52 protein-coding genes and 6 pseudogenes (1 of these 58 cut by a window edge) are annotated in these 57128 nt (G+C 61.5%); 19 read left to right on the plus strand and 39 right to left on the minus strand.

Going from position 1 to position 57128, the window contains the following annotated elements:
- Together rhaI and H351_RS30625 are read right to left on the minus strand one after the other, a co-directional pair.
- On the minus strand, nucleotides 1-1123 hold the 5' portion of the coding sequence (gene rhaI / locus H351_RS30620) for an L-rhamnose isomerase (protein ID WP_030003070.1). Its footprint begins 44 nt before the window's first position; only the first 1123 of its 1167 coding nucleotides appear in the window; it begins with the start codon at nucleotides 1121-1123; the stop codon falls past the left edge of the window.
- Between the two features lie 124 nt (nucleotides 1124-1247).
- On the minus strand, nucleotides 1248-2249 hold the full coding sequence (locus H351_RS30625) for a LacI family DNA-binding transcriptional regulator (protein WP_030003069.1): 1002 nt from the start codon (nucleotides 2247-2249) through the stop codon (nucleotides 1248-1250).
- 360 nt (nucleotides 2250-2609) lie between these two features.
- Here H351_RS30625 and H351_RS30630 point away from each other — a divergent pair, with 360 nt between their 5' ends.
- Together H351_RS30630 and H351_RS33035 are read left to right on the plus strand one after the other, a co-directional pair.
- The gene (locus H351_RS30630) at nucleotides 2610-2834 is read left to right on the plus strand and encodes a transposase (protein WP_030003068.1); all 225 of its coding nucleotides are present in this window, start codon (nucleotides 2610-2612) and stop codon (nucleotides 2832-2834) included.
- A gap of 174 nt (nucleotides 2835-3008) precedes the next feature.
- Nucleotides 3009-3371: an IS3 family transposase gene (locus tag H351_RS33035; RefSeq protein ID WP_158510667.1), complete on the plus strand. Its 363-nt coding sequence runs from the start codon at nucleotides 3009-3011 to the stop codon at nucleotides 3369-3371.
- 105 nt (nucleotides 3372-3476) lie between these two features.
- Here the strand turns inward: H351_RS33035 and H351_RS33040 are convergent, their stop codons facing one another.
- From H351_RS33040 to H351_RS30645, 3 genes are all read right to left on the minus strand, one after another.
- A complete protein-coding gene (locus H351_RS33040) occupies nucleotides 3477-3635 on the minus strand; it encodes an IS3 family transposase (RefSeq protein WP_420876506.1) in 159 nt (52 codons plus the stop codon).
- Entirely contained in the window at nucleotides 3632-4240 is a 609-nt protein-coding gene (locus H351_RS33085) for an IS3 family transposase (protein ID WP_158510668.1), read from the minus strand. Before H351_RS33085 ends, H351_RS33040 begins: the two co-directional genes overlap by 4 nt.
- A gap of 106 nt (nucleotides 4241-4346) precedes the next feature.
- Nucleotides 4347-5276, minus strand: coding sequence for an alpha/beta hydrolase (locus H351_RS30645; RefSeq protein ID WP_030003067.1), 930 nt, complete (start codon nucleotides 5274-5276; stop codon nucleotides 4347-4349).
- A gap of 122 nt (nucleotides 5277-5398) precedes the next feature.
- On the opposite strand from H351_RS30645, the gene H351_RS30650 reads away from it, so the two are divergent.
- Nucleotides 5399-5962, plus strand: coding sequence for a TetR/AcrR family transcriptional regulator (locus H351_RS30650; protein ID WP_051636655.1), 564 nt, complete (start codon nucleotides 5399-5401; stop codon nucleotides 5960-5962).
- 805 nt (nucleotides 5963-6767) lie between these two features.
- Here H351_RS30650 and H351_RS33055 read toward each other — a convergent pair.
- The 5 genes and pseudogenes from H351_RS33055 to H351_RS30680 all read right to left on the minus strand — a co-directional run bounded on the left by H351_RS33055 (nucleotide 6768) and on the right by H351_RS30680 (nucleotide 10526).
- Nucleotides 6768-7405: pseudogene (locus H351_RS33055) on the minus strand (enoyl-CoA hydratase/isomerase family protein).
- Complete coding sequence (locus H351_RS30660) at nucleotides 7368-7781, minus strand: Clp protease/crotonase-like domain-containing protein (RefSeq protein ID WP_030003065.1); 414 nt, start codon at nucleotides 7779-7781, stop codon at nucleotides 7368-7370. Before H351_RS30660 ends, H351_RS33055 begins: the two are co-directional and overlap by 38 nt.
- Nucleotides 7782-8099: 318 nt before the next feature.
- A pseudogene (locus tag H351_RS32835) lies at nucleotides 8100-8774 on the minus strand (SDR family NAD(P)-dependent oxidoreductase); the annotation flags it as partial.
- Nucleotides 8693-9628, minus strand: coding sequence for an alpha/beta hydrolase (locus H351_RS30675; RefSeq protein WP_030003064.1), 936 nt, complete (start codon nucleotides 9626-9628; stop codon nucleotides 8693-8695). The pseudogene H351_RS32835 and the gene H351_RS30675, both read right to left, overlap by 82 nt.
- A gap of 49 nt (nucleotides 9629-9677) precedes the next feature.
- A complete protein-coding gene (locus tag H351_RS30680; protein ID WP_030003063.1) occupies nucleotides 9678-10526 on the minus strand; it encodes an MBL fold metallo-hydrolase in 849 nt (282 codons plus the stop codon).
- Between the two features lie 126 nt (nucleotides 10527-10652).
- Here H351_RS30680 and H351_RS30685 point away from each other — a divergent pair, with 126 nt between their 5' ends.
- Together H351_RS30685 and H351_RS31785 are read left to right on the plus strand one after the other, a co-directional pair.
- Complete coding sequence (locus H351_RS30685) at nucleotides 10653-11381, plus strand: TetR/AcrR family transcriptional regulator (RefSeq protein WP_244891542.1); 729 nt, start codon at nucleotides 10653-10655, stop codon at nucleotides 11379-11381.
- Between the two features lie 723 nt (nucleotides 11382-12104).
- Nucleotides 12105-12431 (plus strand): helix-turn-helix domain-containing protein, encoded by a 327-nt coding sequence (locus H351_RS31785; RefSeq protein WP_144440168.1) that lies wholly within the window; start codon nucleotides 12105-12107, stop codon nucleotides 12429-12431.
- Between the two features lie 368 nt (nucleotides 12432-12799).
- On the opposite strand, the gene H351_RS30690 is transcribed toward H351_RS31785, so the two are convergent.
- From H351_RS30690 to H351_RS33060, 5 genes and pseudogenes are all read right to left on the minus strand, one after another.
- A complete protein-coding gene (locus H351_RS30690) occupies nucleotides 12800-13813 on the minus strand; it encodes a hemolysin family protein (RefSeq protein ID WP_030003060.1) in 1014 nt (337 codons plus the stop codon).
- A complete protein-coding gene (locus H351_RS30695; RefSeq protein WP_030003059.1) occupies nucleotides 13810-15195 on the minus strand; it encodes a hemolysin family protein in 1386 nt (461 codons plus the stop codon). Before H351_RS30695 ends, H351_RS30690 begins: the two co-directional genes overlap by 4 nt.
- A gap of 401 nt (nucleotides 15196-15596) precedes the next feature.
- Nucleotides 15597-17230 (minus strand): annotated as a pseudogene (locus H351_RS30700) (MFS transporter).
- A pseudogene (glsA, locus tag H351_RS30705) lies at nucleotides 17227-18240 on the minus strand (glutaminase A). Before glsA ends, H351_RS30700 begins: the two co-directional pseudogenes overlap by 4 nt.
- Nucleotides 18241-19157: 917 nt before the next feature.
- On the minus strand, nucleotides 19158-19517 hold the full coding sequence (locus tag H351_RS33060; RefSeq protein ID WP_420876507.1) for a helix-turn-helix transcriptional regulator: 360 nt from the start codon (nucleotides 19515-19517) through the stop codon (nucleotides 19158-19160).
- 61 nt (nucleotides 19518-19578) lie between these two features.
- Between H351_RS33060 and H351_RS30710 the strand changes: the two genes are divergently transcribed.
- Together H351_RS30710 and H351_RS30715 are read left to right on the plus strand one after the other, a co-directional pair.
- Entirely contained in the window at nucleotides 19579-19791 is a 213-nt protein-coding gene (locus H351_RS30710) for a ribbon-helix-helix domain-containing protein (protein ID WP_030003058.1), read from the plus strand.
- Complete coding sequence (locus H351_RS30715; RefSeq protein ID WP_030003057.1) at nucleotides 19788-20141, plus strand: type II toxin-antitoxin system PemK/MazF family toxin; 354 nt, start codon at nucleotides 19788-19790, stop codon at nucleotides 20139-20141. Before H351_RS30710 ends, H351_RS30715 begins: the two co-directional genes overlap by 4 nt.
- Nucleotides 20142-20625: 484 nt before the next feature.
- Here H351_RS30715 and H351_RS30720 read toward each other — a convergent pair whose 3' ends face one another.
- The 7 genes from H351_RS30720 to H351_RS30750 all read right to left on the minus strand — a co-directional run bounded on the left by H351_RS30720 (nucleotide 20626) and on the right by H351_RS30750 (nucleotide 31809).
- On the minus strand, nucleotides 20626-21600 hold the full coding sequence (locus tag H351_RS30720) for an alpha/beta hydrolase (RefSeq protein WP_030003056.1): 975 nt from the start codon (nucleotides 21598-21600) through the stop codon (nucleotides 20626-20628).
- Nucleotides 21601-21894: 294 nt separating this feature from the next.
- On the minus strand, nucleotides 21895-23301 hold the full coding sequence (locus H351_RS30725; protein WP_059016419.1) for a serine hydrolase: 1407 nt from the start codon (nucleotides 23299-23301) through the stop codon (nucleotides 21895-21897).
- 1130 nt (nucleotides 23302-24431) lie between these two features.
- Entirely contained in the window at nucleotides 24432-26219 is a 1788-nt protein-coding gene (locus H351_RS30730; protein WP_081051270.1) for an Hsp70 family protein, read from the minus strand.
- Between the two features lie 67 nt (nucleotides 26220-26286).
- Complete coding sequence (locus H351_RS30735; RefSeq protein WP_051636650.1) at nucleotides 26287-28068, minus strand: Hsp70 family protein; 1782 nt, start codon at nucleotides 28066-28068, stop codon at nucleotides 26287-26289.
- Nucleotides 28065-29510, minus strand: coding sequence for a GTPase (locus H351_RS30740; RefSeq protein WP_030003053.1), 1446 nt, complete (start codon nucleotides 29508-29510; stop codon nucleotides 28065-28067). Before H351_RS30740 ends, H351_RS30735 begins: the two co-directional genes overlap by 4 nt.
- Nucleotides 29507-29989: a hypothetical protein gene (locus H351_RS30745; protein ID WP_051636649.1), complete on the minus strand. Its 483-nt coding sequence runs from the start codon at nucleotides 29987-29989 to the stop codon at nucleotides 29507-29509. Before H351_RS30745 ends, H351_RS30740 begins: the two co-directional genes overlap by 4 nt.
- A complete protein-coding gene (locus H351_RS30750) occupies nucleotides 29986-31809 on the minus strand; it encodes a dynamin family protein (RefSeq protein ID WP_051636684.1) in 1824 nt (607 codons plus the stop codon). The genes H351_RS30745 and H351_RS30750 overlap by 4 nt, the downstream gene beginning before the upstream one ends.
- A gap of 403 nt (nucleotides 31810-32212) precedes the next feature.
- Between H351_RS30750 and H351_RS30755 the strand changes: the two genes are divergently transcribed.
- Together H351_RS30755 and H351_RS30760 are read left to right on the plus strand one after the other, a co-directional pair.
- A complete protein-coding gene (locus H351_RS30755) occupies nucleotides 32213-32404 on the plus strand; it encodes a hypothetical protein (protein ID WP_030003050.1) in 192 nt (63 codons plus the stop codon).
- A gap of 148 nt (nucleotides 32405-32552) precedes the next feature.
- Entirely contained in the window at nucleotides 32553-33812 is a 1260-nt protein-coding gene (locus tag H351_RS30760) for a DUF7373 family lipoprotein (protein ID WP_030003049.1), read from the plus strand.
- Between the two features lie 548 nt (nucleotides 33813-34360).
- On the opposite strand, the gene H351_RS30765 is transcribed toward H351_RS30760, so the two are convergent.
- From H351_RS30765 to H351_RS30805, 8 genes are all read right to left on the minus strand, one after another.
- Nucleotides 34361-34885 carry an RNA polymerase sigma factor gene (locus H351_RS30765; RefSeq protein WP_030003048.1) on the minus strand — a complete coding sequence of 175 codons (525 nt, stop codon included), beginning with the start codon at nucleotides 34883-34885 and terminating at the stop codon, nucleotides 34361-34363.
- A gap of 140 nt (nucleotides 34886-35025) precedes the next feature.
- Nucleotides 35026-35370, minus strand: coding sequence for a hypothetical protein (locus H351_RS30770; RefSeq protein WP_144440171.1), 345 nt, complete (start codon nucleotides 35368-35370; stop codon nucleotides 35026-35028).
- Nucleotides 35371-35408: 38 nt separating this feature from the next.
- Nucleotides 35409-36344: a C39 family peptidase gene (locus H351_RS30775; protein WP_051636648.1), complete on the minus strand. Its 936-nt coding sequence runs from the start codon at nucleotides 36342-36344 to the stop codon at nucleotides 35409-35411.
- An 80-nt stretch (nucleotides 36345-36424) separates the two neighbouring features.
- Nucleotides 36425-37066 carry a hypothetical protein gene (locus tag H351_RS30780; protein WP_051636647.1) on the minus strand — a complete coding sequence of 214 codons (642 nt, stop codon included), beginning with the start codon at nucleotides 37064-37066 and terminating at the stop codon, nucleotides 36425-36427.
- Nucleotides 37067-37968: 902 nt separating this feature from the next.
- Nucleotides 37969-39648, minus strand: coding sequence for a hypothetical protein (locus H351_RS30790; protein ID WP_051636646.1), 1680 nt, complete (start codon nucleotides 39646-39648; stop codon nucleotides 37969-37971).
- Nucleotides 39649-39802: 154 nt separating this feature from the next.
- Nucleotides 39803-40462 (minus strand): TetR/AcrR family transcriptional regulator, encoded by a 660-nt coding sequence (locus H351_RS30795; RefSeq protein ID WP_051636682.1) that lies wholly within the window; start codon nucleotides 40460-40462, stop codon nucleotides 39803-39805.
- 705 nt (nucleotides 40463-41167) lie between these two features.
- Nucleotides 41168-43045 carry an alpha/beta fold hydrolase gene (locus H351_RS31795; RefSeq protein WP_244891543.1) on the minus strand — a complete coding sequence of 626 codons (1878 nt, stop codon included), beginning with the start codon at nucleotides 43043-43045 and terminating at the stop codon, nucleotides 41168-41170.
- Nucleotides 43042-43641: a TetR/AcrR family transcriptional regulator gene (locus tag H351_RS30805; protein WP_030003040.1), complete on the minus strand. Its 600-nt coding sequence runs from the start codon at nucleotides 43639-43641 to the stop codon at nucleotides 43042-43044. The genes H351_RS31795 and H351_RS30805 overlap by 4 nt, the downstream gene beginning before the upstream one ends.
- A gap of 415 nt (nucleotides 43642-44056) precedes the next feature.
- Here H351_RS30805 and H351_RS30810 point away from each other — a divergent pair, with 415 nt between their 5' ends.
- A complete protein-coding gene (locus H351_RS30810) occupies nucleotides 44057-44422 on the plus strand; it encodes a 5-methylcytosine restriction system specificity protein McrC (RefSeq protein WP_144440172.1) in 366 nt (121 codons plus the stop codon).
- Nucleotides 44423-44593: 171 nt separating this feature from the next.
- On the opposite strand, the pseudogene H351_RS32740 reads toward H351_RS30810, so the two are convergent.
- Together H351_RS32740 and H351_RS30815 are read right to left on the minus strand one after the other, a co-directional pair.
- Nucleotides 44594-44795, minus strand: a pseudogene (locus H351_RS32740) (response regulator transcription factor); the annotation flags it as partial.
- A gap of 29 nt (nucleotides 44796-44824) precedes the next feature.
- A complete protein-coding gene (locus H351_RS30815; protein ID WP_030003039.1) occupies nucleotides 44825-45121 on the minus strand; it encodes a YciI family protein in 297 nt (98 codons plus the stop codon).
- Nucleotides 45122-46755: 1634 nt separating this feature from the next.
- Here H351_RS30815 and H351_RS30825 point away from each other — a divergent pair.
- Nucleotides 46756-47157 carry a transcriptional regulator gene (locus H351_RS30825; RefSeq protein WP_030003037.1) on the plus strand — a complete coding sequence of 134 codons (402 nt, stop codon included), beginning with the start codon at nucleotides 46756-46758 and terminating at the stop codon, nucleotides 47155-47157.
- Between the two features lie 849 nt (nucleotides 47158-48006).
- Here H351_RS30825 and H351_RS30830 read toward each other — a convergent pair.
- Together H351_RS30830 and H351_RS30835 are read right to left on the minus strand one after the other, a co-directional pair.
- The gene (locus H351_RS30830; protein WP_030003036.1) at nucleotides 48007-48327 is read right to left on the minus strand and encodes a type II toxin-antitoxin system PemK/MazF family toxin; all 321 of its coding nucleotides are present in this window, start codon (nucleotides 48325-48327) and stop codon (nucleotides 48007-48009) included.
- Nucleotides 48324-48635 carry a hypothetical protein gene (locus H351_RS30835; protein WP_051636644.1) on the minus strand — a complete coding sequence of 104 codons (312 nt, stop codon included), beginning with the start codon at nucleotides 48633-48635 and terminating at the stop codon, nucleotides 48324-48326. The genes H351_RS30830 and H351_RS30835 overlap by 4 nt, the downstream gene beginning before the upstream one ends.
- A 10-nt stretch (nucleotides 48636-48645) precedes the next feature.
- Between H351_RS30835 and H351_RS32175 the strand changes: the two genes are divergently transcribed.
- Both H351_RS32175 and H351_RS31805 read left to right on the plus strand, forming a co-directional pair.
- Nucleotides 48646-48807 (plus strand): protein-tyrosine phosphatase family protein, encoded by a 162-nt coding sequence (locus tag H351_RS32175; RefSeq protein ID WP_158510669.1) that lies wholly within the window; start codon nucleotides 48646-48648, stop codon nucleotides 48805-48807.
- A gap of 126 nt (nucleotides 48808-48933) precedes the next feature.
- Complete coding sequence (locus H351_RS31805; RefSeq protein WP_338051112.1) at nucleotides 48934-49107, plus strand: helix-turn-helix domain-containing protein; 174 nt, start codon at nucleotides 48934-48936, stop codon at nucleotides 49105-49107.
- 144 nt (nucleotides 49108-49251) lie between these two features.
- Here the strand turns inward: H351_RS31805 and H351_RS30840 are convergent, their stop codons facing one another.
- The 3 genes from H351_RS30840 to H351_RS30850 all read right to left on the minus strand — a co-directional run bounded on the left by H351_RS30840 (nucleotide 49252) and on the right by H351_RS30850 (nucleotide 50595).
- Nucleotides 49252-49737, minus strand: coding sequence for a DUF6301 family protein (locus H351_RS30840; protein ID WP_030003033.1), 486 nt, complete (start codon nucleotides 49735-49737; stop codon nucleotides 49252-49254).
- Between the two features lie 170 nt (nucleotides 49738-49907).
- On the minus strand, nucleotides 49908-50300 hold the full coding sequence (locus tag H351_RS30845) for a hypothetical protein (RefSeq protein WP_030003032.1): 393 nt from the start codon (nucleotides 50298-50300) through the stop codon (nucleotides 49908-49910).
- Nucleotides 50290-50595, minus strand: a complete 306-nt coding sequence (locus tag H351_RS30850; protein WP_144440173.1) for a hypothetical protein — start codon at nucleotides 50593-50595, stop codon at nucleotides 50290-50292. Before H351_RS30850 ends, H351_RS30845 begins: the two co-directional genes overlap by 11 nt.
- A gap of 1168 nt (nucleotides 50596-51763) precedes the next feature.
- On the opposite strand from H351_RS30850, the pseudogene H351_RS30860 reads away from it, so the two are divergent.
- Nucleotides 51764-52379 (plus strand): annotated as a pseudogene (locus H351_RS30860) (flavodoxin family protein).
- A 62-nt stretch (nucleotides 52380-52441) separates the two neighbouring features.
- Here the strand turns inward: H351_RS30860 and H351_RS30865 are convergent.
- The gene (locus H351_RS30865) at nucleotides 52442-52897 is read right to left on the minus strand and encodes a hypothetical protein (protein WP_030003029.1); all 456 of its coding nucleotides are present in this window, start codon (nucleotides 52895-52897) and stop codon (nucleotides 52442-52444) included.
- 388 nt (nucleotides 52898-53285) lie between these two features.
- On the opposite strand from H351_RS30865, the gene H351_RS30870 reads away from it, so the two are divergent.
- Together H351_RS30870 and H351_RS30875 are read left to right on the plus strand one after the other, a co-directional pair.
- Entirely contained in the window at nucleotides 53286-53867 is a 582-nt protein-coding gene (locus tag H351_RS30870; RefSeq protein ID WP_144440174.1) for a GAF and ANTAR domain-containing protein, read from the plus strand.
- Between the two features lie 246 nt (nucleotides 53868-54113).
- The gene (locus H351_RS30875; RefSeq protein WP_030003028.1) at nucleotides 54114-54518 is read left to right on the plus strand and encodes a VOC family protein; all 405 of its coding nucleotides are present in this window, start codon (nucleotides 54114-54116) and stop codon (nucleotides 54516-54518) included.
- Nucleotides 54519-54836: 318 nt separating this feature from the next.
- Here the strand turns inward: H351_RS30875 and H351_RS32840 are convergent, their stop codons facing one another.
- Nucleotides 54837-54965: a hypothetical protein gene (locus H351_RS32840; RefSeq protein ID WP_276328053.1), complete on the minus strand. Its 129-nt coding sequence runs from the start codon at nucleotides 54963-54965 to the stop codon at nucleotides 54837-54839.
- 166 nt (nucleotides 54966-55131) lie between these two features.
- Here H351_RS32840 and H351_RS30880 point away from each other — a divergent pair, with 166 nt between their 5' ends.
- From H351_RS30880 to H351_RS30890, 3 genes are all read left to right on the plus strand, one after another.
- A complete protein-coding gene (locus H351_RS30880; protein ID WP_030003027.1) occupies nucleotides 55132-55845 on the plus strand; it encodes an SOS response-associated peptidase in 714 nt (237 codons plus the stop codon).
- A gap of 102 nt (nucleotides 55846-55947) precedes the next feature.
- Nucleotides 55948-56751: a hypothetical protein gene (locus tag H351_RS30885; RefSeq protein ID WP_030003026.1), complete on the plus strand. Its 804-nt coding sequence runs from the start codon at nucleotides 55948-55950 to the stop codon at nucleotides 56749-56751.
- A complete protein-coding gene (locus H351_RS30890; RefSeq protein ID WP_030003025.1) occupies nucleotides 56748-57083 on the plus strand; it encodes a hypothetical protein in 336 nt (111 codons plus the stop codon). Before H351_RS30885 ends, H351_RS30890 begins: the two co-directional genes overlap by 4 nt.
- Nucleotides 57084-57128 lie beyond the last annotated feature (45 nt).

Genomic DNA, 57128 nt, shown 5'->3' on the forward strand with positions numbered 1-57128 from the left:
TGATGTGGTCTGCATATCCGCTCTCGCGGTATGCCTGCATGGGTTCGGCGGGAAGACCGCGAGATACGCGCCAATCTGCCAGGTCCGAACGGACGTCGGTGTAGAAGGCATCCATGAAGATCTCGTGTGCGCCGAGCACGTCACCGAGTTTCTCCGCCTCGGTGAGGGCGGCACGGTCGACGAGCAAGGCCCGGGTGGTCATCTCCTGGACGTTGAGGACCGAGCGTATCTGTCCGGGGATCTTTTCCTCGACGTTGTGGCACTGATCGAGCATGAATGCGACTTCGCTGTCGGGCCCGTATCCACCACCACGAATGACCTCGAACATGATGCGGAACAACTGAAATGGATCTGCAGCGCCGACGATCAGGTCGTCGTCCGCATAGAATCGCGAATTGAAATCGAAGGAGCCGAGACGGCCGAGGCGCAGTAACTGAGCAACGATGAATTCGATGTTGGTACCAGGTGCATGGTGTCCGGTGTCGAGGCAGACGAAAGCGCGCTCGCCGAGGGCGACGCTGTGAGCGTACGAGGTGCCCCAGTCCGGGACGTCGGTGGCGTAGAAGGCGGGTTCGAAGAACTTGTATTCGAGCACAAGTCGCTGATGCTCGGACAAACGGTCGTAGACCTGGCGTAGCGAATCGGCAAGTCGGTCCTGCCGATCACGCAGGTCGCCCTGCCCGGGATAGTTGGTGCCGTCCGGTAGCCAGATCTTCAAGTCGCGACTGCCGATGACATCCATGATGTCGATGCACTGATGCATGTGTGCGATTGCCTTCGCACGTACTCGTTCGTCGACATGTGTGAGGCTGCCGAACTTGTAGTCGTCATCCTGAAATGTGTTGGTATTGACGGTTCCCAGTCGCACTCCGAGGTTGGCAGCGTGGGTGCCCAACTTGTCGAAGTCGTCGACGAGATCCCACGGAATGTGCAGAGCGACCGACGGTGCCAGTCCGGTCAGTTCGTGAACCTTGGCCGCGTCGGCGAGTTTTTCGTAGGGATCCCGAGGCGCGCCGGCGGAACCGAACACTTTGAATCGAGTTCCGGAGTTACCGAACGCCCACGAAGGTAATTCGATGGACTGGTCCGCGAGCGCTTCCGAGATTTCACTGAATGTAGGCATGCCGCTCCACTGAATCGAGAATGTTTGAATCGATTCAAATTATGTGATGGGCTCCACAACTGTCAACCCCAGTGCGTCTGAGTAGGGAGTAGTCGCTCGGAGGTGCGGCTGTAGTAAGCCCGTGTCAGTTCGTAGATCGTGACGAGCGACGGACGACTAGTTCGGGAGAGAAAAGTACCTGCTCATGGGCGTGTTCGGGGTCCTCGACCTCGCGAAAGAGGAGATTGGCCGCGGTCTCGCCCAAGAGTTTGCGTGGCTGGCGTACCGAGGTGAGTGGCACCGCTGCTGCTGCCGCGAACTCGATGTCGTCGTAGCCGACGATGGCCAGATCGTCCGGCACTCGAACTCCGAGGGCGACACATTGCTGAAGCAATCCGAGCGCCAACAGGTCGTTGGCGCAGAACACCGCAGTCGGGCGGTTCTTCGCGCTGAGGCCGAGAATGCGCTCGCCTGCCCCGATTCCCTCTGAGACTGTCAGCCCGGCGGTGTCGATTTCGATCAGGTGATCGGGTGAGAGCCCGGCTTCCGCAACGGCATTGAGTGCGCCCTCCCGTCGATCGCGGATCTGTCCGATCGAAGGCGGTCCGCCGACGAATGCGATGCTGGTATGGCCCATTTCGAGCAAATGCTCGACGGCCAGCCCGCCGCCCTCGACGTCGTCGACCGTCACCGAGCAGTGAGTCGGGCGTGCCCGACGTCGATCGACGATGACAACACGCGTTCCGCGCTTGGGTAACTCGTCGAGAATCGCGGCCTCCGGGTCCATCGGCGTGATGAGTACCCCTTGAACTCGTTGTTGTTCCAACCGGTTCAGGTAAGTCAGTTCTCGTTCGGCTCGGTTGTTGCTGTTGCAGAGGAATACCGACAAGTCATGGGCCTCGGCAGCTTCCTCGATGCCTTTGGCGACGTCGGTGAAGAAGGGGTTGGCGCCGTCGAGCATGACGTACGCAAGCGTATTGCTGTGTCCCGCGCGTAGCTGACGTGCAGATTCGTTACGGACGAAGCCGAGTTCGGACATGGCTGCCTGCACCCGGGACCTAGTTTTGGCGCTGACCATTTCCGGACGGTTGAGGACATTGGAGACCGTGCCCATGGAGACGCCTGCCGCCGCAGCGACATCGCGCATGCCGATGACCTGGTTCGAAGAGGACCGACCGTCGTGCACTGTCACCAAGACTCCTGTTGAAACGATCAATATCTAGGCCAATTTGCCGAGTTTACAAGGCAGGTGGTTCGGTTAAGGCTAGCGGGAGGTGTAAGAACGACCGGGCTGGAAACTCCATGCGGATACCCCGGACATATATCGCTTGCCCCGCGAACCGGGCAGTAGTGCCATTGGCGAGGTCTGATGGTCACCGCCACTCCACCTGTGCAGGTTTACTTTCAGGATCTCGATCTCAATCGACACACGTTGACATTGACCTGATCCAAGATTTCTTACCCATTTCGGCATGAAGATCTATCCTCGCTGAAAAGGCTTCGTTTCATGCCGCGGCCGTATCCGCCGGAGTTCCGATTCCGGGCCGTAACTCTCGCCCGTGCCGGCAAACCGATCACCACTGCCGCTACCGAGCTCGGCATCAGCGCCGCCGCGCTCTATGAGTGGGCGCGTCACGATCAAGTCGACCGGGGCGAACGGCCCGGTCTCACGACAACAGAATCGGTGCAGTTGTCGAAGGCGAACAAGCGCATTCGGCAACTCGAAACCTAGGTCGAAATCCTCCGCGACATTGTGCGGGCAGAATCGCCGGGCCCCACAGAGTCTTACCCGGTGATCGACTCCCTGGTCGCCGCCGGGCACCCGGTAACGGTCTGCTGCCGACTTCTCGGCGTCAGCGACCCCGGCTACTACATGTACTAGTCCCGGCCGATGTCACCGACGTGGATGCGCCGTCAGGGGCTCACTGGTTTGATACGCGAAGTCCACACCGCTTCGCGTCAGACCTACGGGTCTCGACGTGTGCATGCGGAGCTCACGCGCGGTATGGACATCGTGGTCAGTGAGAACCTTGTCGCCGTACTCATGAGGATCGCCGGCATCGTCGGATTGCCTGGTCCTGCGAAGGTCGAGCGGTTGAAGGGCGTCGCGACGGCCGACGATCTCGTGCGCCGAAGGTTTCATCGTCCTTCACCAAATAAGTTGTGGGTCAATGATATTACGGAACATCGAACTCGTGAAGTAAAAGTCTACTGCTGTGCGGCGAAAGGACGCGTTCAGTCGGGAGGTCGTCGGTTGGTCGATCGATAACGGATAACTGTCAGGATTCGATTGTGGTTGTGAACGCCTTGGATATGGGGATCAAGAATCGCAAACTGATGTGCCCTAAGTTTCGTGGAGCCGCCATATTTGACTTCAGGCTACGGATTGACGTGTGAAGTGTACGTTCTCGAACTCGATCGGTGTCAGCATCCCGAGGGCACTGTGCTGGCGCTGCCGGTCGTGGAAGATCTTGAGGTACTCGAACATCCCATTGTCCAGTGCGATCCGCGTTTTCCATCGTTTCCGGCTCAAGAGTTCGGTTGCATTCTGCCTGAAAATGATTCGATCACCGCATTGTCATAACAATCACCGATCGATCCCATTGACGGGATCAGGCCCGAGTCGTGGGCTCGGCGGGTGAACGCCCAGGACGTGAACTGAACTCCGTGGTCGGAGCGGGCGTTTGACCCCGGTTCGAAATAGCCATTCCCAGAGCGTTCGTTACCAACGTCGCCGTCTGAGAACTGTCGATCGACCAGCCAACGACCCGCCTCGAAAACGTATCCAAGTAAACAGCGCGATAGGCTTTTCCTTCGCGCGCTCGGGTGTTCCGTAATATCGGTGACCCACAGCTCGTTCGGCTCCTCACGCGTGAATTTACGGTCTACGAGGTCGCTCGCGGTCGAGGTCTTTTGCTTGGAACGCGCACGCTTGATTCCCGGAAGTCCTTTCACACCAGCAGCTCTCATCAATGACTCAATACAGCCGTGCCCTACAGCGATACCATGGCCGAGGGTGAGTTCAGCGTAGACCGGGCGGGCACCGTAGGTGTCGTGCGATGCGGCGTGAACCTCGGTGACAGCTGCATCAACCAGGCATGTCGTAGCGAGCGTTCCGAGGGTGGGTGATTGTGCCACTCGTAGAAACCGGCCCTCCAACACTGCTAGAACGCGGTACGTCGTCTGGACCTAAGTGGTCGATGCCTCCTCAGTAATTAGGTTTCTTGATGATGCATCGTGGGCATCAGGGTGTGAGAGGTACCGCTGTCTTGAGGAAGGCGAGTTGCTCGTCGATCACGAGCGGGAACATCGGTTCGACGTAGGGGTCGAAGTGGCCGCCGTGATGTATGTGGACGGTGGCGTGAGGGATTTTCGATGCGGTTTTCCGGGCAACCGAAGCTGGGGTGACGGCGTCGTCGTCCATGATCTGAACGAGTGTGGGGCATGTGATCGCGCCTGCGGTGCGGGCGGGGGAGTAGAGGCCGATTTTGAGGAGGATTCGTGCGGCTACGGTCTCGGGGTAGTCGCCCTCGCGCAGTTTGGAGGCAGTAAGGAGTCGGTCGCGTCCGTCCATCGCGTCGGGTGATGTCATCACTGCCGTGGCTCCGGGCCTTCCTACCGAATTGATGTAGTGCGGTGGTCGTTTCAGTAGGGCCCGTGTTTGGTCGACAAGAGCAGATGGCAGGACGCGTAGCGTGTTGCGCAGGCCGGTTGCGCGCACCGCCGCAGGACCGCTCACGTGTGGGACTTGCGCGATGACGGCAGCGAAGTCCTCGCCGGTTCCTGCCAAGGTGAGGACGTGGCCGCCCGCGAACGACGTGCCCCAGCCGACGATGCGCTGTTTGTCTACACCGTTCAACGATCGGGCGTAGGCAATGGCGTTGCGGTAGTCCTGGTGCTGTTTGGCGATATCGAGAAGCTGCCGCGGCTCGCCATCGCTGTCGCCGAAGTGTCGGTAGTCGAAGACGAGGACCGTGTAGCCGGCGCGGGCAAAGGCGTCTGCATATGTGTAGAGCCGGAAGGCGCGGGGGGTGCCGAAGCCGTGAGCCATGACCACGGCAGGTGTGTCGGTCGTGGCTGTAGACGGACGAAACACCGCTACTGCGCAGCGCACGCCCTCGGAATCGAACCATTCGTCGCTGCGGGTGTACTTGGCGTTGTCGCTGATAGGCATGGTGCGTCTTTCGTGTCGGCGTGATGCAGGTCGTGCGGCAACAGCGCAGGGCAGCATCCTTGATTACCGTTCAAGGCGAAGTTAGCAGTGTCTTGAACGTCAATCAAGCTAAAGTTTTGCGTGTGCCCCGGAACCGCGCGCCCGTCGACCGAACCGAGAAGCGGACTGAGATCGTTGCTGCCGCGACGTCGTTGTTCGTCGAAGTCGGCTACGACAACACGCCGATGAGCAAGATCGCGGCCGCGGCCGGGGTGACTGCGAACACCATCTATTGGTATTTTCGAGACAAGGACGAGCTGCTCATCGGCGTGCTCGACACTGTTCACGCCGAGACCCTCATCCGCTTTGCCGCCTTGGGCGAGTTGCCGCTCGGGGACCGCCTTCTCTGGGCGGTTCAGGAGCTCACCACATACCGGCGACTGGTCGACACGGTTCATGTGCGTAAGGCTCAAACTCCTGAAATAGATATCTGGCATAACGGTTTCCATTCGACATGGGAAGGGTGGATCGCGTCCAATCTCGCCTTGCTGGGTGTCTCCGATGTCGATGTCGAAGCGATGACCCGCGTGATCGTGTTCGTCATCGAAAGCATGGTCACTCATCCGAATACGGAGCTCGAGAACCGGACAATTGTCGGTGTCCTTCTGCGCATGATCGATCCGCCGCGAGATGCGCGACGGGTATGACGCTGATAGGCCAGAGGGGTACGTGGTCCGCCCTCGGCTCTCGATAGGAAAAACGTGCATCGTCCAGAAGCATGATGGACGTGGCATCACCTTCCGTTCCCCCACAGTGGGCTCGGGGCCACCCCCACCGTAGGCGCTTTCGCGGCGGTGGACAGAAATATAGGCGCAGCCGTTTTTGGGGTTTCCGCTACCCGTTGAGGTTCAGGTGGAGACGAAAATGCAGGCGACGTGCGTAACTGACTGCGGCGCAAATAAATGCGGATAGAATTTTGATGCCCGCGAGAGATTCCCGGCATCGAGCGTGGGGCGTGACCAGCCAGACACAGATCATGCTCACCGACTGGGGCAGTCAGGCCCGAAATGACTGCCGCCGCACACAGTGTTCCGGAAGTAGAACGAATAGATGTCGGTGTCGCGTGGTCTGCGCGCCCCACCGAGGCCTGGTATGAACGTGCGAGTCGGACAGTGCGTGTCGGGACTGGTGAGGTTCGGCGCAGATCACGTGTCCGTCGAGAAGGTGGCGGGGCGCATTCCACGAGCTACGACTACACCTGGAAGTCAATAACGAGATCGTCGGACCAGGGTCTTTCGAAGGCTTCTCTGACCGGAACACGGGTCGATTTCGCTAACGGTGTTTCGGACGCAGTATGCGGTCGTCTGCTCGGAGCCCAAAAGAGGTGACACCTGCGCGACGTTTGCCACCAAATTGTAATGGCTGAGCATCACGTCCTTGGGGTGTGCGGCGATCCGCGAGCTGTAAGGCAGCACCGCCAGATATTGGCGCGTTGGTTGTGTGGATTGCCGTCTACGAAACTGCGTCAGTGATTCGGCCCTGTTGAACATCTAGGCCGACCTGATCCACTCGGGCCCCTTCCACCCAAGGTCCCGGTTCCGCGATCAGCGGTGAATCGCCCAGGCGCTCGATGTCTTCGCGCATCGCACCCAACGTGGCGACGATCGTACGGGCCGAACCTGCTGCGAAGAAGCCTGCCTGTTCGTAGTCCAGGCCTCGGGAAATTCTTCGGTCGGTTGCGAAGTAGATCGATCGTTTGATTGCTTGGACCACGACCGGGGCCCGGCGTGCAAGACGTGCGGCGGTGGACTGCGCCTCGCCGACAAGCTTTTCCTCGGGGACGATTCGGTGCACGACCCCCAACTCGAGGGCTTCCTCGGGTGAGACCCCCGTCCTTCGAGTATGTGCTCGAGGGCCTTGGCCGTACCGATCATCCGCGGCAACCTCTGCGTTCCACCTCCGCCCGGGATCAGGTGCGCTGTCGCTTCGACCTGGCCGAGCCGGATTTCCGGCGAATCTGACACGTACCGGATGTCGCACGCCAGCGCGAGTTCGTGCCCGCCGCCCAGAGTGGGGCCGTTGATGGCTGCGATGTACAGGTCGACGAACGATTCATCCGAAGAATGGTTCGCTTCCAGCGGACAGACCACAGCACGCCGATTCCCAGCTCCCCCCGCGCCGATCGACCAATGCTTCCATGCCGGGGAGGCGGAGGAGGCCCCCTAGCACGCGCACCAGATATTCCAGGACCCCGATCGGTAGTTCAGGCTTGGAACTTTCGATCATTCCTCCGATAGCGAACGGGTCTGCGTGAGTGAGAAACCGACGTTCCGTGTCGCCGGTGAGCACGACTGCACCCACCGTGGGATCGTGGTCGACGGCGCGGGTCAGGCGGTCGAGGTCGGCGATGAGGTCCGGTGTCGCGAAGTCCAAGGGCGGGGTCGAGGTGCGGACGGTGAGAACTCTGTCGTGCTGGCGGGTTCGGAGGGTCGCCAGATCGAGTTCGTTCGCGTTCTTCTCACTCATGGTTGCTCCTGAGGACGGTGGTGTCGTGGTTGATGGTGGTGTTGTGGTTGATGGTGGGAGCATTCCGGGCCAGTGCGATCGTCATTGCCTGGCCTATTGCGTTGCCTTTGTAGGCGCGGTACTCGATGAGTGGACGGAAGAGGCCAGGCGCCTTCGCCACCGGGTACAGTTTTCGCGGCGTGATCACATGCGCGTCACGCCGACGAAGCCCGCGCGTGATGTCCTCCACCACTTCGTCGAGTTTGGCGAATTCCCACACTCCCGAGAAGTTGTTGGTGAGCCTGACCATGGCCGCATCGACCAGCAACGGCTCGGTCATGGGTGTTCGGATGAACGGCGGGTGAGCACTTCCCACCGTGATTCCCCGAGGCCCGAGTTCAAGACGGAGCGTGTTACACAGCGCCCAGATTGCTGCTTTGCTCGGGGAGTATGCGCTCATGAACGGAACGGGGACGAATGCGGCCAGGGACGAGATCGCCATCAGGTGACCTTTGGTTTCGTCGACGTAGGGAGCCCGGCCTTAAATGTGCGCCATATGCCGTGCAGATTGATGTCGATGGTGTTCTCCCAATCGTCGGCTCGCGCTGTCTCGAATGGATCGACGCCCGAGCTGACTGCCGCACCGGCGATCACCGCGTTGATGGGCCCGAGTTGGGCGCGGGACTTCTGGAGAGCCCTCTCCAGGCTTCGTTGATCCCGCACATCGATTCCGTATCCGACCACGCAGCCGTTCCGCCCGAGGCGCCGAGCTTGCTCGGCCGTTCGCTCGGGGTCGAGATCGAGGCAGGCCACTTTGGTTCCCCGCTTCACCAGCGCGGTGGCCAGGGCGTCGCCGATTCCACCGGTCGAACCTGTGATGGCGACAGTAGCAGTTGCTAGGTTCAGTTTTCGCTTACGCATGAGTGGTCGCCCTAAACGTTTCCGCTCAGGGAAGCCAGCGGCAGGTGATCCTGCAGAAATGCCACCTGGTCGGCGACAACTTTGTCGAACCATGGGCTCACGTAGATGTCGAAGTGGCCGGTCTCGTAGCGCCGTATTTCTGCTCGAGGCGCCTTTTCGGCCCATGCGATCGTGGCGTCTGCGGGAGTTACGCTGTCCTGCTCGCAGATTGCGAAGAAAATTGGCTGACTGACGTCTTTCGCCCGTCGGCCAGGGGCTCGTTTCATGATACGAGGGAGAATGCGAGCGCCCACATTGACAGAAACGTAAGGTTCGCCGATGGCGGTGTACATTGCTTCGACTCCCGGCATGGCGTCCGGTGTCGTCATCAATGCTGCCTGGCCCTTCGATCCGGCAGTCGCGACTCGCACCGGTGTGGTACCCGTTCGTTCTGCGATGAGGTCGAGTGCGACTCGCGGCATGATCTTGGCGAGGGCGATGAGGTCGATCTTCGCTCCGGTGGCGCGGCCGTCCGTGAACGGACACTGCGCGATGGCGGCGGCGATTCGGGGGTCGTCCGCGGCTGTCTCGATGACATGGCCGCCCCCGAGGGACGTGCCCCATACTGCGATTGCGTCCGCATCCACTCCCGGAAGTGACCGGGCGAATCCGACCGCGGAGCGCCAGTCTTCGAGCTGCTTGTCGAAGTCGACGATCTCACGCGGCTCACCGCTGCTGTCGCCGAAGTGGCGGTAGTCGAAAACCAGGCATGCATAGCCGGCGGCGTGGAAGCGTTCCGCGAACGGGCGGAGCCCTACGCGCTTGACACCGCCCAGCCCGTGCGCCATCACGACCAGTGGAACCGGCTTGCTCTCCGAAGCCCCATCCGGCATGAACAGCCATGCCCCGCAGAACTCGCCCCCTGACCCGAACTTGATCTCTTGGAACGCTTCGAGTTTGTCGATCATCGTTGATCCTCCTGACTGGGTTGAAGCAGAATGTGTCGACCGGCGCCCGTCAACTGGTCGGGGTTCCCTTGGCCTCCATTGCCGTCGCGGCCGAATAGTGGAGGGTGGCCGGATTGATACGGTTCGGAAAACGCTCGGACATCGTTGCGATCACCTCATTGGCATCCTTCGCCGACTCGTAGCTTTCAATGAACGCTGCGATGTACTGGCGAGTGCCGTTCAGGATCGACGCGACATCGTTGTCGGGTAGGTGGGGCTGCTTGTGGCCGGCGACCACGATCCTCGGGTTGAGTGCTTCGATCTTGTCGATGCTGCTGATCCATCTAGGCCAATCTGCAGGCGTCGATGTTCCCAGCATCTGATGGACACCGTTGTAGAGCACGTCGCCGGCTACGACCGCGTCGAGCGAAGGCACGTGCAAGACCGTGCTGTGCTTGCAGTCACCTTGGCCCAGGTCGATCGCGTGGAGCTCGTGCCCGTCGAGCACGATGGGACCGATCAACGCCTCGGGTAGTGCGCTGGGATCGACGACTTTGCCCGGCATCCACGCCTCTGCTGTCGCCTTGTCCTGCTCGACGACCTGGTGCACGGCGTCCACGACGGCTGGCATCGCGACGCCGCGAGCGGTCGGAAATCGTTCGAGCAACTTTCCCAGGCCGAAGTAGTGATCGAAGTGGGCGTGAGTGATGAAGATGGTGGTGAGGGTTTTTCCGGTGGCTGCAATGACATCCGCAAGCGCGTCGACGTCGTCTTTGGCGTAGAGGGTATCGACCAGGACTGCCTCCGTCGGTCCAATGATGATTGTTGCTGTCGTGGGCGAGAAAGTTCCACCGAAAGACAGTTCGATCGACTCTGTGACGTAGACCTCTAGCTCAAGGCCGAACTTCTGGGCAGGCACTGTGGCTTCTCCTAAAACTGTCGAGGAAGATGCGCGAAAAAATGGTTATGACGATTGGCATAACGACGCACCTGCAGTTATAACAGTCGTCATAGCGAGTCGTCAATCCCTTCCAGTTAGGGATGGATGCGTGGGTATTCGCCGCCCTTCGACGGGCCGAAGGACATGAGACGGGTGGGCTATTATGACGATGGTCATGACGGAAGCATCGATAGCGAGGCGAGCGTGGAACGAGGCACCCGTGTGCAGGCTTCAGGTGCGCGCGCGAAGATGGTGAAGGGCGCTGCTGACATGCTCAGCCGCCGCGGGCTGAACGCCACGACTGTGCGTGAGCTGGCGAAGCACATCGGCACGCCACTCGGCTCGACATACCATTACTTTCCTGGTGGGAAAGAACAGCTGGTGAGTGAAGCCGTGAAATGGGCGGGCGACGAACTCGCGCGATCGCTGACCGAGTACCTGAAGATGGGCCCGGTAGCCGGCCTTGAAGCCTTCCTCCTCATGTGGCAAGTCGCGGTCGCGGACAGCGACTTTCAGGCAGGGTGTCCGGTCGCTGCTGCCTCTGTGGAGTTCGACGAGAGCACTCCGGGCAGGGGCGCAGCCACCGTGGCCGCCGAAGTCTTCGCTTCATGGGAACGACTGCTGGCCGAGTCTCTGACAAGGGATGCTGGAGTGGAGGTCGAAACCGCGCGACAGCTGGCTACCTTCGTTGTCGCCACGATCGAGGGGGCCGTGATGCTTTGCCGAGCCAATCGGAGCATCGGCCCACTCACGGACTCGTCTGTGCAACTCCTTCGAATGATACGTCTCGCGATTGAAACTTCGGCACTACCTACAGAGACTTCGGCATCCTGAACATCGTGCTCCGATAGCCTTCTCTGAGGGTCGTCGATGCCAATCGTCACGCATGATTGCGATGCTGATGCCACTTGGAGTTCGGTGTCTTCGCAGCACCGTCCGAGTCGAATTACGAGGCCGCGTGATCATGTCAGTGCACCGTTTGGCGGACGACCTTCTGGAGGAATTCCACTGACCCGATCTGGATCCGACGCGACGCGGAAGGACGCCGACTTTGGGCGGGGCTCAGACCGTCGGCGACGCGCGAGCTGCCGCGGCCTTCGTTCGAATGGACGTGCACCTGTCCTTGCTGACCGGTGCTGAACGTGTGCACTGTGGACACTCCGACGGAAGGAGATCACCGTCACCGGCATCAACTACGGTCGAGATGGTGCAATCCTGGTCGGCGTCCGGGGTCGCTGGCCGCACATCCCCGCTTCCAGGGAATACGGCTACGGGCGTGTCCGAACATGTATTCGACCGCGCGGACACCTCGACGTCTCGGGTTCTCTGCGGCGGACCTCGTAACTCGCACAGACGACAACGAGTTGCCTCAGGCGGTTCCACCTCCGGCTAGCGGTAAGGGCCACCAACGGACCACGAAGGGCGGAGTGCGGACACCCCACCGTCAGGCAAGAAAGCCGCCCGACCGCTGGCTCCCGGAGGAGCTCCGTGTCTTGTACTACTGCGCGGTCGAACGCGTAGTGGTGCACCTGGAGGGGCTCGGACAGCTGCACGAGAATGATCCACAATATTTCGGACAACGAACGAGTAGGAACTTTGGTGCATGGCCAGAAAGGTGCCGTTCCGTCGCGCCGGATCGGCGCAGGACGAGACAACGAACGGGAAGAGCGGGAATGGTTGCTCACCCCAAGGCAAGTCGCGGCCCTCTTTCATATCAACCCCAAAACGGTTGCGCGCCGGGCACAGACAGGAAAAATCGACTTCATTACCACTCCGGGTGGGCACCGCCGCTACCGTCGCAACGAAATCCATTCCCTCGTGAGCGCTCTCAGTGTTCCAGTGCTTGCGTGTTCAGATGTCGACGCTGTCAACGAAACGCGCTGATGTCTTCTGCGCCTGTATAGGGCGCGTCGATGACCCTTGAGTGTCGGCGCTGCGGGGAGCCTGATCCCCCGCCGTGACACCTCTGCACGTAGGACGCGACGGATCGCCGCGGACAAGCTCACCTTCGACGTAGACGACGATCCAGACATTCGGTGGTTCCCAGTCAAGTGTTCCCGGTTTGATCGCCCTTCCCAGTCGTCACTTCACGTTGACGTCCGTGGAGCACGTGCCGGCCTGCGCGGGGAACGCATGCCCGGCATGAAGGTATGGAGGGTTCAGTTTACCTGTGCTGGATTGGATTTGATCTTACGTGGGTTCGAGCAAACTGCGTGTGCCCCTCGCGAACTGGGCGTGGGGCGGGGCTGGTGTCAGTTCGCTGGTTCAGGGCGGGGGAACAGTCGTGAGAGAACATCGGAGAGGGTGATGATGCCGACCGTCGTTCGTTCGTCGGTGACCACGGCCAGGTGATTGCGACTTTCCCGCATCGCCGCGAGTGCGAGGTGGACGGGGGTGTCGGACGCAAGGGTGAATGCCGGTCGCATGATGGATTCGGCGTGGGTGTGGTCGGGTTGGAGCAGGGTGTCGCGGACGTGCACGATCCCAAGGGGAACACCGTTGTCGCGAACGAGGATTCGTAGGTGTCCCGATTGTTTCGAGATCGCCCGCACCTGGTCCATGGTCGCGGAGCTGGTTACGGAGGTCGGAGCTTTGCTGCTCCGAAGCAGATCGCGGACGGTCAAGGTCTGCATGTCGAGGGCGCCGGAAAGTTGCGCGGAGTATCCGGCGTCGAGGGCTCCGACGTTGGTGGAGTGTTCGACCAGGTGCCGCAAGGCGTCGGGGTCCTGGCCGCTGCCGACGTGATCGACCGGTTGCACACCGACTTTGACGAGGAACCAGTTGGCCATCGAGTTCAGCGATTGCAGTAGAGGTCGGGTGAGCCACATGAATCCGCGCATCGGGATGGCGAGCAGTGTGGCTGATTTCTCGGGGTGGGCGATCGCCCAGGATTTCGGTGCCATTTCGCCGACGACCAGATGCAGGAAAGTCACGATGATCAATGCGAGAACGAAACCGGCGACGTCCGCGATCCAGAGCGGCATGCCCCAACTCGAGAAGGCAGGGGTGAGCCAGTGATGGACAGCGGGTTTGGTGATTGCACCGAGCGCGAGGGTACATACGGTGATGCCGAGTTGGGAGCCGGCGAGGAGCACGGTCAGTTCGGAGGCGCTGCGTAGAGCGGCTCGGGCGGAGCGGCTGTTGGGGGCGGCATCTTCGAGGCGGTGCCGTTTGGCGGAGATGAGGGCGAATTCGACGGCGACGAAGAAGGCACTCAGGGCTATGAGAGCGACGGTGACGGCGATGACGATCCAGGGGTTGCTCATCGGTTCTCCTCCGCGGTTTCAGTCCCGGCCACTGCGGTTGGGTCGAGGCGTAGTCGTAGTGAGGCGGGGACGTGCCGCTCGACGGACAGGACATCGATGACCAGTGAATATCGAGGTTGTTCGTCGTCGGAAATCAGGTCGGCAGGATCAGGTGGCAGTTCGACGCGGATCCGGGCTCCCTCGGGTGGGAGCTCGCCGTGATGGGCGATGGTGAAGCCGGCGATCGTCTCGTAGTCACCACCCGGGAGGTCGTGTCCGATGGTGCGTTCGACCTCGTCGAGGTGCATGCCACCGTTGACGGTCCAGGATCCGTCTTCGCCGGGGAGTTCGAGTGGGAGGTCAGGGTCGTGTTCGTCGGTGATTTCGCCGACGAGTTCTTCGGCGATGTCTTCGAGGGTGATGACACCGGCGAAGCCGCCGTATTCGTCTATGACGCAGGCAAGTTGGTTTCTGCTGTCGGTGAGTTCGGCCAGGGCCTTCGGCAAGGGAAGTGTGGTCGGGAGGATCAGGGCGGGGCGGGTGAGTGTGCGCGCGGTCAGATCAGTGGTCGGCGTCAGGTCGAGAACATCTTGGAGGTGGATGACACCGACTATGTCCTCGGAATCTTCCCCCACGACGGGATATCTGGAGTGCCCTCGCCCCATGAGGGTGAGGATGTGGTCGAGGGAGTCGTCGGCGTGGACGGTGTCGACATGGGTGCGAGGGATCATCGCATGCTCCACTGGGCGCGTGGGGAAATCGAGAATGCGATCGAGCATCGTCGACAATTCGGCCGGCAGAGTCCCGGTTTCGCGGGACTCGGCGACGATGTGCTCGAGGTCGCGGGCAGAGGCGGAGTGCTCGACGTCGTGCACCGGCTCGATCTTGAGTGCGCGGAGCAGCAGGTTCGATGCTTGGTCGAAGATCCAGATCAGCCAGCCGAAGAGTTTCAGGTAGAGGGTGGTCGAGCGGGCCAGCCACCGGGCCACAGGTTCGGGACGTGCGATGGCGAGGTTCTTCGGGAACAGCTCACCGAAGAGCATCTGGACCAGGGTCGAGAACAGCAGCGCCAGCACGGCACCGATGCCCAACCCCACGGCGGTGGGGATGCCGATGCCGCCGAAGATCGTTCCCAGCGACTGACCGATGAGAGGTTCGGCAACGTAACCGACCAGCAGACCGGTGACGGTGATGCCCAGTTGAGCTCCGGAGAGCATGAACGAGGTGCGGCGGGTCACCGCAAGAGCCCGCTTTGCACCAGAATCGCCCGTCTGGGCGAGAGAATTGAGCCGGGATCGGTCCACGGCCATGTAGGCGAACTCCTGGGCAACGAAGTAGCCGGTGACTGCGGTGATCAACAGAACGACCAGGACGCCCAGCAAGAGTGTCAGGGCGATCATCATGAGCCGGACACCTCGCCATCACATGCGGTGACGTAGTGGGGTGTGTCCGGCCTGGGTCTGTGACTGTCCATTGGTCTCTCTGTCGATGCGGAAGAAGCCTTGTTCTTTAATCTACGTTTACCTTGCCGGAAAAGTTCCCACCGATACCCGTACAGCCGCAAATCGCCCCGAGAGGCCCCAAAAATAATCCGCCCCCAAGGCCGCGACGTTGACGAGAACACCCTCGTTGTGTGCTTCGGTCCATGCTGTGCAGCCGGTCGATTTCCCCTCCTCGTGGCTGACGAGTTGGTCTCGCGGAGCCATCGCCGCATCGATCCGTGCTCCACTACCCCGCAGAAAAATTCCCCAGCAGATAACGTCCGCAACGGTATTCGGTGTGGGCGTACCTGCTTTCGTTTGGATCAATCGACCGTGCGTGAGGGATCCGGGATTTCGTGCGAACGATAGTTGGGGAGTCGCATAGCGGGAATGATGGCAGTTGCGCTGATGGCGGCCAGGACGAGAAGGCCGAGTTTGAGAGTTCTCAGTCGGGCATCCTCGTTGATTGCGATGGCCTCGTCAATCTGCTCCGGGGATGCATCCGTACTGCTGTCGAGGACTTTTCGAAGTTGGTCGTTGCTGGTGAAGTTGACGTTGTCGAGGTCGACCTGCGCGACGAGGGATTCGGGCAGTTGAACATTGTTGACGACTGCTTGACCGACACTGAAGCTCAGAATCGTGACCAGCAGCGCTCCGACGAGTGCGGTGCCCACTGCGGATGCGAGATTCTGGGTCGTGCCGCGGATGGATCCAACGTCTCCTGCGAGTTCTTTGGGAGCAGCTGTGACCAGGACGTTGAAGACGAGAGTCACCAGTGCGCCTTGGCCGATTCCGAACACGATCAACCCCGCGATGGTCGGGACGGTCTCCCAATTATTGGTCACGACATAGGCAAGCCAGACGAGGGCGGTGGTGGTGAGCGTGAATGAGAACACCCCGATGGAGCGGGGGCTGTACCGCTTGTAAAAGCGGACCACCAGTGTTGCCGTCACAAACACGGTGAGGTTGAACGGCATCATCGCAACTGCGGTGGCAAAAGGCGTGCGACCCTGGACGATCTGAATGTAGAGCGGGACGGTGAAGTTCAGCGCTGCTTCGAGAGCGACGACGATGAACATCGCGTACACCGCGGCGCGTTCACGTGAGCTTCCCAACACAGAGAGATCTACCAAGGGAACTTTCCCTTCGCGGATCCTCCGACGAGTCCACATGAAGAATGCCTGACCAAACACAACACCGAGGACGATCATTGCCGGAGCCGGCGAGAGTCCGAGCAGGTTGAAGGGCGCGTCCGGGGATGCGAAGAAAACCCCCACGCATTGAGGTTGTTGAAACCGAGGGTAAGCAGAACGACGCCTGCGCCGACGAGGCTCGCAGCGACCAGGTCGATCTTGATTCCGGCGTGGCCGCGATCGGCGCGGAGCGTGAAGCTGAACCCGAACACGATGACCGCGAGTACCAATACAATCCCGAACACCGGACGCCAACCGATCAGAGTGCCGAGTGCGCCACCGATGAAGAAGGCGCTCATCCCGGAGACTGCACGCGCAGAACCCAGCGAACCGATGGCGGTTGCTTGCTGTGATCCGCGATAGTTTTCTGCAATCAACGCAACCAGTGAGGGCACGATAATTGCCGCCGACGCGCCAGCCACGGCTTGGCCCGCGATGGCCCAGCCGATAGACGGGGCGAGGATCATCATCAGTGCCGAACCCCCGAAAGTCGCGACGACGACACGGAAGACCAGGACCCACCCGAGCCGCTGTCCGAGTTTCGCGCCGACCATGACAAATGCAGCAACGGCAAGGCCGTAGACGACGATCGTCGTACTCGCGGCAGTGGGCGCAACACCGAAGTCCTCGACCATGCCTCCCAGCGAGACAGGGAGTGCCGCCACGTTGAACGACATCAGGATTTGGGCGAAGAACAGGCCCACCATCGGTAACCAGGAACGTCGGCCTTCATCGACCGAATCGGCTTTCAGGTCAGTGGTCATCGGGAACTCTCTCGTTCAGTAGGGTGAACTGCGGAGGCAAAGACGTTGAGCCCGAGAGTGCGTGACAGGTACGCGGTGGCGCGTTACCCCCGCACACTGTTGCCTGCGGTGTCGAGCCGAGGGGAAAAGGTTCCGATGGCACCCTTTCCGGGGGCAATCGCGACGATTCCGCCCGACACACCAGATTTCGCGGGAAGCCCGATCTCGAAGAGCCACTCGCCTGAGCGTTCGTACATCCCGGTTGCCGCTAATACGGAGAGCGTGTCCCGGCACACGTGCGGCGAGACCACCCGCTCGCCGGTGACGGGGTTGACACCTCCGTCTGCAAGGGTCGCGCCCATAATCGCGATATCGCGCGCATTCACGTTCAGCGAACACTGCCTCGTGTAGGTATCAACGACGTCGAGAGGGGCACGATCGATTCGGCCGTAGCTTTCCAGCAGACGGGCGATCGCCTTGTTGCGTTGATTGGTAAGCATTTCCGAGTGGTAGACCTCGCCGTCCAATTCCAGTTGACGGCCCGCGAACTGTGAAAGTCCGGTGCGGATCCGCTCCCACTGCTCAGCGGACGTCGCTCCCGGGACGAGGGCGGTTGTCGCGAGCGCGCCCGCATTCACCATCGGATTCATCGGATGGCCGTCGTTCAATTCGATGGCGATGACCGAGTTGAACGACAAGCCAGTGTTGTTTACCCCCACGCGATCCCGCACAACAGAGTGACCGAGTGCGTCGCACACCATCGCGTAGACGAATGCCTTGGAAATCGATTGAATGGAGAATGCGGCGTCTGCTGCGCCGACGGTATGGACACCGCCTCCGGTCTCGGCCACTGCGATGGCGAACTGGTCGGGATCCGCTTCAGCGAGGGCGGGGATGTAGTCGGCCACCTTCCCCGCGGTTCGCGGCAGATACCGCTCGTAGGCGTCCACGACATGAGTCTCGATGTGATCCCACTCGGGAAGCGCACCCGTATGGACGACCTGCTCAACACCTTCTACATCGGCCTCCACCCGACCTCCTTGTGAGTTCAGCCTGGCAAATCAGTCTGATCGGGACTGTAGCCCCCTCACGCCGTTACGTCCGGGCAGTCGCCCGCCCATGTTTGCAGAGGCGACCGGTCGGGCATTAGTGATTAGGTCCGCTGGAGTGAACCCCCACCTGTTTCCCGGCGGACCGCTGATCTGCGTGTCGAGCTTTCATCGGTCCCGGCACGCATGGGTCCGCCGACTGGATGTTCACAACTGATGTCGGCGGACCGCCAAGACAGCGCGCCCGTCCCCGACAGTTCGTGCGCGCCGCCCACCGAGCCGCGGTCACACTCAGTGTCGGTGGGCGCCCTTGACCTGCGCGTCGGCAATGACACTGCACAGTTCCGATACGACCTCTGAACCTCGTACGTCCACAAGATGATCGCCACGAGACCCGCGCGAGTCCTCCGGCATTCTCGGTTTCCGGTGCACGTGACTTCTCGGCAGATCACTCAGGCTCACTGATGTTCATCGGTGACGCTGCAACGATGGATTCGACTACAGTGCAGACCATCCGTGGCATCCTGATGAGTGAGCTCGGGATTCCCTCGAGTCGAGTAGAAGTCGCCAACTTCGTGACACGTCGTTTCGTTGTGGGAGGGGATACAATGTGTTGGAAGAGTTCTCATTACGCGCATGAAGGATCTCCTGTCACGATCGTGACGGGGAACCGCGCGGCGGTATCGTTCAGTGCCCGTGGGCTGGGTCTCGCGGATGGTACTTATGTTCCTGACCGTGCGACCATCGGCTGGCGGGCGCACTGTTCCTGCGGTTGGGAAGCCTCCGAACTCGTCGAGCGTGTGAGCGACCCGCAGTTGCTCCGCGGCCCGAATCAAGTCCTCGATCAGTATGGTGGGCCCGCATTGCCGGAAATAGAAGACAAGTGCCACGCGCAATGGCTAGGCCATCTTCGCCAGGTTTCTACGGAAATTTCGGTAGCGAGATAGGCCGCTGTCGTACCGATACATGCTGCCGGGTGGCCTGCACTCGGATATGTGGTGTTCCACCGTGGGCCAACAATCGAGGGGCGGGGTTTTCGCTGACACCGCGATTGTCGGAAGTGCCGAGAACGGTCGGAAAGACTCCGAATCGCTTACGCCGAGAGCGGAATGATCTTGGCGAGGGTGTCGCCTAGCTTTGTCGGCCGCGAGGTCGAGTTCGTAGCGATCCTGGATGTTGAGCCAGAGATGGGCATTGTTGCCGAACGCCTGGGCCAGCCGTAGCGCGGTGTCTGCGGTGATCGACCGTTTTCCGAGCACGACCTCGTTGAATAGCCGTTTTCAGAGTTCCTGTTTGGTCATACTTTGGTGCGCTTGAGGTATGACCACAAAATTCACCATAAGTCTCCCTGACGAGGATGTGCACCTACTCGACGAGTATGTGCGTGATCACGGACTTCGTGGCCGGTCGGCAGGAATTCGAGCCGCACTCCGCCTTCTCTCGACGTCCGGACTCGAACGTGACTACGCTGCAGCCTTTGCTGAAGTTGACGTAGATGACGTGTGGGACGCTGTCACGGCAGACACCGAATGATTCGCCGCGCGCACATCCACTGGGTGGATCTGGATCCCGCGCAGGGTGAAGCGGCGAAACGACGACCGGCGGTGGTCGTGAGTAACGACCGCGCCAACGCTACTGCAGAAAACCTTGGGAGAGGCGTGATCACCGTGGTTCCGTTGACGACCAATACTGCGCACGTATTTCCGTTTCAGGTGATTGTCGAGCCCGACGAATCAGGTTTGGCACGAGCGTCGAAAGCGCAAGCGGAGCAAGTCCGATCGGTATCGGTTCGGCGTCTGGATCGTGAACCTGTCGGCAAGGTCGGGATCGAGACTTTTACACTACTCGAGGACGCGCTGAGACTGCACCTCGATCTGCAGTGAGTGCGGTTCCTATGTGCTCGCTGACCGACATCGACGTCCCGGCCGCGAGTCGCCCCACCTAGCACGAGATCGAGCGCGCACCCTCGCCGTGGTGGGCCACCATGACTGCACGCAGGGTTGGATTCGAATCCCGGCGCGGTGGGTCATATGAGTTATGGGCCGTCTCGTTGGTCTGCTGCGGCGCGCAGAGCCTCCGGCATGGCGCAGTAGCTGGGGCCGGCGGTCCACCCACCCTTCGGACGTTGATGGAAGACTCCGAACAGTGACTCATCGAAGCCGCAATTTCCTGGATATCGAAGCAGATTGATCGATTTTGATCGAGTTGATGATGCTTTCGAGCGCTGACCTATGTGAAAAGAGGTACATGCGGGGACGAATACGTCGCAGCTGTGCCGCCCGGGGAGTTTTCTCCGACCGATCGAGGCCCGCTTCGGTGTGAGATCTGACGAGCGTCCGCCCGCCCCGCCCGTTCTCGGGCACGCAGTCAGCGTGGAGGCAGTGATGCCAGGAATGCTGTGGTGTCGCGGGCGATCTCCGGCGACAGAGTGTGGTGCAGGTAGTGCTCACCTGGGAGTGGGATTACTTGTCCGGTATCGACGCTCGTAGCTTGTTGGCGGTGCAGATCGACCCACTCCGGCACATCGGTGTCGTTCGCTATTACGAACAGCAGTACCGGCAACGACTCAGGGTACGTCTTTCCGTTGGCTGACGCGAAGTTCGTCGGCGCTTGCTCCATTTCGCTCAACAGTGTCGGCGCTTGCTCCATTTCGCTCAACAGTGTCGGTGCGGCCGAATTCTTGTTGCTGAGCAGTTTCATCTGCTCCTTGGTCTGCTGGTCGTAGGGAAGGCCGGCGTAGGGGTCGTCGGCGATCGCGGTGATCAGGCGTGTGAGGCCGACATCGTGGGCGATGTCAATGGCCTTGGTAGGCAGTGGCTCGTCCCAGCCAGGTTGACCGGGCACGCTACTGTCGATTCCGACGAACGCGACGAGTTCATCGGGGTATTCGGCGGCGTAGGTGAGTGCGTAGATGCCGGCGATCGAATGACCCATCAGGACATACCGTTCGATTCCCAGATACTGCAGCGCCTCGTGTACTTCGCGAACGATGGTGGCGGACGAGCGGGCGGCGTCGGTTTGGTCGCTCAGACCGGTTCCGAACGGTTCGACAGCGACAACTTTGTACTGCGTGGACAATTCGGCGATGAGTGGTTGATAGTCCAGCCCTGGAGCAGCGGTCCCGAGGCCGGGCAACAGAACGATCGTTTCCGGCCCCTGACCTTTGGTCACCACGTTCATCTTTTTGCCGTCGACGGGTACGAGTTGACCGTAGGACGTGATGTCGGAGGCCTCGGAGCGTGTCGCGAAGAAGTTGTACGTTGCCGTGGTGGCGAGGAGGAGGATCGGAATCGCGATGATGACGGCGACTGTCACCAGGACGATTCTGCGTAGCTTGCGCATCGTGCTCTCATTTCAGAATTTGGCGAAGCCCGTTATGGCGCTTCGTAAGTGAGATCGGCTTGGCAATCTCGAGGCCCACTGGAAGTGCCACGACGTCACTGCCACCCGTGACGCAGGGTCACGGGTGCCTCGTAAACCTATGTCGCCCATGTGGTCCGTCACGTGTCACGTCGGGGTTTATTGGAAGATCACGAATTTCGTGATGCTCGCAGGTGGGGCGGGCGGTGGGCGCGCCCTGACGTCAGTGGCGCTCGTGCGACCGAGATGTAGTCGGCGCTCGGGTTGGGGAGTGTACTAGCTGGTTGCATCTTTCTGGATCAAGAGCATCGCGTCGTCGACTGGATCGAAGTACAGAGCCGGGTCGGCAACCAGCGCAGCCTCGGCACCATGAGTTTGCATGGTGACAACCCAGGCGCGATCCTCGTGTTCGACATAGTAGGCACCTGCAAGGACGCCGATGGAGCTGCCGCCCTTGAATCCGCCGTAGGTGAACCATTTCGCGGACTCCTCACTGAGCGCCGGATCCTCGGCCAGTATGTCTCGAACCGGTGCGCCGGTCTCGGTCTTCGCCATCTCTTGTAGCGAGACCAGCGCGGCACGCAGGTCCGCGGGCGAGGCGAACCAGTCGATGTCGAAAGGCCATGCGGGGGTGGTGAATGCTGACACAGGAATGTCCACCAGGCCGCCGGGTAGTGCCGCCAGTATTGCTCGACGCTCGTCCGGGGTTCCGTCGCGCCAGGCGACACGTTGTGCGCCATCGTTGCCCCAGCCGAGTTGGAATAGTGCGCGGGTCGGCTTCAGCGGAATATTGAGCGAAGGATCCGCCATGCCCATCGGGGTGAACTCGGCTTCGACCTGCTCGCGCCCGACAGCAGCGATCAGCATGTCGGTGGCGGTGTTGTCGCTGATCGAGATCATCTTGCCGGCGGTTTCCCGGACCGTGACTTCGGTTCCGGACGGCAGGTCCTGCATGGTCCCGCCGGGCATCGACTTGAGGTCGTCGGTGACGGTGAGCTTCTGATCCCAGGAGAGTGTCCCGTTCTCGACAGCCGTCGCAACTGCGCCGAGAACGTACAGCTTGATCGTTGACCCTGTGGGCCGCGGTGAGGTGTCGCCGACGCCGAAGACTGCGGCGTTCTTTCCGCCGGTGACTTCGGTGACGGTCAAGTTCGTCGGCGCGGGAAGTGCTTTGACAGCTGTTTCGAGCTCTGGCCACGATGCGGCCGGCACATGATCGTCTTTGGCCGGTGTGATCGCCATTCCCAGGACCAATCCGTTGCCGTCGACGACGACGTTGATGTCGAACGCGCCGCCGGTGGCACTGGTGATGGAAACGGTGCCGTCGGTATCACCTCCCGTGTAATTCACTGGTGTCCAGGGCTGTCCGGCTCGGATGGAGTCGAAGTCCGGAGGCGTCAGGACGACGGGTGCGGTGGGTCCGAAGTGCTCGGCGATTTCTTCCTGGGTCAATGGCGTGCTCGTGTTGAAAGCACCGAGAAGCCAGGTGATCTGCTTGCCGACGGAGCTGTCGGGGATCGTGACTGTCGCAGGTGTATCGGAGGCGGAGCTCGTTGTGCTGTTCTCAGAGGTTTGTGCAGAATCGGACCCGGAGGTACATGCAGCGAGGGCGAATACCGCTGCGGAGGCAAGTGCCACCAGCGTGAGCGGGCGACCCTTCCTACGTGTGTGTTCGAGTTTCATGGATTCATTTCATCAGCGGTCTCGTCGGTGCGCGACGGTCTGGGGTACTGAATCTTCTAGTGCTCGAGTACCGTACTGTCACCGTTTGCTACTGACAAATGTCACGACATGGGTGGGCTTTCGGAATGTGATTCGTCAAGAGCGTTGTAGTGCACTAGTTTTCGATCGATTGCAGGTTGTCTCGCGGAGCCCGGGTTGATGACGATTCGGATTTGGTGTGACCGGACGAAAAGCGGATCGTTTTTCTTGAGGATCGGCTGAGGCGCCGGTCACGGCTCCCGATCCGGTTTTGTGATCAACGCTCAACTGTACTGTCGAAATATGTTCGGAATCAATCACTTTCATAGTCGAGTGTGCTTGCGGGATAGCGTGTTGGGAACCTGCGGGCGTCTCGACGAGGACCCGCACTCCGTCACGTTGTGAGGCATGCCATGAAAGAGTTTCATTCTTATTGTGTTTCGGCCTCGGGGGAGGAAAGTAGGGAAGGCGATTTCAGTGCCGCTTTCCGTACTGGAGTTTCACGAAAACGGCGATGGCGATTTGTGCGTTACGGCTCGGTGAAAGTGGTGTTCTTGATCTGAATTGACGGATTGGCGACGAGGCCTGCTCGCTGCGGCAATTGCTCGGTCATAGTGCGGGGTTTCCGGATTACGGCGGTCTGAAGTCCTATCGCGACGCTGTCGCGGCAGGTGGGTCACCTTCGTCGCGTGGCAGGTTGCTTCCCCTTCTGCGACATTCGAAGTCATACTCGCACAGATCATCACACGCGGCGGAATGCGGAAGTCGGACCCACATTGTCCGATGGGAGAGGAACCGGTTACGAGGAGGTCAGGCCAGGGCGCTACGCAAACAAGAGCAGACAAGGAATCGCAGCCGTTCTTCAACACTATGGCAACCGTCGGTGGCGAGCCGCCTCCGTCCTACAGCGTCGCTCCACCCAGCCTATCCGCGTCATCCTCGGACGAACCCACGCGAGGAACCCGACGCCGAGCGCCAAACTCCGGACCGTGAGCGGAATTCGCGTGTGTTGATGTCACCGGCGGTATGTCTGAGGCCTCGATTAAGTGCTCTGAACGCGGGGGACGGCACGCCCTTAGCGTGGCGACCGCTCATGGATTGATCCCTTACGATTACAGAAGTCCTGTCGTTCGGAAGAAGTTGGTGACGGCATCGGCGTCGGTCATGCCGTAGACATCGACTGTGAGGCCGGTTTCCATGTTGACGTAGCTTCCTGACACCTGCCCGGAAGAACCATCACTGATGTTGACTCCTGCTGTGCGGGAGTCGTTTTCGACGAGGGTGTAGTTCCCGTAGTCGTATTCCCGGTATCCGAGAAGTGTTTTTTTCGCTTGTTTCAGGTCGAGGCTTGCTGTGAAGCGATTGCCGTATTCTGAGAAGCTTTTGGCGAGTTGGTTGGATTTTTTGATATCGCAGCTGATCACGAGGGCACCGTCGGTGGTGAAGGTGGATTGTCGGCAGTTTTCGGAGGCACCGCTCAAGGCTGTGGGGAGGGCGGCTTTGACGGTGTCGGCGTCGGTGACCGGTCCGGCAGTGGTGGTCGGTGCGGTGGTGGTGGTGCCGGCGGCTGCTGGGTTGTTCACGTTCGAGTTGTCCGGTGACGGCCGGAGAGCGATGGCAGCTGCCACGATTGCGCCGATGACGACGAGAGTGCCGGCGGCTGCAAGGTACTTGATTGTCTTGGAGCTGGACGGGCCCGAGGTGTGAGTTCTTTGGGTGGTGGCGTTCAGAGCGAAGGCGGGGTGAATTTGCGCAGGGGTGGGGTGGGCGTTCGGGCTTGCCCCGCTGCCAGGAGTAGCGAGCCGCGAGTTGGTGTAGTCACGTTGAACCCCGGCGCTGATGAGCGCGCCTTGGGCGACCACTGTTTTCGGGTCGTCGAGTGTCGCGATCGGCCCGAGGGCGGCGAGGCGTTGGTGGACGAGCGGGATCCGCGATGAACCACCCGTCAGGTACAGCGCCGAGAGCTGACTCGGATGAGTGATGCCAGCGTCGGTGAGTGTTTGTCGGGTCAACGCGACTGCACGGTCGACGGCTGCGGCGATGAGGGATTCGAATTCCGGACGAGTGATGGACAGAGTTTCCTGATGTCCGTTTCCGTTGACTGTGATCGTTGCGGATGGGCTCGAGGAGAGCAGTTCCTTGGCTCGTTGGATGGAGTCGTCGAGACTTCGGGTGACGTGCAAGGGTGCGGAGGTGCGGATGAAGTGCAGCAGGTCGGGATTGCGGTCATTGAGCATGTGATCGACCCACCCTCGTAGTACCGTGTCGAGGTTCTTGCCGCCGAGGCTGTTGTCGCCGCGAGCGGCGATGATGTCGAACGAATTGGCATCTGTTGCAGTGAGGACTGCGATGTCGAGGGTGCCGCCGCCGAAGTCGAACACCGCGATCTTCGTGCCGGCGGGCATGGTTTCGGTGCGTGAGTAGTAGTGCGCGGCGGCCCGGGGTTCGGAGACGGTACTGACCTGTCCGGATCCGTAGCCGACCCTGGCTGCAGCGTCGAGCAGCACCCCGACCTCGCGTGGTGACCAACCCTCGGGATGGGTCAGGACCAGATGGGAGGGAGCTTGGTCGCGGTGGGCGGCGGTGGCACGCCCGATCACGGTGTGCAGGACTGCGGCGACGGGCAACGAGGCGGGGATGTCGTAGCCGTTGACGTGCACCATGCCTTGGCCGACGACGCGTTTGGGGAAGGGGATGAAGGCAGCTGGGTTCGTTTCGGCCCGGTTCAGGGCGACGTCACCGACATCGATGGTCGCTGGTGATTCCACGAACACGGCCGAACTCATCAGGTTGCCCTGGTGGGTCAGAGGCAGAGTTTCCACTGCTCCGGTGACGATTCCGGTGTGCGCGGCGGCGGTATTCGATGTTCCGAAGTCGACGCTCAGCATCCAACCCGACATGATGTGTCTCTTTCCTGTGATTACTTCTGTGCCGCGCTGCGGTCAGTCTTGACTTGTGGTGTCGGCGTTATTGGTCGGTGACGGAGCAGAACATCCACTGGCTGTCTTCGCGGACGTATTCGACCAGGACTACGCCTTCGTCGGTGGTGCCATTTTTTTCTGTGATGATCCGTAGACGGACGGAGGCGTTGTCGCCGACGACGTTCGAGGAGATGAATTCCTTGACCGTGATCGTCAGAGTGCCTGTTGCGGGGGTGTCCTCGGGGGTCGTTGTCACGGCGATGTAGCCGGCGCATCGCATGGATTCGACGGCGGCTTTGTCCCCGGCACTGACGGCGGCGAGGTATTCGGTGGTCCGGTCCTGGACCGCTGTGATGTCGTCAGCGGTGCCGGGCGCGGTGTTCACCGTGCGGATGGGCGAGGCGTTGTGCGTGGTGGGGTCGTTGTTCGACGAGGTTGACAGCCATACCGCTACTCCAACAGCGCAGAGTACGACGAGTACTCCTGCACCGATGAGGACACCGCGAGAGCGGGACCGCGACGACTGCGACGCGCGGGTGCCCGCGGCCTCGAATGGCGAGGACTGCGAGCTGTGCGAATAGTCGTGAGTGGGAACGCTGCCGGTGCGGGCGGATTCCCCGAACGATGTTCCTCGTGTGTGCGACTGCTCACCTGCACCAGCACCAGCGGAAGTGATCGACGGAAAAGGGCCAGTCGCTGCATCAGACGATCGTGCGGTGGCGATCAGTGCGCCTTGAACGACTACTGTTTTCGGATCGTCGAGAGTGGCGATCGGACCGAGTGCGGCGATTCGGCTCTGCACCAGTGGGATTCGGGACGAGCCGCCGGTCAGGTACAGCGCTGTCAACCCTTGTGATCCGGTCAACCCTGCATCCACCAGAGCGGCATGGGTCAAGGTTGCGGCGCGCTCGATTTCCGGAGCGATGATCGATTCGAACTCGGCGCGGGTCAGGGTGAGGGTTTCGCGGCGGTCGTGTCGGCTGTCCACTACGGAGATTGTCGCGGACTCGGTGGAGGAGAGGAGTTCTTTGGCGCGGCGGATGGAGTCGTCGAGGGTCCGCAGGATGTGGGCCGGTGCGGCGGTCCGCAGAAAGTGCAGCAGCTCGGGGTTCTCGTCCTGGAGTTGAATATCGATCCAGCGGCGCACGAGCGCATCGAGGTTCTTTCCGCCGAGGCTGTTGTCACCGCGTGCAGCGATGACCTCGAAGGTGTCGGCGCTGGTGGCGGTGAGGACGGCGACATCCAGGGTTCCACCGCCGAAGTCGAAGACCGCGATCTTCGCGCCCTTTGTGAGGTGTTCGGTGCGGGTGTAGAAATGGGCGGCCGCACGAGGCTCGGACACTGTTACGACCGAGTCGTTCTGGTAGCCCAGGGCTGCGGCCGCTTCGCGGAGAACCTCGATTTCGCGCGGCGACCATCCTTCGGGATGAGTCAAAACCAGTCTGGCCGGTGGTTGGCCGCGGTGTACTCCGGTCGCTCGATCGAGGGCGAACCGCAGGACTGCAGCGACGGGCAACGAGGCGGGGATGTCGTAGCCGTTGACGTGCACCATGCCTTGGCCGACGACGCGTTTGGGGGAGGGGATGAACGCTGCTGGGTTCGTTTCGGCCCGGTTCAGGGCGACGTCGCCGACGTCGATTGTGGTCGGTGATTCAACGAATACGGCCGAGCTCATCAGGTTGCCCTGGTGCGTCAGGGGCAATGTTTCTGGTGAGCCGGAGCGGATTCCGGTGTGCGCGGCAGCAGTATTGGAGGTTCCGAAGTCGACTGCCAGAACCCACTCTGTCGCCGGGGGTGCCGCCAGTGGGTTGTGGTGGGGTGTGTTCATGCCTGCCTCCGCATGCTCGTGTAGGTGCGCACCAGTTCCGCCAAAGCTGCGTCCTCTGCGGCGGTGCGTGTGGAAATCGCCTGCCGCTGAACGTGAACCAGTCGTTCCCCGGCGTGGTGGGCGAGCTGACTTGGGCTGGTCTCGGGGTGCACGCCTAGGCGTTCGGCATCGGTCCGTCCGGAGAGTAGTCGTGTCAGTTCGGTGACGACGGGCGCGTGCGGGTCAGCGAGCAGCATCCCGCGCAGTGCTCGATACAGCAGCACAGGGTGCATCGCCGGATCGTTGCGTACCCAGTCGGTGATAGTGCGGATGTGTTCGCGGGCAGGGTGATTGACGGCGAGGAGGTCGAGTTCGGCGAGGATCCGATCGGCGCGGTGCAGCGCCGCGAAATCCTGTAGTGCACTCTCGAGCAGATGCTTCACTTGCGTGATCCCTGAATGTTCGGTGAGCCATTGATTCACCGCGTGCGCGCCCTGCCCCGCGACGGTGCGGGCGCCGAGGACGCCGTATTCGCCGAGCAGATCGAGTAGGCGATCGCGCATCACTGGCCCGAGCTGTTCGGGGCTTTCCGATTCGAGGAGGTCCATCAACTCCAAGGTGTTCGCCGATGCGAGGGTGTGCAGGGCGATGGCGTCGGCTTCGGAGACCTGCCCGGTGTGGCTGCTCTCGGCCAGGAGACCCGCGACCGGCACCACGGTGGCCACCGACTGCGCCAGTCGCTGCGCGAGCTTCTGAGCGTGAGTGTGCGCGTGTTCGATCGGGTTACGTTGCCCCAGTGCGCCTTCGCCGAAACTGTCTGCTCGGGAGAGCACACCGAGGGTGTTGAGTGGGGTGAACCCGAGTTCGCGCAGGAATTCGATCTCGTCGGCTCGTGGGGCGCTGTCGAAGAGGAACACGGCACCGTCTGCGTCGACGGACGCGGCGCGGGTTTGGGCGAACCCGTCGATCAACGCGGCCCTGGTGCGGTTTTCGTTCTCCACGGTCAGTGTCGCGAGGCCGGGAGTATCGACAAGGGTGAGGTTGGCCAGTGCTTGTGTGGGCAGGTGCCGGTGCACGTAGGCGATGTCCGCAGCATCGGCATCGAGGCTTACGGAGGTACCGGCTGTGAGTGGGATCGGGCGGTGCTCACCGTCGAGGTCGACGAGTTCGGCACGTGAGGGTGCCCCCGCTTGGTAGACGGTAACGACGTTGGTTGCTTCCAGTGCTGCCGTTTCAGCAACCGGCGCCCCGATCAGGGCGTTGACCAGTGTTGATTTACCTGCCTTGAGGCGGCCAACGATCACCACCCGCGGCGGCGACCACAAGATCGCACCGATGCGGTTGGCGTGATCGACGAGATCCCCACCGAGTCCGGCGAGGGAGTGCAGGCCGCGGTCGAGAGCAGTGCGGACCGCTTGTTGCCGGTCGAACTGCGCGGGATTCGGCGGGTACGACGTACTCATACGGGCATCGGGTCCGTCGGCGCGATGTTGACAGCGACTTCGGCGAACCGGATGATCCCAGCGGGGCCGACCCAGCCGGGCCGGACCAGGGCAGCGACGGTGCCTACCTGCTCCGGGGTGGCCGCGACCGCGCCGGAGACTGCCTTGTGGTGCGCAGAGTCGAAGAGGGCACCAGGGGTGGCGTCGAGCATGTGGACGTCTACCTGCGCGAGGTCTTCGCGGATCCGTTCACGGGCGGAGATGCCGCCGTCGAGGTCGTGGATACCGATCAGAGAGTTGACCAGGCGCCGATCCGCATCTATCGACCTCCCGTGTGGGACCGCAGCAGGTGCGGGCGCGGTGACAACACGTGGGCCATACCCGGCGCCGTTGTCATGGTCGGCGGTGGCGGGTGTTCGGGCGGTGCGCAGCATCCAGCCGGCGGCGACGCCTCCGGCACCCACCAGCACAATCAAGACGAATGCGAGCGTTGAGTTCATGAAATCGTCGCCTTCTCCGAGTCGGACACCGCTGTGGCCGGTGCGGATGCTGATGTGGGCGTGGACAGTCGGGTGATGAGGTTCTCCACTTCCGAGGATCGCGCCGTCACCACTCGCAAGTTGTTGTTGAGGCGCTTGAGCGTCGCATCACGCGTCGCGCCGTCCAGACGTGCAGCTTCCTTCGCGTCGGTCATCTGTTGCTGCACCCCGTCGATGCTGGTGCGCAGGTGCTCGCGGTAGCGGATCACAATTTCTGGCCGCGAGAGCGCCAACGCCCCCTCGAGCATCCGCGAAGTACTGACTTTCGCGGTCGCCACGGTCTCTCGCAGCCATGTCAGCAGGTTCGTCTTTCCTGCTCGCATCGCTTTGTAGCCGAGGTTCACCCCGACCCACACGACGCCGGCGATCGCCCCGACTCCGATCAGAGCGCCGAGCATCGAGGTACCGATCATGCCCATTGTCAGCACACTCGGGTCGAGTAGGCCTTGCTTCTTGCTACCGACCTGACCGGTCGTGAGGGGGTCGGATTGCATGGAGGCGATGACATCGACTTCAATGCTCTGCCATACGGTTTCGGAATCGAAGAGCGGCATCACGATGCCCCGCAGCTGATCGAGGAACACCTGCACCGCCGCGGTCATCGCGGCAAGGAGATCCGCTTCGATCTCACTGGTGAACACCTGCGGATTCTTGCGCAGTACTTCCATGCCGGAGGAGTTGATCCGGTCTGTCCACTTCGATTTCACGCCGTCGAGTTGTTCCTCGAGGCTCGTCAAGGCAGCTTGGCGGGCGAAGACGAGGTCTCGGCCGAGGTACTGCTCCCACTGCGTCGACTGCGCTTTCAGCTCGGTGAGCCGGTCCCGCTGCGCCTCCAATTCCGGTAGCGCGCCGGCGCCTTCTTCGGTGACGGCGATGTCCGCGGTGATCTTCGCGTGCACTTTCCGCAACCCTTCGAGCGCGGTCCGCAGGCCGTCGACCTGGGCGCGGTGGTCCGAATTTAGTGAGCTCTGAATGAGGGTGCGGAGAGCGGTGATCCCGGAGGCGTCCTCGACGGCGTCTCGGCGTATCGGATCTGCAATGTCGGCGGCCGCGAGAGCGCGCACACTCGAGACCCCGACCACGGGGATGGTGCGGCGCAGATGAGTACGAAGCAGGCGGCGGTTTTCTTCCACGATCGGTTTCCACCGGCGCAGATTCTTGTCCGTTTTCGTCACCACCACGATCACCGCTTCCACGGTCGCAGTGCAGGTTCGAATGAACTCCATCTCCGGTGCGGTCAGCGGGGAGGTTGCATCGCAGACGACCACGATGACACCGGCCTGCTGCGCCGACTGCACCGACAGCTGCGCACGGACTGCATCGAGGCCACCGGATCCGGGGGTGTCGACTACGACGAGACCTTGCAGATGAGGGGAGGAAACGGGCACGATCGCCCGGGTCGGGAGCACCTCGCCCTGCGTGTCGGCGACATGGCGCCCACTGGTGCTGACCCAGTCCGCGACCTCATCGAATCCGATGCGGCGCACCGCGCCGGGGAACACCAGATCCGCCGAACCTGGCGGATATTCAGCACCAGCGGGCACCAGCGAGATCGTTGCAGACGTGGTGACATCGACATCGACCGGCGAGACGCCCCGAACTCCGACGAGAGCGTTGACCAGGGAACTCTTACCTCGATTGACCTCGCCGATCACCACCACGGTCCGCTGATCGTGCCCGCCGGAAGTTTTCGCAGCCGCGGCATCGGCTATCGCCGTGAAGCCGTACGTGCGCAGGATTTTCGTCGCACCGGCCAAAGTGGATTCTGTCTGGCTGCTCATGTCGCTGCCAGCATCCGCTGCGGCAACGGAAGATTCGCCGGACTCCGCCACCTTCTGCCCCCTCCATCGCTCGTCCCACCCGATGTGCGACGTGTCATCGCCCAACCGCCCACCATTGGAAGCGAGCGGTCCGCCTCGCGGACAAAACCTTATCCGAGGTGAGCGCACAGTTTGTGCGGTGCATTCACAAAGTCAGATGCGCACAGCGCGCGGAAAGTTCCCACGAAATCCGAACGAACTTCAGCAGCCACGTCCAGGCGAGTGATCAAACACCTGACGAACGCGGATCACACTCGCCGCGCAACGGATCCCCACCTCAATTCAGAAGGCGCTGGGCAGGGCTGTGTTCTCATGCATCCTCCGCGACGGCGTCGATGGCAGATCCCTGCTGCATACTGCCCATATGACTGATCGCTGCGATGAAGAGTTGGCGATGTTGGCTGACATCCGAGCGTATATCCGCACCGCAGAAGGCCCGGATTTCCCCATCTCGACATCTGTGATCGACCGAGTGCTCGACGAACGCAACAACGCCCGCCTCGGACGATCCGCGGAATCCGATATCGGCCTGCCAGTCGACGGGCAGCAAGGATGAGCGCTCTCCACGAGAGACATCATCGAAGCAGATGAACAAATTTCGAGGCTGTGGGAACAAAACCCACCGCCATCCCATCTGATTGTCGAGGTTCCTTACCTGGTCGGTTCGGCCGGTTCAGGTCGATCACGCAGAAATGAGTGGGGACATGACAGTTCTGAGAGAGGGAAAGATGCGCGCGAAAACCTTTGCGCCCTTGGTGGCCACCGTAGCGGCAATCGTGTTGGTGACCGGATGCTCGAGCACCAGCGAAGGCCAGGCGAACGCCGAAAGTGAGAGCGGAGGCAGCGCGACCGTCGCTGCCCAGGGCGCCGCACCTGGGGAGATGGATCCCGGAACGTACCGCACCACTCCTCAAGCAGATTTCGGGACCGTGACCAGCGTCAACTCCGGCCGCTACGTCGAAGGGCAGCGGATGGCCGAATTCGTCGTGCTCCCCACCGAACTCGACCCGCTGCTGACAGGTCCAGTGGGGATGTCGACGTACGTCATCAAATCCGGCAGCGCACTGAGCGTCCTTCTGACAGGTAAGTCGCCGGACATCGCCGAACGCGAAGGCATGTTGACCGGGTTCTCTACCTCCCGCTCCTATGAGGACAAGAAGGCGGACAAGTCCATCGTGCACGCTGTGCTCCGGTTCCCGGACGCCGAATCAGCGCAACGGGCAGCGGTAGATATGTCCGCCGATGACGCGCTTCCCAGCGAGTATTTGCCGGGAGGGGTATCTACGAGCATCGACATCCTGCCGGACACACTGACCACCACTCGCGAGAGTTCCGACGGTACGTTCAGCTCGAATTCGTTCACCCCGCACGGGCAGTACATCATCTACACCTGGGCCAGCGCTCCGATCGCAGAAAAGGACTGGACGGCGCAGATCACCGCGAAAGCTCTCGAACAACAGGGTCCGATGATCGACAAGTTCCCCGCGACCGCAGCCGACAAGTTCGCCGAGCTACCGATGGACATCGACAAGGTGTTGGCGCTGACGATCCCGGAGGACGACGGCAACCGCACTACCAGCTCCGATGCCGTCTACGGGCCCCGTGGGTCGGCGCACTTCTCAACGAATCCGACATTGACGCTGGACTTCATGGACAAATCAGACACGACGTTAATGGCACGTTCGGGAAGTAATGTCTATCGGTCCGAAAGCGCTGAGGGTGCAGCGACACTGTTCGATTTGTTCAAAGGAGACATCGTCGACTCCGAAGGATTCTCTCCATCCGCCAACCCGCCCGGTGTCCCGAACGCGGCCTGCTTCACCAAGGACAGTCCGCAAGGAACGTACAACTACTGCATCGTCCACCAAGGACGGTACCTCGGTGAAATGAGTGCTCTCGACGACGAGACGAAGGTCCACCAGATGACCACTGCGCAGTACAAGATCCTCGAATCCGCGAAATAGCATCTACAGCAACAATATCCGGTGTACACCTTGAGAGGTGTGCGCCGGATATTGTTTTCGAGGTGACGGGGCACAGACCCACTTGGGGGGTGACGAATGGGAGTCGACCTCCGCCACGACACAGCCTCAACTATTCGGGGGGAGGGCTCTGCGTTGCCGCCGGGCACCATGGGTGCCGAGAAAAAGTTACACAGTCACAGCTGCTCCGGATGAGGCGTGAGGCTGCCTCAGTGACACGGTGATGCACGCGGGGTGTGGGCAAAAGACCCTACCGTCCTTCAGATTTCGCGGCAGCTGAGATGCTGTGGTGTGCCAAAAGTGCAATGGCATCGCCTTCAACGGTTGATCAGTGAACGAAGATAGAGGGAAACCTCATTAGTCATCGATGCCGTCGACCCGTTTGTTTGTCCTAGCCAGAACACCCGAAAGGCCCGGACACAGATCGACATGACGATCATCGCGGTGCCGCTGCTCCGAGCTAGTCGGGTACATCCGACCCGGGCGCGAGGATTCTTCGGGCAGGGACAGCCCTCGTCGCGAAATGGCGGTCAGCGGGTGGGCGCGAGCGCGGTGATGAGTTGTTTCCGGGCGCGGTTGATGCGGCTTTTCACTGTCTGGATGCCGACACCCTGGTGTTCGGCGATGTCCGCGTAGGAAAGTTCAGCGAATTCGCGGAGCACGATCGCGACCCTGAAATCTTCCGGAAGCTCAGCAAGGGCCGTACGGACAGCGTCGACGTCGGCGACGCGGTCTGCAGTCAGCGAGGCGGGGTCGTGCAGCTCGACGAGATCGTCCGGTGCAGTCGGGTCTGGGGTACGCCGTCGAATTGTTGCCAGGGCGGCGTTCGCGGCGATGCGGTGCAGCCAGGTGCTGAATCTCGCATCTCCCCGGAAGCGGTGCAGGTTCTGCCAGGCCGCGGTGATGGCGTCCTGGAACGCGTCCTCGGCGTCGTGATGATTGCCGGTGATCTGCAGGCATACAGCCCACGCGTGGGTGCGATGTCTGCCGACCAATTCACCGAAGGCACGGCTGTCGCCTTCGCGGCACAGCTGCAGTAACGCAGTGTCGTCCATCGGTCCCCTCGGTTGGTCAGCGGTCAGAATATATGCCCCAGGTTGCCCAGGCATGACACGGCCGATCACCTGTCCTTTTTGTGAGGATTCAGTCGGCGTGAGAGACGTCCGGGTGGCTGACACCGTGGGCGGCGCTGATGTCACATGCCGTCTCCGAGATCGATGTCATCGTTGATGTCCTCGTCGTCGCTGTCGTCGGGGACATCGACGTCTCCGAAGTACTCGAGGTCCGGATGAGCACCACCGCTGTCGCTGCTCACGGTGTCGTCGTCGAACGTCCCGATGTAGTCAACATCGTTTCCGGGGCTCACGGTGTCGTCCATCGGTGGGGCGAGTGTGTCGTCGGTAGGGGCGCTGTCAGGGTCGAGCGCATGCACGAGAGCCGCGGACCACACGTCTTCGGGCGGTTCCGGCAGCAACGACTCGCGTGGAATGCCGAGATCGTCGAACAGACTGCCTTCGTCACCGGACATTGTGGATCTCACTTTCTCTGATCATTCGGCCGCGGCCTGCGTGCGGTGAGTCATCGATGCGTCAGGGTAATGATCGCCCACGGCCTCGGAGCCAACGCAGCGACGGTCGGATCGACCGCGGAATCGGCAAGGTCGGCATCCGGCGCATCGGCGACGAGCATCTCATGCCCGGAGTCTGACCACGCATCCTCGAACCTGTCGATGGGGACCTCGAGTTGATTCCCATCCGGATGGCCAGGATCGGAGAGGATGACCACGCCACGTTCGGTATCGATTCCGGCGACTACAAGCGCATGATCCGGGGTGTCGTCTTCGACGGTTTCCTCACCGGGATACCAGATCTCACCGGAGTCGACCATCGCAACCACCCCATACCCGTCGGACAACTTCTCTTCCAGATCGCTGATCGAACTGGTTTCGAGATGGCACGGCACCCCTTGGTCCTCCATGAGGATTTCCATGCTCTTCGACGTCATCCCCTGCGACGGATCACCGTTCGGGAACAAACCGAGCTCGAGCGCACGGTCGACGAGCTGCTGCGGGTCGCTGATGTCGAGACCCGTGTATTCGGAAACGATCTGAGCGACGGACGACGGGCCGCAGTATCCGTCGACCTCCTGGTAAAACCAATCCGCCGTCCATGCGGTGGGCGTTCCGTATGTTCCGTCGTCAGGGCTCGGGGTTCCGTCGGTCTCTGGTGCCGGTGCCTCGGCGGGATCGGGAAGTGAGGCATCGTCACGAGGCGGGGGAGCGGGTGGCTCGGGCGACGGTTCGATGTCTATGTCGAGTTCGGGGACAGTCATCGTAGGCATGGCTGGCATCTCATTCGGACTAGGTACCGCGTCCGGAGCGTCGTCCCACATGGTGGGCATCGCAGGCATGTCGATCCCGGCGCTGTCCCCGAGGACATCGGCCCCGTCATCGGTCGGCGTCGGGTCGCCGGCGTAATCGGTGTCGGCGAGGTCGGTGCCGAAATTCTCGTCCATGTCTTTCCCATCAGATGTCGGCACCGAAGTGCGAATAACGAATTGCCCTGCAGAACAGCGAAACCGAAATCAGACTTCAGTCAGAGATCTATCGCGTCGGGAGCTGGTGGCGCGGTGTCAGGGGTCTCGGCGGGATCAGTGAAATCGGGTACCGGATTCCACTGACCGGTCTGACCTGGATCGGTGACGAACTCGTCGGCGAAGCCGTCGCCGTCCACGTCGATGCCCGCGAAGTCGAGAATTCCGTCATCGTTGGTGTCCACGATGACGGTGTCGACTCGGCCGTCGCCATCGGAATCGAAGTCCGCCTCGTCTGCGAGACCATCGAAGTTGGCGTCGAGGACGACACCGTCGATGCGGCCGTCGTTGTCGACGTCGATCTGGGTGACATCGGCGTATCCGTCGCTGTTGCTGTCGATATCGATCACGTCGAAACGTCCATCTCCTGCAGTGGATGTTTCCACGACATCTGCGACTCCATCACCGTCGACGTCGTGCGTGATCTGATCGACGTCACCGTCACCGTCCAGATCGATCTCGATGGTGTCGACGATGCCGTCGCCGTCGAGGTCGCGCGCCGAGCCGAAGCCACCTTCGGCGCCGGAACCCGATCCCGGAACTGTTGAAGGGGCCGCCGTGTCCGCGCCGCTGTCAGTGAAATGGGCGTCCTCAGGATTGCCCGTGATCTGAGGATTCGAGGAGGTGCCGCTCGGAGTAGCCATCGCAGAAGTCCCTTTCGCTGTGGTGTGACGCAGCGACCCTTTCGCTGATGTCGACAATCAGATGCACCACAACCACAGAAAGTTCCCGAGTGGATGAAATTGGTTGGTTCTGTAGGTTTTGCCCACCACTGAAGCAGGAGGTTCTCCTTAGCCGGAGGATCGTTGTCGGCTCCAGCATGTCGAGCAGTTCGGCCGCGATCATTCTTCGCTCGGTCGCGGCCGACCTTCGCCAGTGCGCCTCCCTGCACATTCGACACATGATCGGTGCCACCACCCCACAGGTAATACACATAACTGCGCTCGGGATGACTGTCAGAAACGCAGACACGCTCCGATGGAGAGATAAAGGGTGAGCCAGGTTTCTGGGACCCATCACAGTTCGGCAACCGGAGGAAGGATCTAGGTCCGGCCACCCAAGAGAACGCCGAAGCCCCTGCGGGACCTTCCGATATCGGTTCGTGCTGGGGGGAGTGGCGTTGTCTCATCCGTCGATGCCTCAGAAACGGCGTTGGCCCCGACACCTCAATGCATCACCGACGTTAACGGACCAACCCCAGAAGGGCTTTGGTGGCCGAAAAGCCGCCCGCGTTACTCGGCCAGGCTGCGGCCGGTCGATGGTGAGATCGGATGCGTCGAGGTTTTCGGCGTTGGATCGTTTTCTCGGAGGCTATGTCGTCGTATTGCCGTCGTACACGGTTCTCTGCAGCAGTGCATGATTGCCGACCAAGCGGCTGCTGTGTGTGAACGGGCGTTATTGGTCCAGCTTGCGCCCGGAATTCGATCTAGACATTCTCGTAAAGGTGGGGTGGGTAAGAAATCCTCCTACCCAACCCACCCTTGTTACCAGCGTCCCGTCACATTCTTTTGACAGTCATGATGCGGTGGCCTTCCCACGAACGTCATCACGAGGTGGGTGCGTCTTCCGGAGGCAGTAGGTGGGGGCATGTCTGTGCACCGGCCGCGCGCGCTGCTCGTTCCGCCGGATAGCCACCCGCGAGTTCCTCACGGGGGGTACTGTCGAGGGCGAGCAGCGTGTCACCCATGACCAGCGTCTGTTGGTGCATCCGTTCGAAGTCGATCGCGTCGGCGCCGAACGACGGAGCCCACAGGGACCACGGTCCGGAGATTCCTCCGATGGTCGGAATCAGTCGCTTGTGGAAGCTTGTGCCGAGGCCGCCGAAGCTGCAGAACATGGGCACTCGGGCCGGTTGCGGCTTGTCGAAGCCCCGCAGAACTGCCGTTCGGTCGAGGGGATGAGATTTGACCGCTGCTACCAATGCGTTGACCAGTGCTGGACTTTCCGTTCCGGCGAACCAGGAGTACGGCTCACCCGCCCCGGTGAATTCGAGTCGTTGACCGGGGCCGTCCGTTCGATCGACAGGCAGAATCTCCCGCGTGCCCATGTGCTCGACGGAGAAGTCGAAGGCGACGGATCCGCCGTCGTATTCCTTGTCCAACTCGCTCGCGTATCGATCCGTTCCCTCTTGCGACATGTGCAGATGTGCACTGGCGAAGACGAACTCATAGGTACGCGGACGGCATTCGAGCGGCAGACGCGAAAGATACTGCGCAAGTGCCAACACTGCGGCGCTGCCATTCTCCTGCACCCAGGTCGCCCCGTCGGTATGGGTGTTGATCACGATCTTTTCTGGGCTCTGCCCCGGGATCGTGGCGACCAGGTTTCGGGTAGGAGCAGTGTCGACGTCCGCCAGAACAGAGATCTTCGCTTCGGTTCCGGATTCTGCCAACTGCTTGAGGCGGACCGCTTCGTCGACGCCTGCCCACACCGCGGGCACAGTGAAGTGCGTGCCGGTGTGGGGGTCGAAGTAGCCTTGAATCTGTTCTGCAGGAACATTCCACGCGAGAATGAGCCCGGCTGCGCCCGCGAGTCCTGCTGCCAGCGGATCGTTTTCCAAGGCCGCGGTGAATGGGCGTTCGTAGTCACCCGCCAGCGGGAAGTCGGGTGTCATGTAGTGAGAGAATGCAGCGAAGGTCGCATACGGCACTGCTGGGCTCTGGACGTCGCGAATCACGATGCGCCCCTTTGAGTTCTCCGGTGTGATCGCGGTGCCGGGTGGAAGGTAGACCAGCGGAGCCGTACGACCTTCCTCGCCCGTAGGCAGTGAGTACGGGACCGCGCCTGCGGTCCGAAGGACTTCGGGTGCAGCATCGGGCTGCAGCACCGCCAGCGTGCCGGCCGCCACCAGGTCGCGGCCAGGGCCGTCTGTCGCCAGTGGCGACGGCTGCCAGCGCTTGATCTGATACTCGTCCGATGCGATCTCGACGCCTGGTAGTGCACGCATGCTGTCTTCGACCCAGTCGATCATGCTCTCGTGCTCGGCACTCGCCGTCGAACGGAGACCGAAGCCGGCAATCTTCGCGTTGAGTTCGCGCAGATCGTCAGCCGTGGCGAACGATGCCGGATCGATCGATTCGGGGCAGGCCGCGACAGGGCCCGCCGAACCGAACGAGCCTACGGAACCGGTTGAACCAGTGAATGGTTCCGCGTTCGCTTGGGCGAGGCTCGTGATTACGAGCAGTGTGGATGCCGCAATCGCGGGGATCACGCGACGAAGGATCATGAGGGAGTCTTTCTGTTCGAGCTATAAAAGTTACAAGGGTTTCTTTTATGCAGGTTCGTATGACGCAAGTCACGCCGAACTTCTTCGAGAAGCGCCATCCAGGAACTTTGCGGCCCGGTAAGGCGCAGTTCGATACAGCTCAGTGCTGCACGGTTCAGTGCGACACGGCTGAAAGCATGGCTTCGACCCACACGCCGGCCTCCACCGAAAGCGACTCGATCGACCCGCTTCCCGGCTCGTCGAGAGCATCGGACGCTAGCTGCCGAATTGCATATACGGCGCCGACATAAGCGCTCAGCGGAACTCGCGGATTGCCGGGGGCTCGCTCCCGCTCCGCTTTCAGTACTTCTGACATCCCGACCAGTGCCGCTCTTCGTTGCTTGCGCGCACGTCGCCCGAGCGCGTCCATCTCCACTTGAAATGCCCGGGCGACAACAGGGTCCGCGTTAAGCGCACTCAGATAGCCCTCGACGATATCGGAGATGGCGTTGCGGTCCCAAGCAAAGGTGCCGACGGGCAAGATCTCGCGGATACGAGTGAGTAGAACTTCGATGAACCGCCCGTACGCGGCAAAGACGCACGCATCCTTGTCGGGGAAGCACTCGTAGAACGCGGCTGGCGAAATCTTTGCTCGCTTGGCAATCTGACGGACTCCGACACCCTGATAGCCCGACTCCGCCATCAGTTCCGTCGTGGCGATCATCAACCGCTCACGCTGCGCAGTCAGAACGTCTTCCCTGCTCAGTTCATGTCTACCTCGCGGCAAATCGGGTGGAGTCGTGAAGAACACGCCCTCGGTAATTCTCGCCGTCACCACCCCGCCTCTCACCGCAGCATCCTCGACCTGACCGAAGTGAGAGTAGTCAACGGACCGCTGCGCAGTCATTTTCCCCGAGGCGCGGAGCCGCGGTTGTCACCACCCGTTCCCGGCAGATGCATCGCGTGGTGCGTCATGCCGGTCCATGCGGGCGCCTGGTTCTGTTGGTAGCAGAGAAGGTTGTATCGACGAATATGCCGAACGATGCCCGCCCCGGTCACAGTTTCCACCATCTGTTGACCGGGGTTATACACCGTCGACGACAACCAACTTTTAGGAATGGTTTCTTTGCTCCACGACACCGAGAAGTTAAAGATCGAACCGTCCGCAGCAGCCAGCCTCCCTGGAGCCTTCCAACTCGTAGCGCTCTTCGAGCTGGGGTGAGTTGTTCGCATTGACCTCAGAACGATTCAGCAAAGCAACGCATATTGCCTGGGCGACCGGCGGTGGATTCGTCCCGGACGCAGAAATGGAGAAGTACATTGCACGAGGAAGGGCAGCGTTCGTCCAGACAACCCGGATGAGAACGTACTGCGGCGCCCTACGCCCCGACGCCCCGAGTGAGGCGTTGAGACGGACGGCCGCGAACTAGTCGGGTGCCTGCTTGCTGAACTGGATCAGCAAGTGGGCAGCCGCATTGGGGAGTGCGGAATCAGTGCCGGCGGCCGGGAAAGCGTGGTGTTTCTCGGTTGGCAAACGCGGTCAAGCCTGCGCGGGCGTCATCGGAGTCGAAGGCCTGTTGCCCGTAGAGGGCCCCGGCGTTGAAGGCGGCTTCGAGTCGCATGTCGCCGAGTTGGAGTGCTTGAACAAATCGACGAGAGCATCGGTATGGGTTAGTTGCGGATGGTGCCCGGCACCCGGCAGCGAGATCAGCTTGATGTTCGGAAGTGACTCGAGCTGCGCAACCGCGGCCGGGTCGATTGGGTCTTTGCTTCCTGTGATGATGCGGACCGGGCCACTGAATCGCCTAAGCGCTTCTTGGAGTTCAGCACGCCACCGCTTCGATCCCGCACGGGCGAGATGCTCGGCCACGCTCTTGGAACTGCTTCGCTCGAGGTCACTGAGACTGGAAACGAGAGAATCCGCGCTCGCTTCTGATCCGGTCAGTTTGCGTGAGAGCCGTGCCGGGTCTGCGTGTCGCAAGTAGGCGCGTACGAGCGGCTTCAGTCTGGCCGAGGCACCCATCGGGGCCTGGAGGAAGAACGGTGCGATCAACGTGAGGGACTTCACCTGCGCCGGGAACCGGTCAGCCGCAACTACTGCAGCAGCCGCACCGATGGAGTGGCCGACGAGGTCAGCAGGTTCACCAGCTACTACCGCCGGCAGCCACTCATCCCAGTCCTGAACGCCGGCCCCGCTACTGAGGCCGAGCCCGGGCAAGTCGACGACCCGCCCCTCGATGCCGGCAGCTACCTCTGCCCACGTGTCCGCGTTCACGGGCAAGCCGGGAAGAATCACCCGACTCGATCCTCGTACGCCGAGCTCAAATGTCCTCAGGCCGCCGACGTCGACGAATCGACGGTCGGCGGACATGACGGCACCAAACCGATGCGCTGCCAGGTAGTCGGCCCACCGTTCGAGGGACACCAGCACGTCGGGCATCAGGATCCCGTGTCTGTCGGCGAACTCGACGGCGGACTCTGTCGGATAGCGGTCGGCGGACATGAAGGTGAGGGTCTCGGGATCGGCCTTGGTGATCTGCTGCGGGAGCCGCTTGATGACGCCGATCGGAATCCTGACCCGCGGGACCTTCGCACCGAGATGCCGACCGACGTGTGTGAGCAGGTCCGCTAGCGGTGGGGTGTCGTCGTGGAGAACCCAGTAGGCCATGCCCTCAGCAGCGGGATCGACCGCAGCTGCCGTCATGAAGGCCGCCAGATAGTCGACCGTGACGATCGGGAGAAACGTCGATTCGTTTCCAGGCAACGCTGCTGCGGTGCCGTTCCAAATCTGCTCGACTGTGCTGGCCAGCCCGATGTGCTGGTCGGATTCCCCGGTGGCGCTGTCGCCGATCACGCTGGACGGATTGACAATGGTCCAGGGAACTCCGTGCTTGAGGGCTCGGGCCTGGAAGATTGCGTCGGATTCCACTTTTGACGCTTCGTAGGCGCCAAGGTCCTTGTAAACCGCGGTGCGGTGATCGTCGGGCCATGGAACCGTTGTGGGGTCTTGTCCGCCGACGCGGTAGCCCGACACGTGGATCACGCGCTGCAGGTTGGGGAGGTCCTTGGCGAAGTCGATCAGCTTCTCGACGATGCCGACGTTCGCGCTGCGTGCCTCCTGGGCGGTCATTCCGAATCGGTAGGACCCGGCGCAGTTGTGGATCTCTGTGATGAAAGGGAACGCCGATGGGCCACCCGCGACGATTTCAGGAGCGTCGAAGTCGACGATCGTCGTGCTGATGCTCCGCGTCAGGCCATGCTCTCTGACCCATCGCTCGACACGGGCCCCGGACTCGGCGGTCCGAACTGCCGCCGTGACGTTCGTACCAGCCTCGGCGAGGGTCAGGACGAGGTGCCGACCGACCAGACCTGAGGCCCCGAAGACCAGGGCGTGACGGGAGACGTCGCGTGGAGTCATCGCGTTCCGCCAACGGTCTGGCAGCGCTGGTTGATGAGCTCCGCAACGATGTCAGCGGCCGAAATCAGGGGTTGCGTGTTTTGCGTAGCGCGAGAGACGATGACCGCCCCCTCGATCGTCGACACAACAACGGTCGCCAGGGATCGGGCCTCGTCGGGGACAACGCCGCTGGCCTCGAGAAACGCGGTTGTCAGGGCGATCCACGACTCAAAGGCAGCGGCGCACGCCTGCCGCAGACGCTCGTTCTCCGCGCCCATCTCCAGGGTGACGACAGAGACCGGGCAACCCCGCCGGAAGTTGCTCTCGCTGACGATGGTCGTCAGGGCCTCGATCGCGGCGCGTGCTGCCTCGGCCGCATCGACCCGGGAAATCGCGGCCTCTGCAATCAGCGTCCCGAATGCCTCCGTGGCGAGCTCAATCGCTGCGACGCCCAGGCCTTCCTTCCCGTCGGGGAAGTGGAAGTAGATCGACCCTTTCGGCGCTGCGGCGTGTTCGATCACGGCGTTCAGGCCCGTCCCGCTGTAGCCGCTGGTCTGGATGAGCTCGAGCATGGATTCTGCGAGCCGTGCCCTTGTCAGGTCTCCTTTGGATGCCATGAAGCCAATAATAGACCGGTCTACATATTATTTTCAACCGAGAGAATACGTCGACAAAGTTATGGAGCGTGTCGCGCAGGAGCGGGGGAGCCGGTCGGGAGAACCCATGCAGTGATCGTGCAAGTTTCCCCGGTCGGGATCGTCTTCGGACGGCACCGTGGATCTCGATGCTCGGTACGGTCGTGCTGCTCTGGAGAAGAGCCTGACCACCGGTGAATGATCCAGTCATGATGACCCTTTTCGAGCGGCCACCATGCGGTCACCGCTGTGCCGGTTGTCTGGTGTGCCGACCGCAGGTTGCGTTGACGCCGGAGGGTGGGTGCTGCACCGTTCGCGGCCACCGGGCTGGTCACGGTCACACCCACGACCATTCCCGGCGTGTTCGCACTGACCGCCGCCGAAGAAGATCGGGGCCGTGACCATCGATGATCTCACTGTGAGGGTGGAACCGAAAACACCGATCAGCCGCGTGATGTGGATGATGGGCTACGCCGGTGCTCCCGCGTGGTGGTCACAGCACACCGCACTCGCCGACACGGATACCGACCGGGTCGCGGCGTTGGCCGAAGTGTTCGTCGTCGCCGCCGAGCGCGCAACTGCCCGCGGGTTGCTCTCCGGCTACCGCGAAGTCGAAGACTCGGGCCCGGTCCTGCGCGGACGGCTACGGGCGGGCGATCAGATCACCCGACGATTCTTCGCTCGCACTGCCTGTGGAGGTTCGCTACGACGAATACGGGCGAAGACATCGCCGAAAACCAGCTGCTGCTCGCCGCCACCGTGATCCTGCTCGGTTCCGCGGTAGTGCCGCCTCGTCTGCAGACGAGGCGGGCCAGGGGGCGCCGCGCCCTCGCCGACGTCACACCGCCCAACCCTGGCGCCGAACCGCCGCCGGCATGGTGCGGGCATGGTGCGGGACATCGGTCCAAGTGTCGGTCGTCCCTCCGGTTTCCCGTCAGGCCAGACCTGCCCGGTGGGCGACAATCGCCGCCTGGACACGGTTATCGGCATGGAGTTGGACCAAGGTGGCGCTTACATGGGCCTTGACGGTGCCCTCCATCAGATGCAGCCGTCGCGATCTGACCATTGGACAGGCCTTCCCCCAGCAGTGTGAGGACGTCCCGCTCACGGCTCCTCAGTCGCTTTACTCTCGACTTGATCTGGTTGAGGCCGAGCGGGCTTGGGATCAGGGGTTGGCAGGGGAGCCAATGGTGCCGTGAACTGGGCGCCATTGTTCTATCGAGGTGTTCTCGATGAGGTTGTGTTGGGCGAATGGGTCTTCCAGTAGCAGTGCGTTGAGGTTTTCGATCGAGTCTGATTTGAAGATGAGGAGTCCGCCGTTGCCGCTGGCAAAGGGGCCGGAGCATTGCACGATGTTCCGTTCTAACAGGTCGGCGAGCCAGGTGTTGTGCGCTGGTCTGTGGTTGCTGCGTGCATCTGCTTTTGTCTTGTCGAAGGCGTGGGTCACGGCGAATGTTTCCATGTCTAGTCTTCCAATTATGTTGTAGGGGAGCGGTTTAGCGTGTGCCCGCGATTGCTGTCCTGGTGGCCGGGATCTGCTGGGCGGGGTTGAGGAGGATCGAGCGGGCGATCGGGTCTGCTTGGAGCAAAGTTCGGGAGTTGACGCCGGGGCGAGCGCCGATTGCGGTGACCCACTGGACTGATTCGATGGGTGGGCCGAAGGACGGTAGGTCTGCAATCCGGATCCTCGTGAATGGCAATGTGGTGAATAACAGTTCCGATATCGGGGGTTATGACGTTCGCGGCGGAACTGCAGTCAGCTACCCGTGGACCGCCGGGGACAGGGTGAAGGTTCAGTACAAACGAATCAGCCAGTTCGGCACCACTATCTTCACACGAAGCGGCTTCGCCGTTCTGCAAAAAAGGGTGCCACTACCGGGATTCGGTGGGGGCGTCTTTTGCTGTTTCATACGGCGTGATGGGCCGAATAAACAGGGCCGAGTTGGTTGGCCCCACAGTAGAGGTGGGGGCTCTGTTAGGTCTTCAGCGGACGAGGCGGTGCCCGAGAGGTACGCCGAAGGGCTGAGCCGCGGCTAGTGAACCGAGTGATCGGGCTACGAAGGCGATGACGAGAGCTCCGGTTGTGAGGCCAAGCGCTTTCCGTTTCACGACATCTCCGTTTCGAGGCCCGTTAGATTCTGCAGGTTCCGGTCGCAGAAAGTTGCCAAGGGTAACTAGGTCCGGGCTTTTCATTCTGTAACAGGGCAGCCCCGACGGCCACACAAGATAGGGGACCGTCAGGGCTGGTAAACGAACAACAGCAGCGCTATGCGTTTACAGTCCGACCATACCTGCAACGGTAGCCGTATCGTAACTTTGGGGTCTTTTTCAACTCCGACTTCACCCTCTGCCGCAATTAGGCGGGGTGCGTGAAGCGTGAGCTCACAGTGGCAACCCGAGACGAAGTCGAGAGCGACTCTCGGATCGAAATGACATCCGCAGGACAGGAACTTCGGTGATCTTGCTGCAGCCTCAGCCGTTCGGCCGGCGAGATCCATGGGCCGTCGTAAACCACGCTGCTGCAGCGTCGGCATTGCGTGCAGTATGCACCGTTCTTCATCAGCTAATACAACTCTCGCTGTCCGGGGCCCGACCCGTGAAAGATCTTAGTCGGCGCAGTCGAGGCGAGAGCTGTCAGCTCGGGACTGGGCAGCGTGGCTGACCGTGTTACCGGCGTCGAAGTGCCGCGGCAGCGGTATACCGCATGAGGGGAAGGCCAAAACTCAATCTCGTCGGGCATTTTCAAGATCCTGAAGGGCCACCAGCGAGTGTGTGATCAGCACGCTGGCGGCCCGGGGTGCGCCGAGAACCGAGGCGGAAGCGGCGCACCGTTTATGGTGCCCTGCCGACTATCTGGGGGGGGAGATCGCGTCGGCAGGGCATACGCCATACCCGAAGTTGAGGGTTCGAGCGATGCCGCCGACGAAAATCTACGGATCCGAGGGTTCCGATACCAGTCTTCGCGGCGTCACAGATACTTGAGTGTTGAACTATCCCAATTCATGGACAGCGCACGGGTACAACTGATCCGAGCGCGAAACTCTCGAACTGTTTCGCTGCGCGAATGTTCAGAAATTCCGTGGGAAAATAACGTCCATGGCTTCAGGATTCGCAGCTTGGGTTCGAGACCAAATCGCAGCCCGCGGCTATGAAAGTCCAGAGGAAGCAGCTCGGACGCTCGGTGTGTATCCATCGCAGATGCGTCAGTGGACAACAATCGCGCGGTCCCCGACCCCGCAGGTGCTGCGCCGCGTCGCAGCGTTGTTCGATGCGACGGTGCAGGAAGTGTTGATCGCCGCCGGGTTCATGACTGAAGATGAAAACGTGCCATTGTCACCGACAAGAGTGTCGCTGCAGCAATTGTCGAACAAGCAGATTCTCGACGAGATTCGACGCCGAACTGCCGGAGACGTGGGAGGGCCGCCGATTCCTGTGCGCGTGGACGGAGTTCTTTATTCTCCAGATGGCCCGCCCACAGCGTCCGTCAGTAACACCTAGGCGGGCCGCACACGCCGAGCCGGCAAAGGCGAACGTGCACGAGCGATACTACTTCGCGGGTATGGGGCCGAACCACGATTGGTGGTTGCATACGGTGCTCTTGTATCAGGCAGGCACTTCGCCTGCGGATCCATAGCGTCTCTGACTCGACGTGGCGGCGCGAGCGTTGGAGAGACCCACCCCCGGCGAGTACACAGCCGGAGGGCAGGCCTTGCGCGGCCGAACTGACCACTCAGAATCGCCGCAGCAACGAAATGCTATCCAATTTCCGCGTTCAAAATGCCAGATAGTACTTCGAGTTTGCGATCCAAGTGCGAAAATTCATTGCCGATAACTTGTATCCAGTCGTACTGGAGCTCGCATATACTGCGCTACAGTGCATCTGGACTTCATGGGCGAATGCTGTCATAGGTCGGACCGTTGTCGTCCAAAGATTCCTCGGATAGCATTTTCGGACAGGACTATTCGTCTCCGAGTGTGGCTTGTCCAAGCCGCCGGAGCCGCCGCTGTCCCGCTCCTCCTTCGATCGAGCCGAAGATGGTGAGCGAACAGATCGTGCCACAACCACTTTTTGTCGCCGATGATCTGCTACCGCTAATTTGCAATAGATAGCCACCCCGTCGTGGTGGGGCTGGAAGTGAGCCACAGGATTACTCGCCGGATGGTGAGGCCTGTTGCTCGCGTCATTTCACGAGATCGACGAACCGGGCGATTGAACTTTTACGTTTCGTCGAATACTCGCTGGTTCCTACCCTGGCTTGCGCCACCGTGGTGGCGCTGAACGGTGTCCGCGACAGATATCCGCCCGCCTCTTCGATCGCTTGAATTCACCGACCCGATAGTTGCCGCTCAGGGCAGTCCGAGTGCGATCGCGAGTGCTTTGTTCAGTTTGACCACGGTGGCGGGGGAGAGCGATCCCGCGGGCCTGCTTGCGGCGATTTCGTCGTCGAAGAGCTGGATGAGGTCATCCGCCAGGATCGAACCGACGAGAGGATCGGCGGCCCCGAGGGTGACGGCTGTCGGAACGCCGGGCTTCGGTGTGGTGGTCACGCGTGCGGCGAGGACTGTGTTCAGGTTGCGGTTGCGGACGTTGTTGGACACCACCACCCACGGCTTCTCGCCATGTCCCATATCGAACCAGTAGATCTGACCGCGAAGCGCGGCCGTCATTCGTTGTAAGCCTGGTCGACACGCTCGGCGTAGCGATTACGACGTGTTCGCTGCTCACTCAGACCCTCCGCTTGATCCTTGGCAAGCTCGGCATAGCCTGCCTCGAGCGCCTTCTCGCGCAGTGATTCGGCGCCCGCACGCAGCAGGGCTCGGGCGATCCCGGATTCGGAATTGTCACGGATGGTGATGTGCTGCTGCTGAGCCCATTCCCGCAGGATTTCTGCTTCGCGCCGTTCGGGGTCGGCGAACAGGGCGAGTTCCGCCTGGTCGTCGCTGTCGAGTGTTACGGGCAGCCGTTTCACATCCATGTTTCATATTATGACTCACATTGTGTGTCACGGCAATGAGTTTTCCGACATAGCCGAATTGTCGGAGGCATTGGTGCGGGCCGTACTGCTGCACTCCTACGCCGGGTCAGGACGCTCCGGCATCTTCATCGGATTCGGCTCAGCACCGGTACGCCCACTGACCGCTCTCTAACATCACCGTGCCGGCCTGCCCCCTGTCCGGGGCCGGGCCAATACGACCACGCCGCGTGGCAAGCTGATCTTCCACATCTTCGGCGCCCTAGCGGAATTCGAGCGTAACCTCATCCGTGAACGCACCATGGCAGGACTGTCCGCGGCTCGCGATCGCGGCCGCGTCGGAGGCCGGCCATCCTCGCTGACCGCAGCGAAGAAGCGGCAGGCGAACAAAATGCGCGGGGACGGCGTATCCATGACCGAAATTGCGGAAGTGTTGAACGTCGCCCTCAGCGCCCTGTACCGGAACTTGCAGTGAGAAAACAACTTTGACGTGATTTAGCGGGTTCGTGACTCGCTGAACAACTTGGCAGGGTTTTCTTCGAAGCTGACCTGCAGCCGCTATACCGGCCGCTGGAAAAACCTGTTCCCGCACCGGATGCGATCTCGCCGACCTCGATCGCTAGTCCTCGTACTCCGGTTCGGGCTCATCCACCCATGCCTGATACCCCGGACTCGTCAGTCGCAGGTGGATCGCGCTGGGGCTCATACTGAGTATGACGACCACTTTGGGCAGGTCCCACCGGATAGTTGCCTCAGGTCCGGGCTCGGAGTACGTGGGTATCGGAAGGACGGAATTCAGTGCCGCAGTGAGATTCGCGAACCCTGCGTTCCGCAGCGGGCGCACGACTGTCATGGGCGTAGCATCATCTGCCACGTCCGTGACGAAGATCGAGATCCAATCCATTCTGTGTTGCCGCCCAAACATGTTCGCCTTCGGCCGACTGACATGCAGGTTCGTCCTTATCGAGGCGCCAGCATGCCTGAGTTCGACGAGCTCCCATCCAGCCTGTGCGCAGAATGGTTCCAGGTCGTCGACGGCCCAGGTCCAGTCGAATTCTGCGGCGAGGCGGGCGATCCGGGTGGCGCCTTCGATGTCGACGTGCATGTGTGGATGCTAATTCCTTGTTGCTCGTTTTTGACGAAGGCCCAATGCCGCACAGTGGCGCCAAAACGAACGATTCTGAGGCACTGCCGTCGGTACCTCAGAGACGCATTCGGTCCTAATCCGCCTTCCCACATGCGTACTTCAATGCCTCTGCACGATCACATGGCTTGTCAGTTGCGGTCGACCGACTCCCAATCCAGTGCGTCAAGCTCGGTGTAATCGCCTTCGAGCCAGGCCCACAGCAGGGCCACGATCTGTGCTTCGTCGTTGACGACAGCCTGCCTGCTCGGAGCTGGCGGCGGCGCATCGCACCATTCGAGGTCGAAGTCGGTGGCGCTGTTGCGATAGGCCTGGATGAAACCGGGTTCGTCAGCTCGGGCCACGACCATGAAGGTGTTACCCCGCTGCAGTTCGATGCAACGCACCCAGTACTCGAGGTGCTCACGGGTCAGTGTCGTCAGCTCTAGGCCGCCCACACTCACGTCGAGATTGCGGTGGATGACAGGCACCGGATCCGGCAGACGGTCGTCCCACGGTCCGGCGAAGCGCGGATCAGAACTCATCTTCGTACTCCCAGCCGTAGTGCACCTGCGCGTGCGACACCAGCTGGGTAGCCCGCGCCGTCAGCATTTTCTCGAAGTCGGGCGCCCAGCGGTAGAACCCGCTGAAGATCAGCTTGTGATCGCCGGAATCGGCGTGCACGGACAGGTCCGCCCCCTTGCCCCGCATGCTGACGAATACTTCGTCATCCATTCGATGTTCCCGCATGACCTTGGTCAGCAGCATCGTCATGCCAACCTGCTCCCGGTCGTCGCGCAACCCGGAGATTTCCACGTGGACACCAATTTGCACAGACACGCCGCCGACTATATCCGCGCCCACCGACACCTCCGTCGCTGCGAGCCTCTGAGGAACCGAACTGATTCTGGGCACTGCCGTGGGTATATCCGATGAGATCGCGAGCTGCGAGCGGACCCGACCCGAAGCCATTTGGCTCGATCCTTAGAGTTCACTTTTCTCTACGACGGTGCTGCGCAACGCACAGCGGAGTATCCGACCTTGGAGGAAGCGATCCGGAGTATCGAATTGGGCCAGGTCGATCGCACGCTGTGGAGCATCCAGTACATGGATCGTGAGGGCGGAACCCGGGTCTACCGTTTCGCCGCGGAGCGCGGCGACAGTGATGAAAGGTAGAACCCGCGCAACTGAATGCACGGACCGAGAATGCGGCGTGACGCTGATTTGCGCCGTGTGATGGCGTAGGCCTGAGTACTGCAGGTGTGCTCGATTCCGTTTACCGATCGTCGGCACCCGGGATGCGCCGTGTCATCATCCGTGGCGGGCGAGATCAGACGGGCCGCGGGCGAGGCGGCTGCCGGGTAGGGGCTGTGTGAGAAGTATTCGAGGAGGGGGTTGACCTGGCTGCGCGGATCGACGGGTAGCCGTCCAGAGTGTGCCCATTTCTCAATGTTGTTATCACAGTGCGGGTTTAGCGCGTTTCTGTCGACGTCCGCGTGGGTAGATGGGGTGCAGGATGCGGTTGACCGGCGGGTTGCCTCGTTGGGTATCGCCGGGTCCGAAGGTTCCGCCCGGTTGAGACGACAGCCGGGGGAACCGCTCGGGGCTGGCAGTGTGGATTGGTCTCGTCTGGCGGGTCAGCGTCCGATCAGCGACCTACCAGAGAAGTGGCGGCGGCGAGAGATGTCTGCTCATTGATGGTCCACTACCCCTCGACCTGCAGTGAGGGACACGTTTGCCTCGAGGACAAGCCGGGTAGGGATAGTGCGATCCACCGGTAGCCGAACCCCCAAACTTCGTTACCGGTGGATCGCCAGTGTCGTACCTGACCTCTGCCGGGTCGCGGTACATACTGCCCGTCGGGTTTCGCTCTCGGAGCCCGACGGGGTTCTGTCCGTGAGCGCGCCGAGGGGAGGGGCGTGAGCGTTGAGGACGCATGCACGAGACGTCAGGCGCCGGTCGCTCGGGCGCTGGTGTGCGCGGCGCCGATCTGGGGTAGTTGCCGGACATGACTTCCTTGACTGCACTTGCGTTGACCTGTTCGCTCAAGCCGTCGCCGGCTCCGTCGAGCAGCGAGTTGATCGCCGATCAGGTTCTTGCAGAACTACGAAAATATGACGTGGTCGGCGAGAAAATTCGTCTGGTCGATTTCGATATCCGCCCCGGTGTCGACGCTGACATGGGTAACGGAGACCAATGGCCGAAGATCCGCGATCGTATCCATGGCGCCGATATCGTTGTGATCTCCACTCCGACGTGGTTGGGACAGATGTCGAGCGTAGCCAAGCGTGCCCCTCGAGCGCCTGGATGCGGAACTGTCGGAGACGGACGAACGAGGCCGACCGATTCTGTTCGACAAGGTGGCGGTGGCCGCGGTGGTCGGCAACGAAGACGGGGCCCATGCGATCGTCGCGTCCTTGTTTCAGGCGCTCGACGACTGTGGCTTCAGCATCCCCGCACAGGGGTGCACGTATTGGAACGGCGAGGCGATGACGCCCGGCGACTACAACGACCTCGAAACGATTCCTGATGCGGTGGCGTCGACGAATGCGACCGCAGCCCGCAATGCGGCCCATCTCGCGCGTCTGTTGCGAAGCCAGCCGTACCCCACGGCGCAGAGCTGATTGGGCGGAGGTTCTGGGGAACGGGCACTGGCGGAAGTGATGCTGTTCGCCCCGTTGTGTGGTCACCATGGTTGCTGTTCGTGAGTTGCGGCGGCGACGGTGAGCACACGTGCCACCTCGACCGGTGGTCGGCCCCACAGGAGTGCCACGTGTTCGATCGCGGTTATTGCGATGTCGAACAGAGTCGGTATGACGTTGGCGCCCAATGCCTCAGCTGCGGGCACTTGTTGATGCAGGTCGAAGTAGACGATGGCGATCGTTGCTTCGCGGAGATGGCGTGGCCCGGGAAAGACGGCGTGGCGGTGGGGGGTGTATTTCTCGATCACTGCCAGCGGGTGGCTGTCGAGCAGGAAGGCGAGCAGATCCAGCACTGTGGCGCACAGGATGGTCGCTGAGATGTACCACTGCTGATAGGTCAATCCTGGCGTGTCGCGCAGAGTGTCGCAGCCCTCATCGTCGTCGGTGATGTAAGCGCAGATCAATGCCGCACAGTGTTGAACGTGGGTTTCCCGCGGCATGTGCGACTCCTTGGGGGGCGGATATGTCTGCCGGTACCCGAAACGGGTGATCGGTGCACATCCGCACGTCCGCGCCCGCACCCGCGAAGCAGCCGCCGATCGCCGGGTACCGATGTCCGTACGGCGATGCCGATTTCCGTCTCCCGCAGACCCGAGGATGTCCTTTTTGTCGGTATGTGTAAAAGTCTTCGCTAGTGACGCGACGGGTGAAGGGAGAGCGGGATCGTGGAGGCATCGGAGGGGCCTGTTCCGGATATCTACGAACGGATCTCACATCTGGCGCGAACGGCTCATGGAACACTGCGGGGCGGTGTGAAGTCTGCGTCGGAGGTGCTTGAGGAAGTCACCGAGGGCGCGGTGAAACTGCGACGGTGTCGATCATGCCGGTGTGACGTTGGTGCGGCGTTCGCGGCCGGGGCATCGCCTGGACAACCTCGAATCTGTCGCGACGACGGGCGCGGTGCCGAGGCGCTTCGATGCATTGCAGCATCACTATGGTGAGGGCCCGTGTTTCGATGCGATCTGGTTCCGTCAGACGGTCCGGATCGACGATGTGGGGTCGGAGGCGCGGTGGCCACGGTTGATGGCTGCGGCGCTCGAGCAGACGCCGGTCCGGTCGGTGCTCTCGATCCAGCTGTACACCGACGGTCAAGAGTTGGGAGCGCTGAACCTGTTCTCCGACAACGCCGGTGGCATCGATGACGAAACCGAGGAGCAGGCGTTCAATCTGGCTACTCATGCGGCTATTGCGCTGTCGAGTGCACGGCGTGGCGAGCAGTTCAGTAGTGCTCTGGCTTCTCGTGATCTGATCGGGCAGGCCAAAGGGATGATCATGGAACGCTTCGACCTCGATGCGATTGCGGCGTTTCGGCCTATTCGGACCCTGTCTCAGGAAATGAACGTGCCGGTCATCGAAGTGGCACGCCGACTGGCTCTGCGGGAACAGCCCGTCGCGGACGGCAAGGAATAACGCCCTCGCGGATTCCGCAGCAAGCAAACGCACAGCCCACGACGAATCCGCGGTATGCCACCGGAATTGACGAAGCCGCCGGCACCGAAAAAGGTGTCCAGCAGCTTCACAGGGGCCGGTACCCGCCTTGCGCCTCGCGGCAAGTGGCCGCTCGAAGCGGGGCATGTGCACAAAGAACGCAGGTGGGGCCGTCGCGATAGGGTGACTTTCTGGAGTGGTTTACGGTGATGAATGAGGTGCACAACCATGGGATTCTCGGTCGAGCGGTTTGACCACATCGTGATCAACTGTCGTGACGTCGACGCCACAGCCCAGTGGTACGCGACAGTACTCGGAATGACGATCGAGCGATTCGGCCCTACGGCGCGCACTGCGGTGAAGTTCGGCAATCAGAAGATAAATTTGAGGCCTCTCGGAACGGTGGAGCAAGACCCGGGCTGGACCACCGGTGCCGTCGAGGCGGCAGGTTCCGAGGATTTGTGCTTCGTCACGTCGGCGTCGCCGGATGCTGTCAGTGCCCACCTGGAGAGCTGTGGGGTGGAGGTGCTCGACGGTCCCGTGACCAAACTAGGTGCCCTCGGAGAGATGGTGTCGCACTATTGTCGGGATCTGGAGGGCAATCTCATCGAGATTGCCGTCTATCCGAATTGAGCACGCCGAGAACGGCTTACGCCGTGGCAACCCGGTCCGATGCTGACTCAGTCGCGGTCGCATATTTTCGTAGCAAGCGAGTATCGCGCACGGCCCACGACGAATCCTCGGTCTCTCGCCGGAATTGACGAAGCCGCCGGAACCGAAAAGGTGTCCAGCGGCTTCACAGGGTCGATGCCCGTCTTGCGCCTCTCGGCAAGTGGCCGCTCGAAGCGGCATTTCTTTCGGTGGTACCCGGGGCAAAGAACGTCAGCACCGACAGCCTCTACAACGAACAACCCCGAAGAGTTATTCCGCACCGCTGACCAGTGCAGGCGATCATTTCCGGGGGATGATCGAGCGCAGCACGAAGCGGAAGATCGCCGCGGTTCCGGCTCCGACCGCGACACCGGCCACCACGTCGGCCCGAAGAACCCCGACGGTGACACCGAGGACTGTTGCGGCCACGATCGCCAACGCGACATCCGTGGGCGCCGGCCGAGGACTGGTGATCGCACTTCCCCTTCCTCGACAGTCGACGACGTACTCGCACAGATCATCACACGCCGTTTCACGCGGAAGTCGGACCCACGCTGTTCAATGGGACGAGAACCGATTACGGGGAGGTCAGGCCATGTGCGGGAGATATGCAAGCACAAGCTCGAGCAGGGAATTGCAGTCCTTTTTCGACACCATGCAGACCGTCGGCGACGAACTGCCACCGTCCTACAACGTCGCCCCCACACAACCGGTCCGGGTGATCCTCGAACGAACCCCACGCGAGGAACCCGGCGCCGAGCCCCAGCGCCAGCTCCGGACCGTCACATGGGGCCTGCTGCCCGCCTGGGCCAAGGATCGAAAGATGGCCTCCAAACTCATCAACGCTCGCAGTGAAACCGTCACGGAGAAACCGTCATTCAGAAGTAGTGCATCCAAACGGCGTGCCATCATTCCCGCGAACGGCTACTGCGAATGGATGAAAAGTGAAGCCGGGTCCAAGATTCCATACTTCCTTCACGGCGAGGACGACATCCTTGCAATGGCCGGACTCTACGAGTTGTGGCCCGATCCCGAACTGCCCGAGGATGATCCGAACAAATGGGTATGGACCTGCACGGTCCTCACGAGGCCAGCAACCGATGCCACGGGACACATACACGACAGATCCCCCCTGATTTTGCCCGAATCGTTCTGGGAACACTGGCTCGACCCGAACCTGACCGACAAAGGCGAAGTTCAAGCCATGATCAACTCCGTTCCTGAGCCGCACCTCGAACCGTACGAAGTCTCGACTGCTGTGAACTCTCCCAGGAACAACAATCCGAGTTTGCTCGACCCAGTGGCCTGACCGTAGCGATCCGGACCTTTCCGATACGGTTCTGATCGAACTTATGTTCGAGTATCCTGGGTGTGCGGGACGTACGCGCGGATGCAGGAAAGCGGGGCGACGATGAACCAACAGCCCCACTCATCAGCAACGACAGTGCTGACCAAGGCAGAAAAGCTCGAACAGCTACGCCGCAAGATGGCCTCGATCCCGGCCCGCTCCGACGGCACCGAACTCGCTACGCCGTCGGTCATGCTCAAACCCGTCGGCGAGCGCGAGCCAACTCCGATCGTGGCCACCACGCAATCAACCCTTCGGATGCTTCCCGTTCCGGAGCCGATCGGTGACCTGCTCCCACGCGGCGGGTTGGCCCGAGGAACCGTCGTCAGTGTCGACGGCGCAGCATCGGTCCTCATCGGACTACTCGCCACCATCACCGCAGACGGGGGACACGTGGCGGTGATCGGCATGCCTGGTCTCGGACTTCTCGCCTTCCACGAGCAAGGTGGCGACTTGGCGAAGGTCGCGCTCATCCCTGCGCCGAAGGACGCTGCAATCGACTGTGCAGCAATTTTATTGGAGGGCTTCGACGTGGTTGTCCTGGGGCTCTCTGGTGGCGCTGTGACGCCCTCTCGCGGACGAGCTGTGGCCGCGCGAGCAAGGAGTAAGGGCTCGCTGCTCATCGTCACTGAGGGGAAATGGGAGGGTCCGGATCTGCGGATCTCCTCGCGAGTAGCCGGATATACAGGACTGACAGCAGGGAGAGGGCGAGTGACCGGCGTTCGGCTCGACGTCGCGGCAGCGGGCAAAGGGTTCCAACAACGCACAGGCAGCCTGGAGATCCGCGACGAGAGCGGACAGCTCTGCTGGGCCACCGTCGACGACAACACCCTCGCAGCGACACCACCATTGAGAGCAGCGCAATGATCAACACCGACCACTGGGCCGAACGATGGCCTGATCACCCTGTGATCAGGACCTTCGACGAGCCCAGGGCGGTGAAAGTCGACATCGGTCGGGCGCTGCCACTCGGACGAGGGGGAGCATCACGCGCCGATCATGTGAGCATGCGCGTGAAAACGTCCGCGCTCTACATGTCCGGATACCTGGACGGAGCCTTGAAATTCTGGGCGAAAATGCACGACGGGCAATGGCTGGCCGGAGTAACTGTGCGTGTCACCGATGCCGGCGGAACCAACAGCGTCGACATCGACATGCTGGTAACCGCCGATGCGGTCACCGAAGCGACGGAGACCTGAGGAATCAGCTTTCGGCCGCTGCTCGTTCGAAGTAGATATGGTCGG

Origin of the sequence: Rhodococcus erythropolis R138 (genome assembly GCF_000696675.2) — a bacterium.
GTDB classification, from domain to species: Bacteria; Actinomycetota; Actinomycetes; order Mycobacteriales; family Mycobacteriaceae; genus Rhodococcus_F; species Rhodococcus_F erythropolis.

Bases quoted from the DNA above. Each gene is read 5' to 3' on its own strand.
- H351_RS30625 (WP_030003069.1), bottom strand. From the start codon at position 2,249: ATGCGCGATGTCGCTGCGGCGGCAGGCGTCTCCATGGGCACGGTCTCC.
- H351_RS30630 (WP_030003068.1), top strand. From the start codon at position 2,610: ATGCCGCGGCCGTATCCGCCGGAGTTCCGATTCCGGGCCGTAACTCTC.
- H351_RS33035 (WP_158510667.1), top strand. From the start codon at position 3,009: ATGCGCCGTCAGGGGCTCACTGGTTTGATACGCGAAGTCCACACCGCT.
- H351_RS30645 (WP_030003067.1), bottom strand. From the start codon at position 5,276: ATGCCTATCAGCGACAACGCCAAGTACACCCGCAGCGACGAATGGTTC.
- H351_RS30660 (WP_030003065.1), bottom strand. From the start codon at position 7,781: ATGAGTGAGAAGAACGCGAACGAACTCGATCTGGCGACCCTCCGAACC.
- H351_RS30675 (WP_030003064.1), bottom strand. From the start codon at position 9,628: ATGATCGACAAACTCGAAGCGTTCCAAGAGATCAAGTTCGGGTCAGGG.
- H351_RS30685 (WP_244891542.1), top strand. From the start codon at position 10,653: ATGCGTGGGTATTCGCCGCCCTTCGACGGGCCGAAGGACATGAGACGG.
- H351_RS31785 (WP_144440168.1), top strand. From the start codon at position 12,105: ATGATCCACAATATTTCGGACAACGAACGAGTAGGAACTTTGGTGCAT.
- H351_RS30690 (WP_030003060.1), bottom strand. From the start codon at position 13,813: ATGAGCAACCCCTGGATCGTCATCGCCGTCACCGTCGCTCTCATAGCC.
- H351_RS30695 (WP_030003059.1), bottom strand. From the start codon at position 15,195: ATGATGATCGCCCTGACACTCTTGCTGGGCGTCCTGGTCGTTCTGTTG.
- H351_RS30710 (WP_030003058.1), top strand. From the start codon at position 19,579: ATGACCACAAAATTCACCATAAGTCTCCCTGACGAGGATGTGCACCTA.
- H351_RS30715 (WP_030003057.1), top strand. From the start codon at position 19,788: ATGATTCGCCGCGCGCACATCCACTGGGTGGATCTGGATCCCGCGCAG.
- H351_RS30720 (WP_030003056.1), bottom strand. From the start codon at position 21,600: ATGCGCAAGCTACGCAGAATCGTCCTGGTGACAGTCGCCGTCATCATC.
- H351_RS30725 (WP_059016419.1), bottom strand. From the start codon at position 23,301: ATGAAACTCGAACACACACGTAGGAAGGGTCGCCCGCTCACGCTGGTG.
- H351_RS30730 (WP_081051270.1), bottom strand. From the start codon at position 26,219: ATGTCGGGTTGGATGCTGAGCGTCGACTTCGGAACATCGAATACCGCC.
- H351_RS30735 (WP_051636650.1), bottom strand. From the start codon at position 28,068: ATGAACACACCCCACCACAACCCACTGGCGGCACCCCCGGCGACAGAG.
- H351_RS30740 (WP_030003053.1), bottom strand. From the start codon at position 29,510: ATGAGTACGTCGTACCCGCCGAATCCCGCGCAGTTCGACCGGCAACAA.
- H351_RS30745 (WP_051636649.1), bottom strand. From the start codon at position 29,989: ATGAACTCAACGCTCGCATTCGTCTTGATTGTGCTGGTGGGTGCCGGA.
- H351_RS30750 (WP_051636684.1), bottom strand. From the start codon at position 31,809: ATGAGCAGCCAGACAGAATCCACTTTGGCCGGTGCGACGAAAATCCTG.
- H351_RS30755 (WP_030003050.1), top strand. From the start codon at position 32,213: ATGACTGATCGCTGCGATGAAGAGTTGGCGATGTTGGCTGACATCCGA.
- H351_RS30760 (WP_030003049.1), top strand. From the start codon at position 32,553: ATGACAGTTCTGAGAGAGGGAAAGATGCGCGCGAAAACCTTTGCGCCC.
- H351_RS30765 (WP_030003048.1), bottom strand. From the start codon at position 34,885: ATGGACGACACTGCGTTACTGCAGCTGTGCCGCGAAGGCGACAGCCGT.
- H351_RS30775 (WP_051636648.1), bottom strand. From the start codon at position 36,344: ATGGACGAGAATTTCGGCACCGACCTCGCCGACACCGATTACGCCGGC.
- H351_RS30780 (WP_051636647.1), bottom strand. From the start codon at position 37,066: ATGGCTACTCCGAGCGGCACCTCCTCGAATCCTCAGATCACGGGCAAT.
- H351_RS30790 (WP_051636646.1), bottom strand. From the start codon at position 39,648: ATGATCCTTCGTCGCGTGATCCCCGCGATTGCGGCATCCACACTGCTC.
- H351_RS31795 (WP_244891543.1), bottom strand. From the start codon at position 43,045: ATGACTCCACGCGACGTCTCCCGTCACGCCCTGGTCTTCGGGGCCTCA.
- H351_RS30805 (WP_030003040.1), bottom strand. From the start codon at position 43,641: ATGGCATCCAAAGGAGACCTGACAAGGGCACGGCTCGCAGAATCCATG.
- H351_RS30815 (WP_030003039.1), bottom strand. From the start codon at position 45,121: ATGGAAACATTCGCCGTGACCCACGCCTTCGACAAGACAAAAGCAGAT.
- H351_RS30825 (WP_030003037.1), top strand. From the start codon at position 46,756: ATGGCTTCAGGATTCGCAGCTTGGGTTCGAGACCAAATCGCAGCCCGC.
- H351_RS30830 (WP_030003036.1), bottom strand. From the start codon at position 48,327: ATGACGGCCGCGCTTCGCGGTCAGATCTACTGGTTCGATATGGGACAT.
- H351_RS30835 (WP_051636644.1), bottom strand. From the start codon at position 48,635: ATGGATGTGAAACGGCTGCCCGTAACACTCGACAGCGACGACCAGGCG.
- H351_RS32175 (WP_158510669.1), top strand. From the start codon at position 48,646: ATGACTCACATTGTGTGTCACGGCAATGAGTTTTCCGACATAGCCGAA.
- H351_RS31805 (WP_338051112.1), top strand. From the start codon at position 48,934: ATGGCAGGACTGTCCGCGGCTCGCGATCGCGGCCGCGTCGGAGGCCGG.
- H351_RS30840 (WP_030003033.1), bottom strand. From the start codon at position 49,737: ATGCACGTCGACATCGAAGGCGCCACCCGGATCGCCCGCCTCGCCGCA.
- H351_RS30845 (WP_030003032.1), bottom strand. From the start codon at position 50,300: ATGAGTTCTGATCCGCGCTTCGCCGGACCGTGGGACGACCGTCTGCCG.
- H351_RS30865 (WP_030003029.1), bottom strand. From the start codon at position 52,897: ATGCCGCGGGAAACCCACGTTCAACACTGTGCGGCATTGATCTGCGCT.
- H351_RS30875 (WP_030003028.1), top strand. From the start codon at position 54,114: ATGGGATTCTCGGTCGAGCGGTTTGACCACATCGTGATCAACTGTCGT.
- H351_RS30880 (WP_030003027.1), top strand. From the start codon at position 55,132: ATGTGCGGGAGATATGCAAGCACAAGCTCGAGCAGGGAATTGCAGTCC.
- H351_RS30885 (WP_030003026.1), top strand. From the start codon at position 55,948: ATGAACCAACAGCCCCACTCATCAGCAACGACAGTGCTGACCAAGGCA.
- H351_RS30890 (WP_030003025.1), top strand. From the start codon at position 56,748: ATGATCAACACCGACCACTGGGCCGAACGATGGCCTGATCACCCTGTG.